The organism is Mycobacterium sp. SMC-14, assembly GCF_046250075.1.
GTDB lineage: Bacteria > Actinomycetota > Actinomycetes > Mycobacteriales > Mycobacteriaceae > Mycobacterium.
The window spans coordinates 284866-341385 of sequence record NZ_CP176429.1 but is presented as its reverse complement, the minus strand read 5'-3'; the positions used below and the strand labels follow the sequence as shown (position 1 = coordinate 341385).

Sequence of the window (56520 nt, the reverse complement as noted above, 5' to 3'; positions counted from 1 at the left end):
AGCTCAAGCTTGGTCGGTGCCGTTGCACCGTTCATGGTCGGTTTTGGTATCGCTGGCGTTCGGGCCATTTCATATCTCCGTAATCATCTGGCGGGCAACGTATCCCCGTCTATATCGAAGCTACCTCTCTACTACCCCGGAAATCTTTCGTTAAGTAGTCGCGCCGTTAATCGACTCTCCCGCAATGTGTTAACCGAGTAGCGTCGACCCGAACAGTAAAGGGAGTCGGGAGAATTTCAAATGCCACAGGGATATCAGGCGAGTGGGGATGTTCTCGTCAACCAACTGAACGACGGCACACCGCTTGCGGCTATCTGGGATGAACTATCAGAGGCTTTGTCGCTCTATAACGAGCACCGTTCTGCTCTGGCAAGCTTACTCAGCTACAGCACGCTCAACGCCGCTGACGCAGTCGCGCAGAATGTGAAGGCGGAGTCGTTCGAGGAGGCCTCGGAGTATGGTGTTCCCCAGGGCATCTCGGACCCGTCGTACCTGAAGCTGGGTTACAGCATCAAAGATTTTGATCTGGCATTGCGAATGACCTGGCGCTACCTGCGCGGGGCAGATCGGGCCCAAGTCGAGAACAGGATTACGAGGGCGTTTGCTGCCGATAACCGCCTCGTAACTGGGACCATACTGCAGCGGATTTTCTCGAATATCGTTTACACCAACGACTTCGGAATCCCAGTGTACGGACTGTACAACGGGGATATGCGACCTCCCGACCATATGGGTCGATCATTCGCTGCTACGCACAATCACTTTCTGACAACTGAAAGCACCACGCTCGATAGCATGGATATCGAGGCCGGGATCAGGCATATTTCTGAACATGGCTACGGCAGTACGCAATCCGCCCGATTCCTGCTTCTGGCACACCCCAACGATGTCGAAGCAGCAAAGCTCACCACGTGGCGGGCCGGTGTCGAGTACGCCACCAGCAAAGTCCCCCGATTCGACTTCGTGGCAAGCTCAAACGCGCCTGCTCGACTAAGCAACGAAACCGTGCACGGCGCTGTGCCGCCGCCGGAGTATAGCGGGCTCGACGTCACCGGCTCCTACGGTCGGGCTCTCGTGATTGAGTCTTATTTCATTCCCCAAGGCTGGGCTGCCATCGTGGCAACGGGAGGTCCGGGCAGCGAGTCGAATCCCATTGGTGTGAGAGAACATTCAAATCCGGCCTACCGTGGTCTCCGGCAGATTCCCGGCCACTGGCACGACTATCCCCTCATTGAGTCGTATCTGAGTCGAACCTTTGGTGTTGGTGTCCGCCATCGCGGCGCAGCGGTCGCAATTCAAATTACGAACAGCACCAGCTACACCCCACCCATCATCGAGACATAGGAGCCCGTGATGGGTTTCAACCGCGAGTGGTACGGGGGCAAAGATGGCGCCACCGAGTTCAGCTGGGGGCCGGGTCTGGTAGCCCCCGGCAAGGAGCATGCGCCACCCTCAGCGGGAGGGATGTACCGAGGGCGCGCACCCGACATGACGCAGCCTCGGAGGAAATACCGCCGGGGCGACCCACCTGGCGGCTACCCCGGCGACCAAGTAGCGCGGTAGCCCCCAGGCACAGCGGGGGCTGGTGAAAGGGTTGGCCCAGCCCGGCAGCACCCCTCGTCTGGGCATTACTCCGGTCGCGCGTAGCCCCGCGTCATGAAAGTGGAACGAAGTGCAACGTCCAATCGCCCCCGTTGTAGATATGGAGAGTTACCGGTCCGCCGGAGGCATAGCTGGTAACGCCGGACGTCTGGGTGGCGTTGATGATTGAGCCGCCAGTCGATCCGTCGCGATTAACCGGTTCCACGATCAGGTAGCCGCTCGTGTTCGTGTACTGAACGGTGTAACCGCCCGGTTCAAGATTGGCCGTCTGGACTGACTCTCCAGAGCCACTAAGATCCACCGGCACTGTGGGAACGGGCACCGGGGTGCTCACTGAGGCAGTTGGCATAGTTAGCGCGTTGGTCGGCGCGGGGCCGGTGGTGGTGCCGCTACTGGGGACCTGACATGCAGTTCCCGCCATGCAAACGCCCACGGCCATCACAGCGGCGGTCACAACTTTTCCCACTGATTCCTCCTCATAGCCCGCACAGGTTGTGTTCAGCGTATCCGGCACGGTTGTAGGTTTCCGAGAATCGGGGGAGTTGAAGTGTGCTGGCCTTTGGTCTGGACCGCCCCGTGCGGCCATGCCCGCTCCAACCACAAGCGCAAGGGCAAGGGCAAGGGCAAGGGCAAGGGCAAGTAACCCGACAGGATTGCACGGTCCCTTATTGGTCCCTTGTACCCAGCCGAACTGGGTCCGTACCGGAGCCGTACCCCGGCCGTATGCCAAACGTACTAAATGCGCTGGTAGAACTGCAATTCTAGTTAGCTGAAACCGCCTCTAGCTGGGTCTATCCGAACCCCTGTTCGGGCATGGAAATAGCTTCCCAAGCTGAATACGCGGGTTCGATTCCCGTCATCGGCTCCACGTTTGACCAGCGCAAGCCCTTCGATGCCGGGATCTCCGTCCCGACCTCACCATCCGGGACCCGACGCTCATTTGAGCGGCGGCACGATGGGCACGAACGGCCGGTTGGCGTTGTGCCAGAAATGCTCCAGAGCGGTGACTGCGGTGTCGTGAGCGATCAGCCAATGCCCACCCTGGTTAATCAGCCCGATGGGCTCAGGAGCGCTTTCTTCATGGAAGCCCCCCACCGAGGTGACAGTCGCTCCGGCGGAATTATCCGGCGCGGGCTGAATGTCGGAGACCACGAAGTGGTACGGCAACAGTCCGGCCTCTTGCGTCTCGCGCAGGCGCTCGTCGATGGTCTGGGCTTCCTCGGGCGTGAATCCGGGGGCGACGATGTTGGTCTTGTTCGCCGCCGGGATGTTCGGGTCGGTCAGCTCGGCCATCGCGGCGAGCACTTCATCGGCGGTGGGAATGGCTCCGGTACACAGTGATTGGCCGGGATCCCCGCACGCCGCAACGGCCGTGGCGGGCGCAGCCACCCCCGTGAACGTAGTAGCCAGCAATACCGCTGTAACGGCGAGTCTCATAGCGCGAACGCTAACGGCGTCATGTGTCAACGATGTTTTCCGTTTGCAACGGCAGATGAACGAACCCTGGCAAAGCAAGGCGGCCCCCGCTCTAGAAGCGCCCCGCCAGTCGGCCCTCGATTGCGCGTACCACGTCGACCTCCCGGTCTCGAACGTCGCAAGCCACCTCTACGAACCGCGCCACCAGCGGGCTGGGCTCATCGCGCAGCCAGGCGACCGCCACCACAGACCCCGGCCAGTCGTCGATCGGCAGGCATTGCACCCCCGGCGCCGGCAGGTACTGCGTGACCGCCGCACTGGTAATTGCGACCGCCACCCCGGCCTGAACCAACTGCGCCTCCTCGGTGACCGAGTTGATCGGGAATCGCCGGGCCGCAGTCACGTCATCGCGCACGGCATCCAGACACCAGAATGCACGGTGATTCTCATCGGTGGTGTCGGTGACCGTAATCGGTTCGTCGATGAGATCGAGCACCGATACCGAGGAGCGGGTAGCGAGTCGATGGTTGGCGGACACCATCGCGACGACCGGGTCGACGAACAGTGATTCCGCCTCAATATCGGGGGTGCTTACCGGCAACCGCAGCAGCGCCACATCACTGACTCCCGACGCCAGCCCGGCCGACGGATCGCCGATCGGGAATTCACGCATGGTGACGTCGACGCTGGGATAGCAACGACGGAACTCGTCAACGATCAGGCCGGTCAACTCCAGTGCGCCACCGGGCCCAAAACCCAGCCGCAGCGTCCCGGACAGTCCGCGGACCGCCCGTGCGATATCGGCGGTCGTGGCGTCCAGTGTCGCCAGCATCTCCCGCGCCCCGGCCAGGAAGATATCGCCGGCCGGGGTGAGCGTTACCTTCCGCGTCGTGCGGTTCAACAGTTTGGCACCGGCCGACGCCTCGATCTCCTTGATCTCACGGCTAAGCGCCTGCTGGGTCATACACAGGCTGGTGGCGGCGCGGCTGAAATGCAGCTCCTCGGCAACCACAACGAAGTGGCGCAGCTTGCGGGTGTTGATGTCGATACCAGCGAATATAGACGCACATCTTGCGGCGACGACTCAAATCTTGCATCGTTCGCTCCCTATAACTAAACTGATCGTACAGTTCATTTATCGAAGGGCGAGAACATGAGCGTTTGGTTCATCACAGGAGCTTCCCGCGGGTTCGGCCTGCAGATCGCACGTGACCTGCTGGACCGCGGACACCAGGTGGTCGCGACCGCGCGTGACGCGGCAACCGTCACCGAGTCGCTCGGCGAGAACGACAACGTGCTCGCCGTGGCCCTCGACGTCACCGACGAGACGCAGGCCCGCCAGGCCGTGCAGACGGCAGTGGACCGCTTCGGCCGCATCGACGTTCTGATCAACAACGCCGGCCGTGGACTGCTGGGCGCCGTCGAGGAAGCCACCGACGCCGAGGTTCGCGCCGTCTACGAGACCAACGTGTTCGGCCTGCTGACCGTCACCCGTGCGGTCACACCGGTACTGCGGGCGCAGCGGTCCGGCACGATCGTCAACATTTCATCGGTAGGCGGGTTCGTCAGCTCCCCGGGGTGGGGCGTGTACGCGTCCACCAAGTTCGCCGTCGAAGCCCTCTCCGAGGCGCTGCACGCCGAACTGCAACCCCTGGGAATCCACGCGATGGTGGTCGAGCCCGGCTACTTCCGCACGGACTTCCTCGACTCATCCAGCTTGCAAATCCAGCAGCACACCATCGACGACTACGCCGACGGGCCCGCGGGCAAGATGCGCATCACCGCGGGCGAGCGCAACCACGACCAGCCCGGCGACCCCGTCAAGGCGGCGGCCGCGATCATCGATGTGGTCGAATCCGAGCGGCCCCCGGTGCGCCTGTTGCTGGGCAATGACACCATCGCCGCAGTCGAGAGCAAGCTCGCCCACGTGCAAGCCGAGTTGGCGCAGTGGCGCGGCGTCTCGGCATCGACCGACTTCGACGATGTCGTCTGAAACCGCCGGCGGGTCGGGCGAATCCGCCTTCGTCCGGCCTACCGGCGCCCGCAGCGATCGCATCCATCAGGCCATCTTGGACGCGACCGCGCAACTGCTCGACGAGGGCGGCTATGCCGCCACCACCGTCGACGCGATCGCGGCCCGGTCCGGGGCCAGCAAGGCCACCATCTACAAGCACTGGCCGTCGCGGACTGCGGTGGCCGCCGAGGCTTTCGGCGCGATGATGGCCCAGGATCTGCCGCTGCCGGATACCGGAAGCACCGTCGGCGATCTCACCGAGCAGGTGGTGCGGGTCTCGGCGTTCTATGCGAGTAGTCGCGGTGACGTATTCGCGCAGCTACTCGCCGCCTGCGTCGAAGACGCGGCGGGCGCCGCCTATTTCCGGGACTACTTTCTCGACGGTCGCCGCGCGGCCATCACCGAACTGTGGCAACGGGGAGTCAGCCGCGGCGACGTCGACGCCGGCATCGCCATCGACGACGTCATCGATCTGCTGTTCGGGCCGCTCATCTTTCGCCGTATGAGTGGACACTGCCCACTCACCGAGGAACACGCGCGGCGGCTGGCCGACGTCGCGCTGCGCAGTGCACTCGCCCCAAACGGCCCCTAAGCCGGCTGATCCCGCCACAATCTCCGGTATGGGTCTGTTTCCGAAGCCACACGCCACCTTGACCGACTCCGAGGTCGCCGACGCACTGGGCCGCGCGGTCGCGGTTATCGATCCGCTGCTCGACCTGCTCGCCGAGGCCGATCCGATCGGGCTGCGCAAACGCACCCGCCGACTGCTCACCCCGCCCCGCGGCCTGTCCCATCGCATCCGGCGCTTTCGGCTGCGGCGGCGCCGTCACGACGCCGGTCGCGGGCCCAACGTCACCAACCGCGCCTTGAACGCCGGGGCCCAGCTGATCAACGCCGCGGATCTGCCCGGCACCGCGGCTTGGGAGCGGATGAGCCGTGAGCAACGGGTGCACTGGTGGGTACACCGGGTGGGTGCGCTCAACACCGTGGTGGTCGCCTCCCCGGGGGTGTTCGGCTGGCTGACCCGAGTGATTCCGGTGGGCGAGCTGGCGGGATTCGTCAACCACGCCATCGTGTTGTGCGCGCTGGCCCGCGAGTACGGCGTCACCGACCGACGCGAGCAGGTCCGGCTGCTCGCCGAGGTGTTGTGCGGGCGGCATCTCCCCGAGAACGTCGACGTACCAACGCAACCCGATCCCGCACCGCTTCCCGAAACACCCCCGCCCGGGTGGAAGCCGCTGAAGTCGATCACGTCATCGACCCCGGTGGTGATCACCCGCACCGTCTGGCAGCTGGCCGGCATCCTGCGCGCGACTTTCGACGAGGTGAGCAAGCGCCCGCACCCGAAGAAGTTCTATCAACGTCTGGGTGTACTGCCCGGGTTCGGTTTGTTCGCTGCCTATTTCGGCGAACGTGGAGCGCTGATCCGAGCGGCCGAACAAGGCGTGGCTTGGCTCCAGGACCGCGAAGACGGTGCCAGCCCCGGCGGGACCGGCGAGGTAAGCCCGCTTTAGAAGACCCGGATCCAGTCGACGAGCATCTGGGCAGGGTAGCTGCCCGGTCGTGGATCGCCGCCACCGGAACCGGCCACCGCCAGGTTGAACACCGAAAACACTTGGTAGCCGGGATTATTGAAAGGCCAGTCCGCGATCGAGTTCGCCGGAACGGAGAAGTAGGGTGCCGCTCCGTCGACGTAGTCGCGCCAGAACCGGATGCCATCGGTGTCCCAACGGCACCGCCAGGTGTGCCAGGCGCTGTCCATCGAGATCTGTTGGGTTGCCCATTCGGCACCGTTCGATCTCGTGTGGACGGTGGTCGCCGATGGCCAATTGCCGTTGCCGTACCACTCCAGCACGTCGATCTCGCCTTGATCCTCGTTGCCCATCCACCAGGCGGGCCAAGCCCCGGCGGTAAGGCAGTCGAGCTTGATCCGGGCTTCCCAGGTGTGCCCGATACCGCCCATCCACCGGCTCTGGATTTTTCCGCTGTAGTAGTTGTCGCTATCTTTGGCGGCGCGCAGCACCAGGTTCGACTTGCCGTCGACGAACACGTTCTTGCGATCGTCGCGGTATTGGCCGACGTTCTCGGGACGCTCCCAAAACGTCGGGTCCTTCATCGATTCCCGGGCCTGCGCCACCGCCCACTTCGCCGGGTCCGGCGCGGAACCAGCCGGGCCGTCGAACTCGTCGCTGAAGAGGTAGGTCTGCGACGGCGCGTCGGGCAGCGGATCGGCGGGCCCCGGTCGGGCCCATGCCTCCGGCATGCGCATCGCGGCGGCAAGCATGCCGAATCCCGTCGTCAACATCAGCCTGCGTCGATTTATCTCGGCCACCTTCGCATGAAACCACTACAGCGGCCGAGGCATCAATGGCAGAAGCCCCGCACACCCGAAGGTGTGCGGGGCTCCTGTCGCGTGTTGTAGCGGGCCGCTAGCCGGCTGCCGGAGCAGCGCCCTCGCCGCCCTGGCCGCCAGCACCGGGGTTGGTCCCGTTGTTGTCGGCGCCTGCGGAGCCCGGTGCACCAGCGGTCTCGCCGGAGGCGCCACCGGCACCGCCGTGGCCACCGTCGCCGGCCGTGAGCCCGCCCGAGGCACTGCCCCCGGTACCACCGGTACCGCCGTTGCCGCCGGTAGCGGTGGCGCTGTCGCCGCCCACGCCGCCGACGCCACCGGTACCGGACGCCAGACCGTTCGAGCCGCGAGCCCCACCGGTACCACCGGCACCGCCGTTGCCACCGTTGCCCGAGGTCGAGTCACCGCCGGCACCGCCGGTGCCACCCGTACCGGCGGTCGCACCGAACCCAGCAGTTCCGCCGGCGCCACCGACGCCACCGTTGCCGCCGGTGCCGATCGTGCCAGCACTGCCACCGAGGATGCCCGCGGTTCCAGCCTTCGCTCCGGCCGCGCCGCCCTCGCCACCGACGCCGCCGTTGCCACCGTTGTTGTTGAACGTGGTGTTGACCAGCGAACCGTCGCCACCGGCGCCACCAGTACCACCGGCGCCACCGGCGCCCGAGTTGCCGCCGCTACCGATAAGCGAGCCGCCGTTGCCACCGTTGCCACCGTTGCCACCGTTGCCACCGTTGGCACCGGTCTCCGCGGCCGTCGTGTTGGTTGCGTTGTCGCCCTTGGCCCCAGCACTGCCGGCACCGCCGACGCCACCATCGCCACCGGCACCCAGCATCGCCGCCGCGCCACCGTTGCCACCGTTGCCACCGTTAGCGGCGCCGACGCCACCGTTGCCGCCGTTGCCCAGCAACGAACCACCGGCGCCACCGTCACCACCGTTGTTGGTGCCCTCGATCACGTTGCCCTCGGCGTCCTTGATGGCACCCAACGCGCCAGCGCCGCCGTCGCCCCCGTTGCCGATCAGGCCCGCATCGCCACCCGCGGACCCGGCGATACCGTTGCCGCCGTCGCCGAACAGCAGACCACCGTTGGTGGCCTCGGTCAGCACACCGTCGTCGCTGACAGACGCGTCAACGCCATCGCACACCAAGCCACAGCTGCCATCGAACGCGAACAGCGTGTTGATGCCGGTCGCATCGAAGATCGGAATCAGCATGTCGCCCATCGAGTGGATGCTGCTGTAGATCGAGTCGTAGACGCCTTCCAGCCCAGTGCTGTCTGCGGCGCCGGGCAGGGCCAAGTCGAAGCTCGAGCCGTCAAAGACCGCAGTGCCGTCGGCCGAGTCGTCCCAACCGAGCGCGCTCAGCACATCGCCGAAGTCGAAGTCGAAGTCCGCGTTGGCGGCCGGAGCTGCGGCCAGCGGGCTCAGGCCCAGCGCCAGGAACGCACCCACGGCGCCCCCAGCGCCCACCACGCGCCGACGTGCGCCGCCGTTGTGACGTTGACTCATCAAAGAAATCCCCTCCTGTGGACTTGCCGTCAGGCAGTCGTGTCTCCCTCAGCATCGCCTTAGATGGCGAGCGAGGGGGACGCTACCTCAGCGATCCACCTCCTTGCCGGACCCTGCCCAGTCTTGACGGGCGTCGAGTCGCTCGCCAATGCCGCTGAACTGCAACAGATTCCACATGCAGACTCCGGAGATGTGGCGCAAATCACATACCGGCTCGCCGTGCCGCGTACGATTTCCAAGGTCCTACCAACCAGTGGCCAAGACGGCTAACTTGATCGAGATCTTGTGAAAGACAGCCTGTTTCGTTAACGTTTCCGGCGGAGGGCGGAAGCAAAAGAACCCGTGTCGCGATTAGTGCACGAACTCTCCGCCGGCCGAAACCGGCACGGCGGGCGAGGCGGACCGCAAGCTAGAAGACCCGGACCCAGTCGATCAGCATGTCGGCCGGGTAACTCCCCACCCGGGCGTCACCGCCGCCGGATCCGCCGATGGCCAGGTTCAGGATCGGGAACACCGTGTAACCCGGGTCGTTGAACGGCCACTCCCGGCCCGGTTCGTCGATGTTCTCGATGCCGACGGCCGGGACGGAGAAGTAGGGCTCCATACCCTCGGCGTAGTCCTGCCAGAAGTACATCCCGCTCTGGTTCCAGGTGACCCGCCAGTTGTGCCAGTTGCCGTCCACCGGGAGCGCGAAGGTTTCGAATGCGGTGCCGTAGGGGTTGGCGTGCACGGTGGTGCCCGAGGGCCACTCGCCGTTGCCGTACCACTCCATCAGGTCGATTTCGCCCTCACGGCCCGGGTCGTCGTTGGACAGCCACCATCCGGGCCAGCAGCCCGCCGTCTGGCAGTTCAACTTGATGCGGGCTTCCCACGTGGTGCCGATGCCGCCACGCCAGTTGCCGTGCACCAAGCCACCGAAGAAGGTGTTGCCCTCCTGGGTGCCCCGGATCACCAGGTTGGAGTTGCCGTCGAGGAAGACGTTCTTGCGGCTGTCGCGGTACTGGTAGAAGTACTCGGGCCGGTCCCAGCCGACCGGACGACGGATCGGGGTCCGGTGATTGGAGATCGTCCACTTCGACCGATCGGGGGCCGAGCCGGCCGGCCCGTCGAACTCGTCATGCCAGATGAAGCCACCGGGCTTGGCGGCACCGGTCGGGGGCGTCGCAGGCGCAGCGGGACCAGACGGCGGCTGCGCCGGGTCGCCGGGCGCTCCCGGGACCGCGGGAACGGCTCTGGCCTGGGGGGTGGGCGCTGCGGCAGCCAATGCGCCGGCACCCAGCATCATCATGACCTGGCGGCGGTTCATCTCGGACACGGTGGCAATCTAACCCACACCGCACCGGTGTCAAACAAGACAAGCCCGCCCACGTGGCCTATGTCACCTCATCGTCTTCGACGCTGTCGTCGAGCACGCCCACGGCGATCCCATAAGGCAGGAACCGGACTCGACGATTCGGGTCGGGATTGCGCTGACTGGCACGCAACGCGTCGATCTCGGTGGCGTAAACCTGCTCGACGCGCGCCGCCCCGTCGCCGCCGACGGTATAGATAGCCCACACGCCGTCACCGGTCTCGCCGGTGGTCGCCGGCTCGGCCCGCGCCGCCCGGGCCAGGTCCGCGAAGATCGCACCCCAGCCGGCTTTCTCCCCGGCGGAGCCGAATGTCCCGGAGAAGCGGTCGAATGCTGCGCGCAGCCCCTCGCCCGCCTCACGCATCATGCGGTCCAAATCCTCGGAATCGAATCCGAACGCGCCGTTGTCGCCCATTGCGAACTCCTTTCGCCCGGTCGCCACACCCCAGTGTGCCTGCGCCGGGCTAATCCGGCCACGATCTCAGGCGACGCCCACAAGCTAGTTCTGCGGAACCGTGATCGGGATCGGTATCGGCACCAAGGGAATGTGCAGGTATTCGGTTGTCATCGGCACGGTGGTGGCCGGCGGCACCGTGGTGCTGGGCGGTTCGCTGGTCGTGGGCGGAACGGTCGTGGTCGTCGTCGTAGACGGAGCCGCCGTGGTCGTTGTCGTGGTGGTCGGTGGCGCGGTGGTGGTCGTGGTGGTCGTAGTGGGCGGCGCCGTCGTCGTGGTCGGCGGCGGCGCCGTGGTGCTCGGCGGCGGCGGTGGCGACGTTGTGGCCACGGGCGGCGGCGCGGGGGCGCTGGGCTGCGGTGGCGCACTGGGCGTCGGGGTCGGCGGCACCACGGCACTGGTCTCGGGCGCAACCGGCGCCTCGTCGTCCTGACTGCGGGCCAAGCTGTAGAGCGCCCCGGCAACAGCGATCAGCGCCACCACGATGCCCACACCGAGCGCCAACCGCGGTAGCCGCGAAGGCGCGCGACGGCCCGGGACCGGCGCAGCAGGCACCGACACCGTCGGGCGGCGTCCGGTACTCAGATCCTGGTCGTAGTAGGGGTCCTCGACGTAGGGCACCGGCTCGGCACCAGCACTGCCGTCCTCCTGCGACCAGGCGAACGCGTCCACAACAGCACCGGAACCGGGAGCAGACATCACGGTCGGCGCCATGTCAGTTGCGTCGACCGCTTCTGCTTCCCTGGTGGCCTCGTCGTCGTGCGGGTCGTACATGGCTGACTACCTTGGATCGACAACGGCTGGAATGGCCTCACCATAGGCGGGGCCGAACCGGTCAGGATCGCCGACACACCGGCGGTCGGCGGGCTATCAGCCGATTCACACCACGGTCAGCGGCAGCGATTTGCGGGTGCGGAACACAAAATCCGCGCCGCTGCTGACCTTGGTCACCATCACCTCGGGCATTTCCTTTGCCTCGGTGTCGTTCTCGGTAAGCCGGGCAGTCCACTCGTTTGCCGACCCTTCGACCTCCACCCGCAGGAGCGGGTTCACGGCGGTCGCGATGGCCTGCAGCGGGTTGACGTCCTGCGGCGAGCACAGCGTGATCCACGCGCCGTCGTCGTGCGCGGGCGAGGGGTGCACCGTGACGGTTTGCTCGCCGATGTCGGCGCGCACGTAGCCGATCGGGTTGAGCAACGGATGCAGCTCGAAGGTGCGTAGCGCACCGTCGATGTCTCCGGGAAGCCTCAGCGCGTTCTTGATTCGCTGGGCGCCCAGCCCGGCCAGGCCGGTGAGCTGCCGCCGCCCCACCGATGCGGCCAGTTCATCGGAGTCCGCCCGGGCCCGCACCGCGAGCGCGAAGGAGAGGTAGAGCAGGTGCATCTGCAGGCACACCTCGTCGGCGATACGGACCAACGCCGAATGGGAGAACGCGGTGAAGTCGACGTCGGCCAGCAGCGGTCCGGTGTAGTCCGCCAGACCTTCGTCGGCGGCATCGATGTCGTCGAGCTGCCAAGTGGCGGCTTTGCTTTCACTGATCACCGCCAACGCGGGAATCGGCTGGGCCGGCGGGTAGTCCTCGTCGATGATGACGGTCCAGTGGCAGTGCGGTTGCCGGTCCGACGGCGTGCGGGGCGGTCGGTGTACGGGACGGCACTGCGCGTGGACGTTGGTGGCCACCGCGGTGGCGTCGAACGTCGGATCCTCGATGGTGTGGCACATGCCGAAGACGTAGTCGTCGCCCATGGGCTCCACGTCGAGCAGCGCACCGCAGCTGGCCAACTCGAATTCGCCGTTCCAGCGGTCGTGGATGGTGAAGCGGAAGTCCATGAACTGCGGTGGTGATCCGATGTCGAACTGCAGGCCCTTGAAGATGGTGAACACGTCGTCGCCGGTGTAGCCCAGCGCGCGCTGCATACGCCGGGTGTAGATGGGGCTGGAGCCCGCCCACTCCTCGATGGCGATCTGCACCATTTCCTCGCGGCCGAACTCCGAGATGCACCAGGCCATTCCGGAGCGGTCGATCATGTGCCCGATCAGTAGCAGTTCGGGCACGAGGACAGCCAACTCCTCGCGGGACAACGAGGCATACCTGGATTCGGTCACGAGCTAAAAAATAGTTGTGTCTATGTTATAAAGTCAACAATGACTATTTCCGCTGGTTCTACTCGGGCTTCGGGGCCCTCTGGGCCGACCCGGCGGACCAGCGCGCCCCGCAAGCGCGGCGACGACACCCGCGCCCGGATCATCGACGAGACGGTGCGCTGTATCACCGAAGAGGGTTTTGGCGCGGCGACCGCCAAGCACGTCGCGGAACGGGCCGGGGTGACCTGGGGAGTCATCCAGTACCACTTCGGAGACCGCAACGGCCTGTTGATGGCCGTGGTCGACGACGGGGTGACCGAACTGCTGACGAGTCTGTCCGCAGTCGACGTCAGCGAGCTGGGGCTGCATGAGCGAATCGAAGCGGTCGTGGACACCGCCTGGCGCTGCTACGCCAGCCCGACCTCACTGGCCGCATTCGAGATCCTGCGGGCCACTCGCGGCAGTTTGGGCGAGCAGTCCCATCAGCACCTGCTGCAGATGAACTCCGCGATCAACAGGTTGGGGCGGCTGGTCTCCGACGATCCCGCGGATTCCGGTGTCGCCGAGGTGATCTGGGCAGCGCTGCGGGGAATTGTGTTGGCGCAGATGATTATGGGCGGACCCATCGACTGGCAGACCGAGCGGCGGGCGCTGATCGACATGGTCGCCCACTACCTGCAGCGCGATCGCGGTTAGCTGATCGCGCGCTAGCCCGTCCGCCAGTGCGACGGCAGCGGCTGCCCCTCACGCTGCCGGGTGTGATACGCCCAGGACGACGCCAACCAGCCGCTTCCGTTGGTCAGCGTGGTGATCGGCTTGCCGTCCTGATCGTCGTTCTTGCCGTTGCTCTTCTGGTTGCGGCGGTCGGTGGCGGCGGGCGTTGCGCCCTGGCCCGCGGTCGTTCCCATCATCGCCTCCTGACACGCCATTCCCGGCGGCATTCCGGCGGCCACCGGCAACGGGGTCTGCGCGGCGGCCAACGTAAAGGCGATGGGCTTCATCTCCGGGGCCGCGGTCGCCCAGCTCGGCGGCACCGACAGCCCGCCGATCGGGATCGCCCTGCCGATACCCGGTCCCATCACCGGCGTCGTGGACGCCGACAGCACACCGCGCGGCCCGATCCCCAGGAAGGTCAACGCCCCCTCCGTCCCACCGCGGACATACACCAGCCGTCCCCAGCCGGCGCCGTTGCTCACCACGGTGTACAGGCTGGAGTCGAAGCTCAGCCCGCTGCTGGCGATGCTGCTGAACGGCGTCAGCTGGCCCAATTCGGAGGTAAGGGTTTCCCACCACGTCGGCGGGTCTGTTGAGGCCGCCGGATTCGCGAACTGCTGCAGCGTCGACTGGGCCAATGCCTGGCCGTTGCCGGCGGCCGCGTGCGATACCGCCGTGGACTGCGCGCCGGGCCCGGCCGGGTTGGTGGTCTGCGGCGGCTGGTCGAGTTCCGGCAATGCGCTGGCCGGCATCGCCGCCGCCGCGTAGCCGTACATCGCGACGGCGTCTTGGGCCCACATCTCTGCATACGCGGCTTCAGTGGCGGCGATGGCCGGAGTGTTCTGGCCGAAGAAATTAGTGGCGACCAGGGTGGCGAGCAGGGTTCGGTTGGCGGCCACCACCGTCGGCGGGACAGTGGCCGCGAAGGCGGACTCATAGGCCGCGGCAACAGCTTTGGCCTGTATCGCGGTCTGCTCGGCGTTGGCGGCCCCGGCTTGCAGCCACGCCACGTAGGGTGCCGCCGCGGTGGCCATCGCCACCGATGTCGGCCCGGACCACGCGTGCCCGATCAGACTCTCGATCGCCCCGGCATAACCGACCGCGGCTGTCTCCAGTTCGGCGGCCAGGGCATCCCAGGCGGCCGCCGCGGCGAGCATCGGCGCTGCCCCCGCGCCGGTGTACATCCGGCCGGAATTGACCTCCGGGGGGAGTAACGCAAAATCCATGTCGCTGGGGGATCAACCTGCAGCCGGCGGACGGGGCACCACGGTCCGGCGATGAGCGGCAGCTCGCGACGTCGCCGCACCCAGACCCCGGCCGGCCAAGGTGCCGAGCATGGTCTCACCGAACGCCCCGCCTGGCACACTGCCGGCCAGGACCGGCGCCGCCGGCACCGCGGCGGCCGGTAGCGGCACGCCCGCCGAGGTCAGCGTGACCGGCATCGCCCAGCCGTGGGGCACCGACAACGCCCCGATCTTGAGCGCAGTTCCGGCGCTTGCCGACGACCCCACACTGCCCAGTCCGGCGCCCAACCCGGCGCTGCCGAGTCCGGATTTGCCCAGTCCCAGGCCTCCCAAGCCCAAACCGGCCGGGCCGATCTTGGGCGGATGCAGTATTTCATCCAGGCCGCCGGGGTTCTCCGCCTGAAACGCGGCCAGGCCGATCCCGTTGTTGACGTTGCTGAGCATGTTGGCCGTACCCGACCAACCGGTCATGGTGGCGCTCAGGCCCTGGGTGGCCAACCCAGTGAACGGCGATATCTGACCGATGATCGAAATCAACGAACTGAAGATGTCGGTGGCCGCACCGTTGCCGGCCGCCGCGACCCCGGCCTGGGCAACCGCGGCGGACTGAGCGGACTGCCCCGCTGCGTTGGTGGTCTGGGGCGGCTGGTTGAACGCGGCCAACGCCGACGCGGCCGCCGAGGAACCGGCGTAGCGGTACATCGCCGCCGCGTCCTGGGCCCACATCTCGGCGTATTGGAGTTCGGCTTCGGCGATCGCCGGGGAGTTCTGCCCGAAGAAGTTGGTGGCGACCAGCTGCTTGAGCAGGACGCGATTGGCGGCGATCACCGGTGGTGGCACCACCGCGGCCACCGCAGTCGAGTAGGCCTCCGCTGCCGCGGTGGCCTGGCGAGCCGTGGTTTCGGCCTGAGCGCCGGCGCCACGCAGCCAGGTCACATACGGTGCCGCGGAGGCAACCATCGCCGTCGCTGCCGGGCCGGTCCATGGCCCGGCGGCCAGGCCTGACGTGACCGAGTCATAGGACGCCGCAGCGGTATTCAGCTCAGCGGCCAGGTTCTCCCACGCAGAAGCGGCGGTCAGCATGGAGCCGGATCCGGGGCCGGCGTACATGCGTCCCGAATTGATCTCCGGGGGCAGCACCCCGTAGTCCAGGTACACGATGTCTCCTCGCTCACGGCACTAGGTGGCACACCAGTGGCCTTCAGCGGTTTGCGAACGGCTATTCCGATCCTCACGAAACGGTATGTAAATGAACCGAAGGTTAAGGCGAAGTGGTCAACAGGGTAGCGGGTAAATGAACTGTTAGGCAGCCGTCTACCGGCGCGACGCATCCGGCGCACACCGTACCGATGGTGTTCACCGATGGTTCATTTTGTTGCCGCTAGGGGTTAATTCAGGTCAGCCATCCTGTTGTCACTGTGATAAATCCACGATGGGCCTTGATCGCGATCGGCGCTGCGGCGCTGGTCAGCGTGGCTGCACCGGCAGCCGCCGACCCGGACACCGACGCCATGTTCATCAGTGCGATCGAGCAGGCCGGCATCGAATACACCAATCCGGTCGACGCAGTCGCCGTCGGCCGGGAGGTCTGCGCCTACCTAGGCGAGGGACATCACTCAGATTCCGCCGCGCGCGCCGTGCGGATCTCCAACCGCAGCATGTCGGTGAAGAACGCCGCCCGGTTCGTGACGTTCTCCCAAGTGGCGTTCTGCCCCGACTCGATCACGGATTGACAGAGGTAGACCATGACGGTTCGCATGTCCCGCACACTCGCCATGACGGCCTTCGCGGTGGCCGGTGCGCTCGGCCTGGCCGCACCGGCGGCCGCCGATACCGATGACAGCGGCTTCCTCAGCGCGCTCGACAAGATGGGCATCTCCTACCCGGATCCGGCCGACGCGGTCGCCGGCGGGCATTCGGTGTGCGAGTACCTCGTCGGGGGGCACTCCCCCAATCAGGCGGCCAAGGCCGTGAAGAACGCCAACCCCAGCCTGACCCTGACCAGAGCGTCGCAGTTCGTCAGCATCGCCCGCGCGTCCTACTGCGAAGAGGCCTGAGGAAACTACTTCGCGATCGCGATGACCGCGCCTGGGCGCAGCCACTGAATGATCTGCACCAGCTTGGCGTCGTCGATGGCGACGCAGCCCGCGGTCGGGCCTCCGTCGGTGGTGTGAAAGAAGAAGGCGGCGCCGTCACCGGGACTGCGCGCGGTGTTGACCCCCATCACCACAGCGTGCTTGTACTGCGGGATTTCCAGGTTCTCGCTCTCACTGGTGTCGAACGCGCATTGCGCCTTCTTGCACACCTGCATGGTGTTGAACGTCGGGCTGTGGTCGTCGCCGTCCCACCAGTGGTCCGGACCGACCTGCACATACTGCAGTCCCCCGCCCGGGTTCGGCGCGGTGCCGAACGCATACGGCAGGGTGAAGACGCCCATCGGAGTGGCCGGATAGCCGCTCTTTGCCTTGGCCGCCATGCCCGCCGAACCGACGTGCGTCGGGATCCCGGCGGCCACCGGCTGCCAACCCGTCGCATTGCGCTGGTAGACGTCCATCTTGGCGTCCGAACCGCCAACCCCGACAACCGAGATCACCTGACTGGCATTGCCCACCGAGCGGGCAAACCACGGCATGACATCGGCCTGGGCTCCTGGCGCCGCGGTCAGCGCCGCAGCAACCGTGCACAGGGCAGCGCTGAACAAGCTCACAAGTCGGCGCATTGACTCATCATCTGCGCACGTCCGAAGCGGGTCAAACACCGCTCACGGCGCGCCGGAATTCAGGACGCCGCGGTCACGACCCCGCCCGGCGCTGCAGTTCGTCGACCGGCGCCTCACCTTTGAGCAGGCCGCGCGACGACAGATAGTCGCGAAAGTACTGCCGGTGCTGCGGACACGTCAGCCAGACCTTGCGACGTTCGGGGGTGTGCAGTTTCGGGTTGTTCCACAGCATGCCGTACACCGCGTCGGCACTGCAGCCCTTGCGGGAGCAGACGAGTGCGCCCACCGGATCGGCGTTACTGCTGGTCATCACGATCATCCTGCGGCGCACCGGCCGACCCGGTCAACCCCGCTCGCCGCCACGGTTGCAGCACCAGAGCCCACACCGTCAGATAGGCCCAGCCCAGCGCCCAGCCGGCCAGCACGTCGGAGGGATGGTGCACGTTGAGCGCTACCCGGGAGACCCCGACCGCACCCACCACCAGCAGGCCGACGCTCACGGCCGCCACCTTGGCGTTGCGCCGCAACACGGGCAGCGCCAGCAGCAACAGCGCACCGACACCGATCGTCACCCCTAGGGCGTGCCCCGAGGGAAACGAGGTCGAGGACGCCGTGACCAGCGCCGTCACCGGCCGCGGCCGGCCGACCGAGCCCTTGGCCAGCACGGTCAGCAGCCCGCTGGTCTCCACGGCAGCCAAGAGGAACAACGCCGCGCGTAGCCGACGGCGCAGCACCGCGACCAGGGCCACCACCATGCCCACCGCCCGGAAAACCGCCGGTTCGAAAACGGTGGAGATGCCATCCCAGAACCGGACCCAGATCGGGTGTTTGGCCGCGACGTCGTAGCTCGCGTCCAGTGCGGCGGCGTCGACACCGGCCAGCCAGCCCCAACTCTGCAGATAACCCACCAACATCAGCGCGTAGACCATCGCCGCGACCGCCACCGAGATCAGCGCTGCACGCGCAGCCGAAGACGTCACCAGTTAGTTCCCACCGCGGGAAGCCCCGGTGCCACGCAGGTCCGGCCAGGGCGGGCGGCGCAGTACCGCCAGCGAGGTGATGACGGCGGACAGCAACCCGGTGAGCACCCCGACCAGCGCGATCCGGTTCGCATCGACCACGGCCACCCACTTGGCCCTGTCACCGCGGATCACCACCACCCCCAGAGGTGTGGCGGTCACGTCCGAACCGTCCGGGCCCGACGCGGTCACCCGCGCGGCGGTGATGACCGTCGCCCCGTCCGGAGTCTGGTGAGGTTCGCCGTAAACGAGGTTTGCGGCAGCATCGGCGGAGAAGTGGTCGAGCAGTTGCGAACGTTTCATGACGAGCGTCCCTTCCTGTGGCTCCTACCATGATCCCGTGGCTGATCCATCGTTCACCGCGCAGGAGCGCCAAGCCGTGTACCGGGTGATCACCGAGCGACGCGACATGCGCCGATTCGTGCCCGACAGCACGGTCGACCCCGACGTCCTGGCGCGCCTGTTGGCGGCGGCTCACGCCGCCCCCAGTGTGGGCCTGATGCAGCCGTGGCGGTTCGTCCGGATCACCGACGACGGCCTTCGACAGCGGATCCACGCCCTGGTCGACGAGGAACGCCATCGCACCGCCGAGGCACTGGGCCGTCGCGAACAGGAATTCCTGGCCCTGAAGGTGGAAGGCATCCGCGAGTGCGCCGAACTGTTGGTGGTGGCCTTGCGAGACGGCAGGCAGGCACACATCTTCGGTCGTCGGACCCTGCCGCAGATGGATCTGGCGTCGGTGTCATGCGCGATTCAGAACCTCTGGCTGGCCGCCCGCGCCGAGGGGCTGGGCATGGGCTGGGTGTCACTGTTCGAACCTGCGGCGCTGGCGCAGTTGCTGGGAATGCCCTCGGACGCAGAGCCCGTGGCGATCCTGTGCCTGGGGCCCGTCCCAGAGTTTCCGGACCGGCCGGCATTGGAGATCGACGAGTGGGCCTACCGACAGCCCTTGGGCGAGTTCGTGTCCGAAAACACCTGGGAGACCTCATGACACACGACGACGAGGCCGCCGCGGTCCGCCGGGTCTGGTCGGGACTCGGACTGCCGGGGATCATCGACGTCCACACCCATTTCATGCCCAAGTCGGTGATGGACAAGGTGTGGAAGTACTTCGATGCGGCCGGCCCGATGGTCGGCCGGCCCTGGCCCATCACCTACCGGATGGATGAGTCCAAGCGCGTCGATGCGTTGCGTGCGTTCGGGGTACGCCGATTCACCTCCCTGGTGTACCCGCACAGGCCGGATATGGCCGCCTGGCTCAACCAGTGGGCAGCCCAATTCGCCAACGACACACCGGATTGCCTGCCCACGGCGACCTTTTACCCGGAGCCCGGGGCGGCCGACTACGTCAAGGCCGCAATCCACGCTGGAGCCCGAATCTTCAAGGCACACATCCAGGTCGGCGACTACGACCCGACCGACCCGCTGCTCGACGAGGTTTGGGGAGTGATTGAGGACTGCGGGATCCCGGTCGTCATCCATTGCGGCTCCGGCCCGCAACCCGGCCGGTTCACCGGGCCTGAACCGGTGCGACGGTTACTGCGCCGCCACCCGCGACTTACGTTGATCATCGCGCACATGGGCATGCCTGAGTACGACGAATTCCTCGACATCTGCCTGGATTCGCCAAGCGTGCACCTCGACACCACAATGGCCTTCACCGCGTTCGTCGACGAGCTCATGCCGTTCCCGACCGGCGTCGATCCGCGCTTACGCACCGCCGGAGAGCGGATTCTGTTCGGCAGCGACTTTCCGAACATCCCGTACGGCTACCGTGAGGCGCTCGAAGCGATCACCGCCCTTCCCGGCGTCGACGACACCTGGCTGCGCGGGGTTCTGCACGACAATGCCGCGCGGCTCTTCGCAGTCGAGTTACCATCCGGTTGACGACGCACCGGTGGCCGCAGGGCCAGGGCGACCAGCACCCGAGAAAGGCCGGCGACCGTGAGCACTGACGTCACCCCGATCAACCCGCCCATCCCCATTCCCGATATTCCGGGTGCCGACGCCGGCGCACAGGGCCTGCCGCGGCGCAGCGAGTTGTCGTTGCGGGAGAAGGCGATCGTGGATGCGTCGGCCTTCGCTGACATCGGCTTGCGCACCGCGGTCGCCTCCCTGGTTGCCGCAGCGATGATCCCATCGGTGCTCACCACGGCGGTGGGCCGCAAGCAGTCACGGCAGGAGCGGGAACGGCTGGCGTTCTATGCCGATCTGGCGTCGCATCACGACCCAATCCGGTCTTTTCCCGCACCCGCGGAGCGGCCGAGGGTTTCGGCGCGGCGGGCCAATCCCATCGCGGAGCGGATCGCGCGCGGCACGGTCGAGAACGTCTCGTTCCGCAGCGGTTTCGAAGCGGTCAATCCGGCGATGCGTGATTCATGGCATGCCCTGGGAAACAACAACACCGCACGATTTCAGCACTGGCGCCACGACGACGGACCCCGGCCGACACTGTGCGTCATCCACGGGTTCATGGGGTCGCCCTACTTGTTCAACGGGCTCTTCTTCTCACTGCCGTGGTTCTTCCGCACCGGGTACGACGTTGCCCTGTTTACCCTGCCCTTCCACGGTCGCCGGGCCGAAAAACACTCGCCCTTCAGCGGATACGGCTACTTCTCGCACGGCATGTCGGGCTTCGCCGAGGCGATGGCCCAGGCGGTTCACGACTTCCGATCGATGGTCGACTATCTGGAGTCCACCGGTGTCGACCGCTTCGCGTTGACCGGTCTGTCACTGGGCGGTTACACCACTGCCCTGCTGGCCGCCGTCGAACCTCGCCTGCAGGCGGTGATCCCGAATGTGCCGGTCGTCGCCGTCGAATCGGAGATCCGCGATTGGTTTCCAGCCAACCTGGTGCTGCGGGGGGGACAACGGCTGGGGCAGGTCGCCGGCGACGAGTTCGTCGCTGCAACGGCCTACCACTCACCGCTGAACTACGCCCCGCTGGTGGCCAAGGAACGGCGACTGATCATCACCGGCCTTGGCGACCGGCTGGCACCACCGGAGCAATCCGAAATGCTGTGGCATCACTGGGATCAGTGCGCGCTGCACTGGTTTCCGGGAAACCATGTGCTGCACGTCAGCCAACCGACCTACCTGCGCAGGATGACCGCGTTCCTGCGGCCCTACATGTTCTAGCCCTACGACGGCTAGCCCTATGGCGGCGACCCGCCGCGCCCGGCTCCGCCGCGCTTGCGATCGCCGCTAGCGCGCGGCCGCAGCCGCCGCCGTGACAGGCCACCGCAGGCCGGCGAGATCGTCGCCCGACACCGTGGTGTGGCCGTCCAGGCGGCTGCCGGACAGCGGGTGCAAGCCCAGCAGCGCACTGCGGTGATTGCCCTGCTGCGGAAGGAGTCCGGCCAGCGGGGCGCCACCGTCGGGTGCCGAACCGGTACGCAGCGCGCAGGCCGCGGCGATGGTCTGCTGGCCGTCGTCTTCGGCCACTTCCAGGACCGTCCAGGTCTCACTGGCATTGACAGCCTGGATCCGGCTGATCGTGTCGGCCAGCGCCGCGTCGATCCCTACCTGGTAGGCGGCGACATGGTCACCTGAGCCGTCGACCACTGAGCGCCATGCTTCCCGGGCACCGGCGTCGATCAGCGTGGGGATCTCGTCGTCGGCAACGATCGTTGTTTCCCAACCGATTTCGCGGAGGTGATCGGCGAGGCGTCGCACGGCGATGTCGACGGTCCGCTGCAGCGGGATGGACGCCGAGCGGGCCTGCAGTGCGGCCAGATTCGGTGCGGCCGCATATGTCAGTCCGATCCAGGTGTCGGTGGATCCCGCACCGGCGCGACTGGTGATGCGCACCGTGTCGGCCCGCAGGCCGTACCGGTTCAAGTAGCTGGCGATCAGCGACAGCGGAACAGCATTCCCTGCTGCCGAGGCCGTGATCCGCAGCGCCCCCGTCGCCCGCGCGCCGGCAGCGTCCCGGCGGTCGGTGTGCGCACCGCCGCGCGAGCGCAACATCGACAACCGGCGGCGGGCGATCGTGGTGAAGTGCAGGCCACGCCACCAGCCGAGCAGCAGGATCGTCACAAGGACGCCGACGGCAAGCGCCCAGCGCTGCGCGGTGGTCTCCCAGGGGCTAGCCATCAGCGCGGGTACCACGGCCAACAGCACCAAGGTGATCCGGGCCGGTCCGGGTCGGGGAATGGTGGTTCGGTGCGAGCTCACAGCTGGTCTTCCTTTCGTCGGCGAGCGGCCGCCGCGGCGCCGGTGGCGACGGCGACGACCAACCCGGCCAGCAGCGCGGTTCCGGCGAAGGCCACGATCCGTGGCGCCGGGTCCTCGGGTTGCGGCGCCGGGGGTGGGGAGATCTTCTTCGCGGGTGAGGCGGCCGGGTCCGCGACCGGGGGCAGTTCCCAGGTCAGGGCGGCCACCGGGTCGATCATTCCGGCGCCCACCACATCCGAAGGTGCACGCGCGGAGTTGTGCGCGGTGGAAACGATCCGGTGCGCAACCTGCATGGCATTCAGGTCCGGGTAGCGACCGCGGACCAGCGCGGCCACGCCGGCCACATAGCCGGCGGCGTACCCGGTGCCGGTGAGCGGCACCGGCCGGCCTTGGTTGCCGGGCAGGGAGTTGGCCAGACCACCGTCTTCGCGGTTGCTGACCGAGACGATGTCTTCGCCCGGGGCGGCGACACCGACCCACGGTCCGGCCATGGTGAATCCGGATGGCCGGCCGCTCGACGACAGCGCCGCCACCGAGAGCACGTAGGGATGCCACCACGACGGCACCGACAGCGACGTCACCCCGGCCCAGTTGCGCGGGTCCTGCGGGCGGCTCAGGTCGGTGAGCGGATTGGACTCGCACGCCTCCCCACCGCCGCCGACCGATCCGGTCTGGCCGGCGTCACCGGCGGCCGCCACGATCAGCGCGTCCTTTTCCACCGCCGCGTAGCGCAAGGCCGCGCCCAACGCCGTCTGGTCGACGTTGCGGTCGGCCGGCAGGCAGGTGGTGGTGGAGATGGTGATGACCCGAGCACCGAGGTCGGCGGCGTGCACGATCGCCCGCGACAGTGCGGTGATGTCGGTGACCACCCGAGTTGTCCGCGGATCGTCGCCGCCCAGGCGCGGCGAGATCGTCGCCGAGGCGGTCCGCAGCGACAGCAGGCGGGCCGCCGGGGCCACCCCGCTGAATCCGTCATCACCCGGCTGGCCGGCCACGATCCCGGCAACCAGGGTTCCATGCCCGTCGCAGTCCGTCAGGCCGTCGGTGGTGCCGATGTAGTCGCCGCCCGCGTCCACCGCGCCCAGTCGCGGGCCCGGCCGGACGCCGGTGTCGATGACGGCCACTGTCTGGCCCTCGCCGCGGGAGAACTGCCACGCGGCGGGCAGGTCGAGCATGCGCTGTCCGGCCGTCGCGGAGCTCAGGTTGCTGCCCGGCATCAAACCCGAGCTGATGCACTCGCTGCGCTGTTCCATCGCAGCGACGGGTCCGGGTGCCCCGCTGGGCGGCGGCACCGTCGGGTCGACCGTCGGCGGGGTGATGGCCAACGCCGGCGAGCTGGTCAGCAAGGCGGCCAGCATCGCGACGCCGGCTCCGCGGATCGCCGATCGGCTCCGACTGTGTTGAACGGCAACGGTCATCGAGACAGAACCCAGGCGAAAATACCGACCAGGTAGGCCATGACCGGGATCAAGGAGGCGTCGACACCCGAAGCCAAGAAGCCCACCAGGCGGCGGACCGGCAGCGAGTAGCTCTCCGGCGACGCCACGGACGGGCTCAAGGAGACCACCGCCCACACCGCCACCAAGGCGGCCAAGACCAGCACGGCACCGAAGGCAGCCGCATACCGGCCGGTGGCCGCGTAGCCGACCAGCAGCACGATCGCGGTCAGGTGCGGCTCGGCGAGCAGCCACGCCTTGCACCACGCCGAGTCCCACACCCGGGCCCGCAGCACCGAGGCCACCGCGATACCCGCGACGACGTACCACGCCCAGCCCGAAAGCCCTTCAGGTGCAAAGGCGATGGCGACCGAACCAAGCACAGCGAGCAGCACCGAGCCGGCGATGAAGCCGGTCTGGTGGGCGTCAGTGACACGGACCCGGCGGGGCAGATCCGCAAGCACGCTCTCCGGCAGCGCCGACGGGGTCGGGTCGCCCGGCGCCGGGATCACCGGCAACGGCAGCCGCGCCCACAACGCCGAAACCTGCGGTGCGGCAACGGTCAGCAGCAGAGACGCAGTGATCAGGCCAGCGCCGACGGTGAGAGGCGGCAGTTCCCAGAAAGTCTTGACGGCGGCCGCCGCCAGCACCCCGACGCCGACAACCACTGCGGCGGTGAAGAACGCGATCCCGCGCTCGCCACGACCGCCCGGCGGCAAGATCAGGCTGATCAGCGACCATGCGCTGACCGCGGCCGCGCCCAGCACCACGTGGGCCGGACTGAACTGCCCAGGCACCGCCAGGGTGCCCACCGCGGCAAGCGGGACCAGTGCCGCAATCGACAGGGTGAGTGCGGCTTCGGCCGACCGCGTGCGGCACAGCAGCGCAGCGAGCACCGTGAGCAGGGCGATGGCCCCTGCGGCGAACAGGCCGGCCGGTTCACCGGTGACTGCACGGTGCGCGGCGGCCAGCCCGGTGGCGGCGAGGATCAGCCCCGTCCCGGCGGCCAACGCAGCGCGTTGAATGTGCTTGGCGCCCCAGGGGTTACGACGAGACGCTGAGAAGATGACGGCAGCATCGGCGATGTCCTCGACGATGCCCGGCGCCGCAGGACCGACCGGGACAGGACGCAGCGCCAGCAGGTCACCGTCCACGACCCCGACGGTGTCCAGGCTGGCGTCCAGACTGAACGGTGCGCCGCCGACCGGCGCCAGGCTCAGCCGGGTGGTGGCACCGGCAGCCGGCTCGGCATCGTCGCCGGCATCCGGGGCCACCAGGCGTTGCACCGCAGGCAGGATTTCGCGCAGCGGCAACTCCGCGGGCACGGCGATCTCGGTCAGCCGGCTGTCGGCCAGAACCGCGATGCGGACAATCGGCATGACGGCGCTGGTCAGCACCGGGGCTTCGGTCATTGGTGTTCCCTATTCTTTTTCTCTGCTAGGACGTTCTTCTCGCTGTTTTTAGGACAGCTGGGTGGTGAAATCTCTGGACAGTCGCTGACCGGGGAACCATGTGCCCTCGGGCAGGGTGGCGGTCAACTGTTCGATCGCGACAGCAGTCGCAAAGTCGGTTCCTGGCCGGAAGGTCGACACCCACTCGCCGTCGAAGGCCTGCGACGGGGTGACCAGGATGCGGCCCGCATCGGTGTCGACCAGACTCATCCCGACCTCAGTGGTGCTATGCCGGCCGTCCCGCGCGCAGCCCGCGACAACCTCGACGTAGCTGCGTGGCCCGCTGAACACCGACTCCACGATCGGCCGCGCCGAGGCGGGAATACCCAGGTAGTCAAGCACTTCGGCGAGTGGAGCACCGGCACGCAGCCGCTCGTCGGCGCGCGCGCCTACCCGGGCCGGCAGGGTGAACTCGTCGAACCGGGCCGGTGGGCGCTGCCGCAGGCCTGCTCCGAGTACCGGGACCAGCAGACGCGGATCGTCGATATCCATCGCGGTGAACGTGACCAGTTGCGCATTGCGCAGTGCCACCACCGTCCGGCCGGGTTTGCCGGTGTTCTGGTCGCGGCGCGCCACGATACCGCGCAACATCTCGGGAGCCCCGCCGGCGGCCGAACCCACATAACGCAGGTCCAGCCACCGGTCCGGGAAGCACACCACCCGGATCCATTCGGCCACAGCCGGATTGACCGTGCCCTCAGGCGAGACAACTCCCATCCGGGTGAGCTCCTCGCGCTGGCGCGCCATGAACGCGCCCCGCTCCCCGGCGTCCGTGTAGGGCATGGTGATTGCCAAAACCCACGGAAAAGACCCGGCACCAACGGTTTCCGCGATGTACCAGGCTTGCTCGACGGTCAGTTCGGCCGCGTTGGGTTCAGTCCCCATCACGGCCTTCCCTCATCGAGCGGATCACTGGGGTCAGCCCCACTTGGCGGCTTCGGCGGTGTCGCGCGCGTTCATCATCAAGGTGTTGGTCTCATGGGTGGTGGCCATCGCGTGATAGGCCCGCACCAACTCCTCCATCGCCTGATTCCACTGCGCCTGCCAGGCCTGATACGTCATTCCCGTATCGCCCTGCCACGCCGCCGACAACGCCGCCTGCTCACTGGCAATATCAGCACCCACAGCCTGCAACGTGCCCGAATACCCATTCATCTCAGCCGCATGGGCCAACATCGCCGGGTAGTTGTACATAATCTGCGACATCAGACAAACCCTCCCTAAACCCCGGTGTAACCAGACGCAGCAGCCGCATCAGCCGCCACATATGTCGAACCGGCATCCGCCAGATTCACCTGCGCCATATCCAGCAACGCATTCACCCGCGCCGCCATCGCCACAAACCGGGCGTGCGACCCCTGAAACGCCGCAGCCGCCTCACCCACATGAAACGCCTGCGCCGACATCGCCGCCTGCTCCGCCTGCGCCATCGTCGACCGCATCAATGCCGCCTTGGCACCAAACGCCGACTCCGACGCCACCAACTGCGGAATATGCGCATCCAACATACTCATCGCTGCACTCCTTTCCTGACTTCTACTTCGGTTCCGATTCCGACTCCCCAGCGGAGTCGCCAAGATCTTTCTCGCCCCAGGTATCGGGCAACATCGGCATGCTTGGCCCGCGACCGAACCCGTCGCCGGCCATCGTGGCAAGGCCAGACGCCATTGCGGTGCCGCGCTTGCCTACCGTCCCGGTGAAGCCCAGGCCGCCGGCTCCCCGATCCGAACCCACCGCGGCAGCGTCGGCCGGGCCGCTGATGGGGCCCGAATCCAGATCCATGAACTCGTCGGCATGGTCTCGCATGACCGCACGCTTGCGGCGTCGCGCCCGGGCACTCTCGCGGGTCGCCGACCGCACTCCCGCCGCGGCCGCGGGGATACCTTCCGCGGGAGCCTTTCCACGTTCCCGATCGGTCAGGGTCGGACCGAAGCTGTTCCCGGGGTGTGCTCCCGCAACCAAATAGGCGAGCAGCGGGGTTCCGGGGACCGCGCCTGGGGCCGCACCGGCCGCCGGCGCACCAGCGGCTGCCGGTCCTCCCGCAGCCGGGACCGTGCCCGATCCGACACCCACCGCCGCGGGCAGCGGGAGGGCCTGTTCACCGCGCACCATGACTGGCGTCGGCTTTACGGCGGCAGGCACTGGCTCCCCCATGTCGTCCGCCAACAGCGCGTTCACCACGCCGATTGCGATCCCCATCAAGAGGAACGGCGAGCTGAGCAGTACCGACCAGAACGTCCAGCCGAAGGGGATGAAGAACGCCTCGTAGGCGATGAAGAACAACAGCGGGAACCAGGCCGACGGGTTGGCGAGTATGGCCCTGATGGTTCCGATCGGATCTTCGAACAGCCGGACCAATTGGTTCCACAGGTCCGTCCAGAAATCCCCGGAGCCCGAAGAGGTGTCGTCGGCGGGCAGCGCCGAATCAGACTTGACCACCGGCGGAGCTTCCACCGAGCGTGGCGCCGACGCCAGGGCCGCACCGGACACTGTGTGATAGGTGCTCATCGTGGTGGCCGCCTGGATCCACATCCGGACATAGTCGGCTTCGTTGAGCGCGATCGGGATTGTGTTGATCCCGAAGAAGTTGGTGGCGACCAGCACCCCGTGCGTCATGTGATTGGTGGCCAATTCGGCCAGTGTCGGCATGGACGCCAGCGCGCTGGTGTACGCCGTGGCGGCCACCTCGTGCTGCGCCGCTACCCCGGCGGTGTCCGCGCTGGCCTGGCCCAGCCACGCCAGATACGGCGCGTGCGCGGCCACGTACTGCTCGGCGCTGGGTCCCTGCCATGCGCCGGCCTGCACTGCACCGAGCACTGCGGTGAGTTCGTCTGCCACTGAGGCGTACTCGACGCTCAGTGAATTCCACGCCCCGGCAGCCGACAACAACGGACCCGCTCCGGGGCCGCTGCTCAGCAATGCTGAATGCACCTCCGGCGGGGAGGCGATCCAGACCGGGGCGGAAAACATCAGCCGCGCGTGCCCAAGAAGTATGTCGACGCACCAGCGGCATCACCGGCGGCGTAATTGACACCAGACTCACCGACACCGACACCGGCGCGGCCCAACTCGGTGGCGCCCTGAGCGGCCACCGCGGCGTGCTCACTGCCCTGCGCACTGAAACCGGCAGCGGTCTGCAGCGACACCGGGTCGGCCGCCGGCGGAACCACCGCGGTGATCAGCGGTGCGGCACTGGCCTGCGCGGCAGCCAGACGGGCAGTCAATGCCTCGACCGCTGCACTGGCGGCGGCGAGACCTTCCGGAACGACATTGAGCGTCATGACAATTTCCCCTTCCCCAATTCGATGCGCATCAGCGCGTCAAGGTTTCACTGAATGTCGGGTTGACTAGTTGTAGGTAGGTGGGTTCGTCGTTGTCGGCTAGTAGGATTGCTCGTCCTGCGGGCAGGCGTGCGAAGCGTTGGCCGCGGATTTTGCCGCTGTCGGCGGGGTTACCTGAGAGCATCAGGGTGGTGGCTTGCAGGTCGTTGAGCCGCCGCAGTAGCGGGTTGGTCATCAGGGCGTGTGCGGAGCCGGTGGCCCGTCCGGTGACGATGACCCGCAATCCGAGATCGCCTGCTTGGGAGAGCAGTTCGATCAGGGTGGTCCACGGCCGCTGCCCGGCATACGGGCCCGTGAGGGCCGGGGTGTCGGGGATGGCATCAACATCATCGATGATCAGGTAATGGGTGTGGCCTTCATAGCTCCAGCTGGCCAGATCCGCCGCCGACAATCCTGCCGGGGGCCGGCGTGATCCGATCAACGCTGAGAGCCCGAGCATGGCAGGGATGACCCGATCCACATTCGCGGTGTACTCATTGTCGGCGAACAGGGGTTCGTCGACGAGGTGCAGGCGCCGGTCGATGACGGTGAACGCCACCTGATCGGCCGTGGAGTGATCCCGCACTGTGCGGATGATGTGCCGCAGCAAGGTGGTCTTGCCGGATTTGGCGTCCCCGAGCACCAGCAGCAGCGGGTTGGTGGTGAAGTCCACCTGCACCGGGGCCAGGTCCTCTTCACGCACCCCGATCACCACATGATCGATAGCGGGATAGGCCACACCGACTTCTTCGGGGGCCAGGTTGGTCGGCAACAACCGCACCGGCGGCGCCGCCAACCCGGGATGACGCGCATTGATCGCCTCGATCTGGCCCAGGTCGGGTGCCGCGATCAGGAAGTGCTCGGCGGCCATCGTCAAACCCCGACCCGGCTGGTTGGCCGGCACCGCTTCGGCCGGGCGGGTGAGGGCCCCGGCGACCCGCACGTTGCTGTCGCGGGCATCGTGGAGTTTGAGTTCCAGGCGCAGGCCGAGCCCGTCGCGCATGGCCAGCGGGACTTCCAGCCAGCTCGGCGTGGTCACCACCACGTGGATGCCGTAGGCCAGGCCGACGTTGACCAGTTCGGTGACCTTAGCCAACAGCGGGTTACGCGTGTTGAATTGGTCAGTGTTGTCGCGGCTGAACGCATACAGGTTGTCGATGACCAAAAAGACTTCCCCGTAGCCGTCGTTGAGCGAACCGATGCTGCCATCACGGAACGCTTCACGCTGCTGGCGTGCGGTCAACAGTTGTTCGAGTTCGCCGAAGGTGCGGCGGATCTTCTCGGGTTCCAACCCCGAGGCGACACTGCCCACATGCGCCAACCCCTCCAGGGCCCGCAACTGCCCGCCGCCGTAATCGAGGCAGTAGAAACTCACCTCCCGCGGCGAATGCAGGCTCGCCGCCGACAGGATGAACGTCTGCAACGCGGTGGTCTTACCGGATTTGGGGCCACCGTGAATGAGCAGGTTCCCCGACGCCGAACGGGCATCGAAGACCAGCGGATCCCGGCGCATCTCAAAGGGCTTGTCGATCTGACCCAACGGCCACCGCAACTGCTGGGCTCCAATCCCGGCCTCGGCCAACGTCGTGGCGAGTGGGATCGGCTCATCCAGGGGCGGCAACCACAACGCCGGGGCCTGGGGGCCGTAGTTGGCCAACTGATCCCCAATGGTGGCGATCAGCTTGCGCGGCGGACCCAACACCTCCTCCGGGGCCTCGATGACGGTGGTGTCCTGCCCGGCGTCGACCGCAGCGGCGGTGAACAGTTTCGGCTCAGGCAACGCATGCATCACCACCGCCCGCGACGCCCGCGGCGGGTCATAAATCCCATCGACATAGGTAGAGCGGAACTTGATCGGCGCCGCCCCCGGAGCCGGCACCAAAAAGCCCTCACCCTTATGTTCTTTGCCCGACTCGATGTGATAGGCGTCCTCGACCCCGATGATCTGCCGAGACACACTCGCACTCGCGACTTTCAGGCCGATCCGGTACGAGGTGTTCTTGTCGATGTCCTTGATCTTGCCGACATCCAAGGTCTGCGACGCAAACAGAATATGGATCCGGAACGAGCGGCCCTTACGCGCCACATAGTCGAACAACTCGGCATACTCGGGATGATCAGCCAACATCAAGGTGAACTCATCAGCCACAATGAACAAGGTCGGGATCGGCGCCAGATCATGGCCGGCGGCGATCGCCGCCTCATACTCGGTCACCGAATTGAACGCACTGCCCTGCACCGCCCGGCCCGCCTCGCGCAGCAACAACTCCCGCCGCGCCACCTCACCACGCAACGTGTCCGCGAACCGATCCGCCAACGAGCGCTTTTCGGCCATGTTCGAGATCACCGCGACGACCTGCGGGAAATGCCGGAAGATATCCGCGCCGGCCTCCCCCTTGAAGTCGGCGTAGATCACGATCAACCGATCCGCCGAATGCGTCGTCAACAACGACAACAAGATCGCCATCAACGTCTGCGACTTACCGGATCCGGTCATCCCGATCATCAACCCGTGCGGACCCATCCCGCCCTCGGCCTCATCCTTGAGATCGAAGAACAGTGGTTCGCCGGTCGCGGTCACCCCGATCGGGACCCGCAACTCCTGCTCACGGCTACGCGGCGACCACAACGCCGGCACATCCAGGCGGGAAGCATCATTGATGCCCAGCAGTGTGGTGAAGGTGGCCCCGCGGGTGCCGGCCGAACGCAACCCGGCATGCGTCGGGTTCGAATCCCAGCGGGACAAGCGCCGCGCCAGATGCGCCGCCTCCGCAGCACCCAACGAATCGGCGGCATCGACATAACGCGCCCAGCCCCCCGACTGCCACCGATCAATCGCCACCCCACCCGCGGTGATCCGCAGAATCGGGCGTTCGGGATCGGAATACTGCTCCCGGCTCGGGGCCACCGCACCGCGCTGCACAATGGTCACTCCGGCACGGGCCGAACCCAACACCGAAGCCGCCACATCAAAATCGGGGTCATCGATGATCACCAACAGATGCCGCCCGGACTCACCGGCCTCACCGGTAAACGGCGGGCGTGCCGCCAGCACCGGGCCCAACAATGCCGCCAGTTCCTCACCACTGCCCGCCAGATAGCGGGCCGGGCCCACCCCATCAGCCTGGCCGGCGATATCAGTGTGCGGCAACCACTTGCACCAGCTCCATGCCGCCGACTCCAACTCCGGCGACGCCACCGCCACCCCCAACATCGTCGGGTCATGCCAGCTCACAGCTTGGGCCACCCACGCCCGCAACGCACCCCGCACCTCGGCGGCCGCATCATCGCCCTCACCGAGCACCGTGACCCGCGACAGTTTCGTCACATCCACACCCACCGGCACATCACGCACCGTGCGCTGAGTGTCAAGCAGGCTGCGCAACGCACTGTGCGACACCGGCTCCAAATCAATCTCATCCGCAGTGTCGCTCACCCGCACCGCACTGGCCAACGCCACCGCATGCCGGCCCGTGCGCACCACCAAGAAATCCTCATCATGCGGATCGCGTTCCCACTGCCGACGCGAACCCGGCACCGCCGCCAAATCCTCCGGATCCGGATGCGACCACTCCGCCGCCGCCCGCTGCTTCGCCGCCGACCCCCGAATATTGTCCCGAACCACCGACAAATACCGCAGATAATCCGCCCGCTCAGCATCCACCTCAACCGTGCGGGCCTTCTTATCCCCACCCCGATAAATCCCCGCCGCCGCCACCAACAACGCAAACGGGAAGAACAACATCACCGGAGACACCAACCGCATCCCCGTCGCGACCATGGCAATCACCATGCCCACAATCAACACCACAATCACCACCGGCAACGCCCGCTGCAAAAACGACGCCGGAACCAACCGCGGCAACTCCGGCGGCGGCTCAACGGTGATCGTGCCCCGATCAACAGGCGGCACCGGAAGCCGACGACGGGCCTCAAAAATCAAACGACTCATCGGGACTCCCCAACACTAGAAACGCCACCCAACTCCGACGCCACACGACGACCCGCACGCCCATCGGGCGCCAACCCGTCATGCGCCAACAACGCATCACCACGCGACAACGTCGGACCAACAGCAAACTGCGACAACACCGACCACGGAACCGGCAACGCCGGCTCACTCAAACCAAGAGCAGACACCGTGTCTCCGTCGCCACCATTGGTGCCGGCCTCGGTGTTGATGCCATACCGCACACCGGTATCCGAGATCCAAAACAGCGGGCCCGCATTGGCGTTGGCCGCCGGATCACTGTTGACACTCTGGGCGAAGTAACCCGACCCCGGGGCCAGCGCGACGCGTGCAGCAGTGCCACCCACACCCGCACCCACCAAATCCAAGGTCCGCACACCCTCACGCAACGGCAACGTCGAACCCGACAACAACGACAACGAACTCGTCGACGCCCCCGCAGGCCTACTCCAATGCGCACACGTCACCGGAGCCGACACCGCATCAACCACCTTCACCGGCTGCTCCGGAAAACGCGACACATCCAACAACCGCGAAACCGGCAACCGCGCAACATCATCAGCACCCAACACCGGCGGCCGATCCAAACCCTGCGAATCAGAATTACGCAACACCGCCGCCACCACCCCAGAAATCGGCTGCAACCCGTCTTCGAGCACCGCGTAGTAGCGCAGGGTGCCGTCGGAGTTGCCGTCCAGGGAGTGTGCCGCCACAACTGCGCCCACCGGCGCGGCCGCGTGCAGGTCGAATGTCGGCTTGCCGCCGGCGCCGGGGATCACCGGCGCCACCAGCGCGGGCGCCTCCGGAATCACGTTGAACAACCCCGTGGCGATCGGGCGCGGGGTGGGCACTGCCGAACCGCGCTCGCCGAGACCCAGGGCTCCGGTGATGGCGTGGTCGGACAGATCGATTCGACTGCGCTTGCCGTCCCACAGCAGCCAAGCACCGGCACCGTTGTCGGCCAGCACCGCATGCTGCGCGTCCAGCGCACCGGCGCGAGAACCGCTGTAGGACAACGGCCCGCCGATCACCGTGACCCCGGCAGTCGAACCGGTCACCGAGTCGCACGCCGTCCAATCGGCGTCACGGGCGCTGCTCTGCACCATGCGTTCCGGGGCTCCCGGAATGCCGATCAGGTTGCCGCGGGCGAACTTGTCCAGCGCAGTGCTTTTCACCACGGTCGGGTTGACCGGCCGACCGGCGATCAGCCGCGCGGAGGTCAGGTTCAGCACCGGGTGCAGCTGGTCGCCGACCCGCACATACAGCGCGGAGGTGGACTTGTCCGCCAACACCGGGTCGTTGTTGGCCGCACTGTTGGGCCAGATCAGGGTGAAGACGAAGCAACCGCCCGCGACCGTGGCCAGCACCAGCAGACCCATCAGCACTGCCCGCGCTTGGGAGCGCAGCGGCTCCACGAGCATCCGGGTGTCGTGCAGGGCTACGCCAGAGGCGATGCGCCGCATGACGAATCGCCAGCCGCTGACCTGGTGCTTGGTGACGAAGCCACGCCGGTATTCGACCCGGTCGGGATTCTCGTTGACCGGGGTACGCGAGGCGAACGAGCGCCGCTCGTCATCGGACCGGTCGGACTGAGCCGCGCTCATGCCTTGGCCTCCAGGCCAAGGCCACGCAGCAACGGCGCCACCGAGTTACGAACGTCTTCGGTCGTAATGGTCATGAGCTCCTCATCGGTGAACAGCCCGGTGCCGGACTGTTCGGAATGGTCAAGCCGGAATTCGCGCTCTTCCTCGGAGCGTTCGACGACGTTTCGCACAAAGCGGCCGTTACCGGCGATGTCCAGGCTGCGCCGGGCCACGCCGTTGGCGTCGGGGTGCGTCGCCTCGGCCAGCTGACCGAACAGCGCCTCCATGTCTTCGAGTGCGGCCTGCTCGAAACGGCTGTCGCGCTGCTCGGCCATCTTGTGCGCGATCTCGACCAGCTCCGGCGGCTGGTAGGACGGGAAGTCGATGCTGCGGGTGAAACGTGACCGCAGACCTTCATTGGTGTCCAAGAACCGGTCCAAGTCAGCCCGGTAACCGGCGACGATCACCACCAGCCGGTCGCGGTCGTTCTCCATCCGCGCCAGCAGGGTGTCGATGGCCACCAAACCGAAGTCGTTCTTGGCGCCGGTAGCCACCAAGGCGTAGGCCTCGTCGAGGAACAGCACGCCATCAAGCGCACTGTCGATGATGGCGTTGGTCTTAGCCTCGGTCTCACCGATGTGCTGACCGATCAGGTCGGCACGGTGCACCTCTTTGATGTTCTCTTTCTTCAGCAGGCCCAGGCCGCAATAGATCTTCGCCACCACACGAGCGATGGTGGTCTTACCGGTCCCGGGAGGGCCGGCGAAGACCAGGTGATGGGTGCGCTGGCCGACGGCCAAACCGTGCTGCTTGCGCACCACTTCCATGGCCACCGAGCTCTTGAGCCGCTGTACCTGGTTCTTGACCTCGGACAGCCCGATGAACTCGCCGAGTTCGCGCTCCGCTTCGGCCAGCAGTTCGGCCTTGCGTTCATGGGCGGACGGGTCGACGAAGTCCTCGGCGCTCGGCTCCGTGTCGGGGTCCCACGGGTCGGTCCGGGCCTCGATCCGGGCCGCGGTGGTCGTGACGATCCCGAAGCTGTGGTCCAACAAGGCGTGCTGAACCTGCTCGTTCTCCGGGTTGGCCGCATAAAGGTCCTGCAGCACTTCGGCCGCGGATTCCTCATCGTCTTGGGCCCGCAGGATCAGACCCTTGACCAAGGCCCCGTCGGTGGCCGCGACCGCGATCGGACCTTCCGGCTCCTCCAGGTAAGACAACGCCGGGGCATACATGCCCAGCCGAGCCAGCGCGATCCCCAGGGCGATCTTGGCGGCGTGGGTGAACAACTCGTCGCGGTCGGGGTCGTTGACGATCGGAGTCAGCAGCTTGACCATGTCCGACCAGCGCCCGGCGTGGTGGTTCACCGCGATCGCCATCCAACGAACGTCATTCCAGTCGGGACGCCGCTGGGCGATCTCGGCGACCACCGCGTTCGCCTCGGCGCACCGACCGGCCATCGCCAGCTGCGCCGCGTGAGCGAGGTGGAAGTCGTCGGCTTCGGTGGCGCGCAGTTTCAGGTACAGCCCGGTGTCGTAGTGGAACCCGAGCGCACCCTGCTGCAGATCCAGGCGCCGCTGCAGGGCGCCGGCGCCGGCGACGGTCTGGGAGATCGCGGCCAGCACCCGCGGCGACTGATCGCCGGCGGCGGCCAGGCCGATCCAGGCGTCGCACTGCTCATGCGCTACCCGGGTGAGCGCCGCGAATCCAGCGCGCGCCGCTGTCAGGTCGGCAGGACGTTTCCGCTGGTAAACCTCGATACCAAGGGCGCGGCAGCAGGTGGCAAACCGGCTGACCGTATCCTCGTCGACCCGTGCTTGCGGGGTGAGCAGAGCCGCATCACCGTTATTCATGCGTGGCTCGCCCCTTCACTGTTTTTGACTGCACCAACCCGGCTGAAGTTAGCATTGCATAAGCTAACTGTCGAGATCGATCGAGACGATCGGCAGGCGACTTCCATCACTCCCGCAGGCGGCTTCGCAGCCCACAAACGGGACGTTGGCACGCCCACGTCGTTCCAACCCATCACCGACTCCTTATTGAAAATCATTTTCGATTATCCCGCACGCTACCGCATGCCGGTTTCGTCTTCCACAACGGTTCACCCCCCCCGGCGGTCCCGACCGCCACTACCTCTTGACTGCCCACATCAGCGAGTTCCGCAGGATCATCTGACCGGCTGGACTGTCGGGCTCCGGCACGGGGCGACCCAACCCCTGCAGACAAGACGCCAGGGGCGTCACCGACGCGGTCCAGCCGCGAGCGCCGAACCACTGATCCGCCGGAGCGTGCTGCTCGTTGTAGACCAGCCGATGGAAATTGCGGGTGTCGTCGCCTGCCTCGACTTCGGCCGCAACCGCGGCTTCATATGCGTCCGGAGGCATCGGGATGCCGTCCTCGACCGCGACGTGGCTACCCGAAGCGGCAAGGCCATCGATACCGGCGAACAGCTGCTCCTGCGCGACAGCAGGCAGGTAGATCAACAGCCCTTCGGCGATCCATGCCGAGGGACGCGTCGGATCGAAACCGGCATCACGCAGCGCCCGGGGCCAGTCCTCACGCAGGTCGACGGCGACCTCACGCCGCTCGGCCGTGGGACGGATGCCGCGCTGCGACAGCACATAACTCTTGAAGCCGAGCACCTGCGGCTGGTCCAACTCAAAGACCGTTGTTCCGTCCGGCCAGGGCAACCGGAAGGCACGGGAGTCCAACCCGGCCGCCAGAATCACCACTTGGTGCACCCCGGCCTCTATGACACCACTGAAGTATTCGTCGAAGTAGCGGGTGCGCGCACCCTGGAAGTTGACGAAGTGCTGCCCGAATTCACTGGACAACAACTCGTGGTCGGGCAGGTTGCCGTCCAGCACGGCCGCCCAGTCCCCGCCGGCGGCCCGGCAGAACAACTCCGCATACGGATCGACGGCCACCGGGTCGGGTTTGGCCGCTTCCAGCGCCCGGGCGGTGGCCACGAACAAGGCCGTCGAACCGACGCTCGTGGTGATGTCCCAGCTGTCACCTTCACTACGCATTAGAGGCATTCCAGGGACCCTACGCCGACGTGAGCGCGCTGGAAGGCCCGCCGAATGCGGCCGGAACCGGCCATGCCAGGCCAGAGCTTGCGCTCCGCTAACCCCACTTGGCGGCTTCGGCGGTGTCGCGCGCGTTCATCATCAAGGTGTTGGTCTCATGGGTGGTGGCCATCGCGTGATAGGCCCGCACCAACTCCTCCATCGCCTGATTCCACTGCGCCTGCCACGCCTGATACGTCATTCCCGTATCGCCCTGCCACGCCGCCGACAACGCCGCCTGCTCACTGGCAATATCAGCACCCACAGCCTGCAACGTGCCCGAATACCCATTCATCTCAGCCGCATGGGCCAACATCGCCGGGTAGTTGTACATAATCTGCGACATCAGACAAACCCTCCCTAAACCCCGGTGTAACCAGACGCAGCAGCCGCATCAGCCGCCACATATGTCGAACCGGCATCCGCCAGATTCACCTGCGCCATATCCAGCAACGCATTCACCCGCGCCGCCATCGCCACAAACCGGGCGTGCGACCCCTGAAACGCCGCAGCCGCCTCACCCACATGAAACGCCTGCGCCGACATCGCCGCCTGCTCCGCCTGCGCCATCGTCGACCGCATCAATGCCGCCTTGGCACCAAACGCCGACTCCGACGCCACCAACTGCGGAATATGCGCATCCAACAGACTCATCCCCGCGCTCCTCTCTCAACTATCGATTAGTCGTGGCCCGCGCCGCTCGGGTTCCATGGAGGCCACGACCGCCTGTTGCTCGCATCGTTGAGAGCGGCTGCTGCACTCCCGGACCAGAACGCCGGCGGAGTCAGTCCGGCAATAACTGAGGACCAATGCTACGACAATTACCTCGTTATACGTACTTTTAATCTGATTAGCAGCCGCGAATGCGGATTAACTTATTTAGCGGGCGGGACGTCGTCCTGGCCGTCCCAGGAGGTGGGCAACATCGGCAGGGTGGGGCCTCCGCCGTACTCGTCTCCGGTCAAGCCCGCCAGACCGGCGGCCCGTGCCAGGCCGGGTTTGCCGAGCGTCCCCGTGAAGCCCGTTGTGCTGTAGCGGGCCTGCGACGCACGGTCCGGTTCGCGACCCGCGTCGTCGTCCTCGAGGTATTCGTAACGGTAGCCGGGGTCGATCAGCCTGCCGCGCCGACGGCCGCCGTGTCGCGCCGCGCCGGTCGCCGGTTCGCCTATCGTCGCGGCGGCCGCAACACCTGCGGCAGGCCGGGCCGACTTCGCACCCGCCCTTCCGGCGGCGTTCTGCGTCGAGGGAAGCCAGCCCACCAGGTAACTGTGGAACGCACCCTCGGTGCCGATCAACGGGGGCGCTGCCGGTGGTGGCGGTGGCGCGGCGCCGGCGGAGGCAGCGGAGGCGGGCAGCGTCGCCGCAGGGGCTGCGGGCGCTGCCGAAGCCGGCACCGTCGCAGGGTTCGGCGCCGGTGCGCCAACGGGGATGACCGGTGGCATCGCAACCGGGGCCGCCGGTACCGGCACCGGGACCGCCGGTGCGGGGATGCCGGCCAGTCCTGCCAAGCCGGCCAGGCCGGCCGGCGGCGCGACCGCAGCCAGGCTGCCGATCGCCAGGTTCAACCCGACGCCCGCCAGCAGCGGGGAAAGTTGCAACAGGAAGCGCAGGCTGCGCAGCGTCCAGTTGACGGCGCGGTAGGTCTGCCATGCGACGAAGTAGCTCGTCAGCTGCCACCACTGGGCGGGCGTCAGCACACCTTGGAAGTTCTGCTGCAGCCAGGCCAGCGCCTTCTCACTGCCGTTGACGAAATTCGACAGGTTCTGCAGGAATTCCGCGGGACTCCAGTTCGGCTGGCCTTGTCCGGGCACCTGCTGACCGTCGGCCCCGAAGAGCATCTGCCAGATCTCGGCCGGCGTCGGCAATTCGAAGGATCCGCCGCCGCCCCCGCTGTTGCCGCCGTTGCCTCCCCCACCGCCGCCGCCCGTACCGTCTCCGGCCGCCGCGGCCCCGGCTTGCGCGCTGCCACTGGTGTGCCCCAAGCTGCGCGCGGTCTCGGTGGTCGCCTGATAGGCGCTCATGACGGTGGCGGCCTGGGTCCACATCCGGGCGTAATCGGCCTCGTTGAGCGCGATCGGCGCGGTGTTGATCCCGAAGAAATTGGTCGCCACCAACACGGCGTGGGCGGCGTGGTTGGCGGCCAATTCGGCGAGGGTCGGCATGGCCGCCAGAGCGCTGCTGTACGCCGTCGCGATTACTTGGTGCTGGGAGGCAGTCCGGGCGCTGAGCGTGCCGGCCAGTTGCAGCCAGGCCAGATAGGGCAGATGCGCTGCCTCATACGCATCGGCGGTCGAACCGGCCCAGACCTGCTGGGAATCGCCGAGAACGGCGGTGAGATCACTTGCGGCAGCGAGGTACTCACTGCTCAATGTCGCCCACGCCGTCGACGCCGCAAGCAGCGGCCCCGGCCCCGGCCCGGTGCTCAGCATTGCTGAGTGCACCTCGGGCGGGGCCGCCATCCAGGTGGCTGGGGCCGACATCACCACACCGCTATCGCGGAAACACCGACGCCGCCACGGTGTCTGCGACCTGGTAGTTGACCCCGGCTTGAGCGACCCCCACCCCGGCGCGGCCCAACACCTCGGTACCGCGCGCAGCTACCGCCCCATGCGCGCTGCCCTGCACACTGAGTTCCGCCGCGGCCTGCAGCGACACCGGATCGATCGCCGGCGCTACCACCGCGGTGATCGACGGAGCCGCCGCCGCGTGTGCCACCGCCAGCGCCGCGGCGATCGCCTCGACCGCCGCGCTTGTCGCAGCCAGGCCCTCGGGCACAACATCCAAGACCATGGCGGAACCCCCTTCCGGCCGGTACGTCGCCAACCCTACCTGCGGAATAATGACGCAGCTTCAGTCACGATATGCCTACTCAGAACATCATCGTTACCGTAACTGCGGATACACCTCAATGCTTCTTGACCACCGACCGGGGCGCGGTGCGCCAACGAAGACGGCCATCGGCGCACCGCAGGGGTCGGTCCAGTAGCAGCACGGCGCGCCCCTCCAGCAGAACGGGCCGGACCCAGTCGCCCAACTCGATCACTTCTCCCGTGGCCGGACGGCGGTCGCTGCCGTCACGGACGTCGTCGATGGGCACACTGGCCAGCAGTTCGTCGACGGTCGCCTCGGTCGGCAGATTCCCCAACCCGGGCAGCGTGATGAACAGCCCGTCGTCGCCGGAGAGTTGCAGACCGACCGCCGCCAAGGCACCCAGAACCCCGTCCTGCGTGCCGCCGTGACCGGACACGTGGACACCCAGTTCATCGCCGAGACGACGGGCTTGCGCCCGCTGCAGCACTTCTCGTTTGGCCCGCCGACCGAACTCCACCAGTGGACCGACGTCTGGCACATCCGTCGGAATCGCCACCGCCAGACCGGGATCGGCGGCCGGCGGGCAGACCCGTTCCAGGAATCCGGCGACGAAGTCGATGATCTGATCGCGCACTGCGTGCGGGTCGGCGCCGGGGCTGCGCCAGGCCAGGCAGGCGCTGGAATTGTGCGAGGTGTAGGGAACGCGATCATCGACGAGGAGTTGATGCCGGGTGGCCCCGGCCTCGCTTCCCAGCCCGGCAGCGGCCAACTCCCGCAGTAGCGCCCGAGCGCGCCGACCGGTACCGGGACTGAACTGGTCATCGGTGTCGTCGATGCCGATCAGCAGATCGACACCGGCAAAGACCGTCACGGGTTGACGACCACGGTGCTGACATCGCGAACCCACCGGTCGCGCTCGAGTTCGACGCCCGCCAGCTTGAGGGTGTCGCGTTTGGTGAAGCTCAACACGACCTGGTCGGTGAGCTCGGCGGCGGTCAGCGTCTGCGCCGGGTCGCGTCCTTCGAACCGAACGCTATGGACGGCCGTGGCGCCGGCCGCGTCCAGAACCGCGCGCACCGCAGGGCCTCGCTGCACGGGACTTCCGTGGGATTGCGGCGTGGCGATCTCGGTCTGCGGCAGACCACCGAGCCGGGCGAGATCGAACTCGTCCAGCACTCGGCCGTCCTGCCGGATCACCAGGTGATACCCCGTCGACGTGTCGGTATCGGTGTCGGCGGCGCACCCCGCCACGGCAGCGCCGACGACAAGCGCCGCCAAACCCAGTCCGACCAGGCGCCCAGCAGATGACCGCATGTGCATGACCGTAGGCAGGCGTCGCCACGTATTCAAGCGTCCACACAGCTATCTGACCCTCAATTGAGGTTGTGCGGCGCGGTCGACGAGGCCTACCTTGGGTCGATGACCGTGATGCCGTGGACCACACCGCGCCCGTCCAGGCTGGCCCTGGCCCGCGATGTCGCCTTCCCGGCCGCGGCTGCCCTGGTGATCGCGTGGGCGTCCGACATGCGGATGCCGCTGGGATTACCCGGACATCGCGGCCTGGTGTGGCTGACCCTGCTGGTAGCGGTCACGCTCACCGCGCGACGGCCTCAGACGGTGCTCGCGGTGGGGGCGGCGTCCACGGCAGCCACCGTGTTACTGCAGTCCGGGCCCGGCCCCTGGGCCGGGGTTCGCTACCTGGGCGCCGCGGCGTTCCTGTACCTGCTGACAACCAACCCGGCAGTGCGGACCCGCCGATGGCTGATCGCGCTGGCCGCGGCTCCGATACACCTTGTCGCGCTTGCTGTTCCGATTGCGACCGGGTTCGTGGGCGGTCACCATGCGGGCATGGTGGGCCTGGGCGACAAGGCGCTGTATCACCTCGGCTGCGGCCTGGTGGCCGGAATCCTCGGTTGGGTGATGGCCGCCGCGATCGACTGGGCAACGCCGGAGACCCGCTAGGAGTTACAGCCGGTACCGCTGCCCGGGCCGCCCGGGCCGCCGCCACCGGGGTTGGGGACGCATCCGCCACCGCCGCCGCCATGGCTGCCCGGTGTGTTCCCGGTAGTGCCGGCTTCGCCGTTGCTCCCGCCGATGCTGCCCGCGCCGCCTTGGCCACCGACGCCCCCCTGGCCTCCGGGGCTGTCGGGCCCTCTGATTCCGGCGTAGCCGCCGTTGCCGCCGTCACCACCGTTGCCGCCGTTGCCCGATATCAGGGCGGCGCTGCCGCCCGCGCCACCGCGACCACCGTTGCCGCCCGCGGTATTGGTGCCCGAGGCGCCGCCGCCTCCGCCACCTCCTCCGCCACCGCCACCGCCGCCGCCGCCGGTTCCGCTGCCACTCACCGGGGCCCCGTCGCCACCTGCGCCGCCGGCACCGCCGTTACCACCGTTGCCGTAGCCCAGGGACGCGCCATTACCGCCGGCGCCACCGTTGCCGGCGGCGCTCCCGGCCCCAGCGGACACCCCTTGGACGCCCAGCAAGCCGATGCCGCCGTCACCGCCTTTCCCGCCGTTGCCGAACCAGGAGCCGGCATTTCCGCCCGCGCCGCCGTCACCGCCGGGGACCGCGATGCCGGTGGAGTCACCACCGGCGCCGCCATTGCCCCCGTTGCCGAACATGCTGCCGCCGGCGCCGCCGGCACCACCCGCCGCGCCCGCCGCACCCGCACCACCGTCGCCGCCGTCGCCGAACATCCCGGCCGAGCCGCCCGCCCAGCCGACCCCGTCGTTCACGCCTACCTCGCCCGCGGCCCCGGTCCCGCCGTTGCCGAACAGGAACCCGCCGTCACCTAGGTCACCGAACATGCCCGAGCTGCCGAACAGCGACGTGTTGGCGTCGGTGAAGTCGTCGAGGCCGTTGCCGATCAGGTCGCGCCCGAACAGATACACAAATGGTTGGTTGATCATCTCGGCCAGCTGCATGCCCGAAGCACTGGTGAGCCATTCCTGCAGCGAGTCGTTGATCGACTGCCAGAAGTCGAGCGGTCCGGCCTCGGCGCTGCCCAGTCCCAGATCGCCGAAGTCCCCGAACGGATCGGCGGCCGGCCCGCCGTCGACGACGTCTGCGATCGGGTCGACGAACAGATCCCACAGATCGGCATGTGCGGCCGGCGCGAGGCTGATCGGCGCTACGGCGGCGATCAGGAACGCTCCGGACGTGGCGCCGGCGCTGATCCGGCGCCTGTCGAACAGGCGACTCCGGTCCTGACGGCGACTGGCCATCGAGCACCTCCTCGGGTTTCCGACCAGGGTTTACTCAGTCTCGTCACACTAATCCCTGAAATCGAAAAAGCAACATAGATGAGCCGTTATCGCCCGCGATTGCGGGCACATTTGCCCAGGATTTCTCGCGATTGCGATGCGCAGCTGAACTGTCGATCAGCCGATGATGCGGTCGTCCCGGCTGTACACATTCATCGAGTCACCCCGAAGGAACGCGACCAGCGTCAGCCCGCATTCGACCGCCAGGTCGACCGCCAACGACGACGGCGCAGAGACCGCGGCCAGGACCGGCACCCCGGCCATCACCGCCTTCTGGGTCAGCTCGAACGATGCCCGCCCACTCACCAGCAGCACCGTCCCGGACAGCGGTATCCGGTGCCGCTCGAGCGCCCAGCCGATCACCTTGTCGACGGCGTTGTGGCGGCCGATGTCCTCGCGCACCACCAACATCGCGCCGCCGTGGGTGACGTCGAACAGCGCCGCGGCATGCAAACCCCCGGTGCTGGCGAAAACGTCCTGCGCGGCTCGCAGTTGATCGGGCATCGCGGTCAGCTCCGCCGCGGAAACGTGGACCGGGTCGTCGCCCGGGTGGTACCGGCTGGCAAGGCGTACCGCGTCCAATGAAGCTTTACCGCAGATCCCGCAAGACGAGGTGGCATAGAAATTGCGGGAGATGTCCACCGCCGGAGGCGGCACGTGCGGCGCCAGCGTCACATCGAGCACGTTGTAGGTGTTGGGGGTCTCCGACTCGCCGCAGTACCGCGCGCTCACCACGTCGTCACGCCCTGCGATGATGCCTTCGGAGAGCAAGAAGCCCTGCGCCAGCTCGATATCCGAACCGGGTGTGCGCATCGTGACGGTGAGCGGGACACCGCCCAGCCGGATCTCCAGCGGTTCCTCCACCGCCAGCGTCTCGGACCGCTGCGTCGCATCCCCTGCGACCAGGCGGCTGACCCGCCGACGCTGCGTTATCCGACTCATCGCTCCATCATCCCGGGTCGGGTTCTCATGCGCGCCCGGTTGCCGCGGAACAGCGCGTCGCGCGAGCACCACGGGACTACGCTGCAGGGATGGTTCAGCGAAAATTCCTGGAGTGGCCGGTAATCCGGCAGCTGCGCACCGGCGACGTGTTCGGCCGTGGGCCGGCGGTCACCTCCGAACGCACCCGCAGCATCGCGCCGCGAACCGCTACCGCCGACCGCGTGGTGAGCAGCGTCTGCCCGTATTGCGCGGTCGGCTGCGGCCAGCGCGTCTACGTCAAGGACGAGAAGGTCGTGCAGATCGAGGGCGACCCGAATTCGCCGATCTCACGGGGGCGCCTGTGTCCGAAGGGGTCGGCCAGCGAACAATTGGTCAACTCGCCCGGCCGGCAGATCACCGTGCTCTACCGGGCTCCCCGCGCCACGCAGTGGCAGCCGCTGGAGCTGGACACCGCCATCGACATGGTGGCCGAGCGGTTCATCGCCTCGCGACGTAACGCATGGCAGGACCATGATGCCGACGGCCGGCCGTTGCGGCGCACCATGGGCATCGCCTCGCTGGGCGGCGCGACGCTGGACAACGAAGAGAACTACGTCATCAAGAAACTCTTCACCGCTGCGGGCGTCATACAGGTCGACAACCAAGCTCGTATTTGACACTCCGCCACGGTTCCCGGTCTGGGAGCCTCCTTCGGTCGCGGTGGAGCGACGCAAACATTGCAAGACATGGCGAATGCCGACTGCATCGTCATCCAGGGCTCGAACATGGCCGAGTGCCACCCGGTGGGGTTCCAGTGGGTGGAGGAGGCCAAAGCCCGCGGCGCGGTGGTGATCCACGTCGACCCGCGTTTCACCCGCACGTCGGCGGTGTGCGACAAGCACATTCCGATCCGAGCAGGCTCCGACGTGGTGCTGTTGGGCGCCCTGATCAACCATGTGCTCACCCACGACCTGTGGTTCCGTGACTACGTGCTCGCCTACACCAATGCCGCGACGCTGGTCCGTGAGGACTTCCGCGATACCGAGGACCTGGGCGGGTTGTTCTCCGGCTTCGACCCGCAGACCGGGCAGTACGACCCGTCGAGTTGGGCGTACGAATGCGACGAGCCGGGCGCGCCGGTCACCGACGCAACGTTGACGCATCCTCGCACGGTTTTCCATATCCTCAAGCGGCACTACGCGCGCTACACACCGGAGGTCGTCCGCGACGTCTGTGGCATCGACACCACGATGTTCGACTACTTGGCGGCCGCTGTCACGGCCAACTCGGGGCGCGAACGCACCACCTGCTTCGCCTACGCGGTGGGCTGGACCCAACACACCCTGGGCGCCCAGTACATCCGCACCGCCGCGATCCTGCAGCTGCTGCTGGGCAACGTGGGCCGACCGGGCGGCGGGATCATGGCGCTGCGCGGGCACGCCAGCATTCAGGGCTCCACCGATATCCCCACGCTCTACGACATGCTGCCCGGCTATCTGCCGATGCCCAAGGCCGGGCGTGACGACACCCTGCGCCAGTACCTGGACCGCGTTGGGGCGAAGAGCCAGAAGGGCTTTTGGGCCAACGCCGACGCCTACCTGGTCAGCCTGCTCAAGGCGTGGTGGGGGGACGCCGCGACCCCCGACAACGACTGGGCTTATGACTACCTGCCCCGGCTGACCGGACCGCACGGCACCTATCAGGCCGTGACGGGAATGCTGAACGACGAAGTGGAGGGCTACTTCCTGCTCGGCCAGAACCCGGCCGTCGGTTCGGCCAACGGCCGTCAACAACGGTTGGGCATGTCGCACCTGAAGTGGCTGGTGGTGCGGGACCTGAACCTGATCGAGTCGGCCACCTGGTGGAAGGACGGCCCGGAGATCGCCTCCGGCGAGCTGCGCGCGCAAGACAACGAGACCGAGGTGTTCTTCCTGCCGGCGGCCAGCCACGTCGAAAAGGCCGGGACGTTCACCCAGACCCAACGTTTGCTGCAATGGCGCCATCAGGCCGTCGCCCCGCCAGGGGACTGCATCAGTGAGCTGGAGTTCTTCATCAAGCTGGGCAACCGAATTCGTGCGCACCTCGCCGGGTCGACTGATCCGCGGGACCGACCGCTGTTGGACCTGGTCTGGGACTACCCGGTCGACGCCCACGGTGATCCCGATCCGGAATTCGTGCTCGCCGAGATCAACGGTCATCAGCTCACCGGTCCAGATGCCGGTCGGTGTGTCTCGGGTTTCACCGAGCTGCGTGCCGACGGTTCCACCGCCGCCGGCTGCTGGATCTATTCCGGGGTGTACGCCGACGGCGTCAACCGTGCCGCCCGCCGCGTGCCGCGCGGCGGGCCGAGCCCTAACCAGTCGGAGTGGGGCTGGGCCTGGCCGGCCGATCGGCGGATCCTCTACAACCGCGCGTCGGCGGACCCGGACGGGGTGCCGTGGAGCGAACGCAAACGCTACGTGTGGTGGGATGCGGCGGCCGGCCGTTGGACCGGCAAGGACGTACCCGACTTCGTGGTCGATCGCGCGCCGGGCGCTCGGCCGGATCCGGCCTTGGGCGGCCCGGATGCGTTGGCCGGCGACGACCCGTTCGTCATGCAGCCCGACGGAAAGGGCTGGCTGTTCGCACCCAAGGGCGTGGTGGACGGGCCGTTGCCCACCCACTACGAGCCGCAGGAGTCGCCGGTCGCCAACGCCGTCTATCGTCAACAGCGCAACCCCGCCCGAATCACGTTCCCCCGCAAGGACAATCTTTCGGCACCCAGCGCCGGGGAACCGGGCGCCGATGTCTACCCCTACGTGTTCACCACCTACCGGCTCACCGAGCATCACACCGCCGGCGGCATGAGCCGCTGGCTGCCGTACCTGGCCGAGCTGCAGCCGGAGATGTTCTGCGAGGTCTCCCCGGCGCTGGCGGCTGAGCGCGGTCTGGAGAACTTCGGCTGGGCCACCATCATTTCGCCGCGGGCGGCGATCGAGGCACGGGTGCTGGTCACCGACCGGATGACGCCACTGATCGTGGGCGGCCACACGGTGCACCAGATCGGGCTGCCCTACCACTGGGGCGTCGGCGGCGACGCGGTGGTCAGCGGCGACGCCGCCAACGATCTGCTCGGAGTGACCCTGGACCCCAACGTGCAGATCCAGGAGTCCAAGGCCGGCTCGTGCGATATCCAGCCGGGCCGGCGTCCGCGAGGCGAGGCGCTGCTGCGCCTGATCTCGGAGTATCAAAGCCGTTCCGGCACAACACCGGAGACCGGCAATGCCGCTGTCGATCCTGAAGGGCGGGACTGATGGGCCAGCTGTCCGGACCGACCGACCCCGCCGCCGACGCCCGGTGGTCGCCAGAACACCCGCGCAAGGGGTTCTTCACCGACACCTCGATCTGCATCGGTTGTAAAGCCTGCGAGGTGGCGTGCAAGGAGTGGAACCACAATCCACAAGACGGCCCGCTGGAGTTGCTCGGGTCGTCCTACGACAACACCGGTGCGCTGGGCGCGAGCACATGGCGGCATGTGGCGTTCATCGAACAGAACCGTGACCGCATCGAGGAGGCCCGCGACTCCGGCCGGCAGTTGATCAGCCTGGGCCTGCCGAAGATGCCCGGCGACAAGGCGGATGTCGCACCGCCGGACACCGACCAGTTCCGCTGGCTGATGTCCTCGGATGTCTGCAAGCACTGCACCCACGCGGGGTGCCTGGATGTGTGCCCGACGGGATCGCTGTTTCGCACCGAGTTCGGCACGGTGGTGGTGCAGGCCGACGTCTGCAACGGCTGCGGCAACTGCGTGCCGGCCTGCCCGTTCGGGGTGATCGAGCGTCGCACCGATGGAACCGCCGCACCGAAGACCGCCCGAGACCCCGAACCGGTGGCCAACACCGGGGTCGCCCAGAAGTGCACGCTCTGTTACGACCGGCTGGTCGACGGCCAGCCGCCGGCCTGTGCGCAGACCTGCCCCACGCAGTCCATCCGGTTCGGTGATCACGACGAGCTGGTGCGGCGGGCCCGGCAGCGGGTGGCCCAGCTGCATGCCCAGGGCCGCACCGAGGCCCGGCTGTACGGCGCCAACGCCCATGACGGCGTCGGCGGTACCGGCTCGGTCTTCCTGTTGCTCGACGAACCGGAGGTGTACGGGCTGCCGCCCGATCCGCGGGTGGGCACCGCCGACCTGCCGACGATGTTCAGGCGCTCGGCGCTGGCCGCGGCGGGCATGCTTGCCGCCGCGGCGGTCGCCTTCCTCGGGGGACGCTCATGAGCATGGTGCCCGATGGTCCGCGCCGCGGCGGCGGTAAGCGCCGACGCCGCGGCGGTGGTGACGGTGGCCGCGAGATGCCGATGGTCCCCGATGTGCAGTTCAGCTCCTATTACGGCCGTCCGGTGGTCAAGCCCGCACCGTGGTCACACGAGATCGCCGCCTACCTGTTTCTCGGCGGTGTGGCGGGGGGATCCGGTCTGCTGGCCGCCGGCGCGCAACTGACCGGCCGAAAAGTGTTGCGGCGCAACTCCCGGCTGGCGGCACTGGGGGCGATCGTGTTGAGTGCGGCGGCCCTGATCAGCGACCTCGGCCGTCCGGAGCGTTTCGTCAACATGCTGCGCACCATCAAGCTGACGTCGCCGATGAGCCTGGGCTCGTGGATCCTGTCGGGGTTCGGCGCGGGCACGTCGGTGGTGGCGGCCGCCGAGCTGGATCGGTTGACTCACCAGCGGTTACCGCTGGGCCCGCTGCGCGGCGTGCTGCAGGCGGTAGAGGGGCCGGCCGGTTTGGAGGCCGCGGTGTTCGCGGCGCCGCTGGCCGTCTATACCGCGGTGTTGCTGGGCGACACCGCGACCCCGACCTGGCACGGCGCGCACCGCCACCTGCCGTTCGTGTTCGTCAGCTCGGCGAGCCTGGCCTCGGGCGGCTTGGCCATGCTGACCACGCCGGTGCGTGAGGCCGGGCCGGCCCGGCGATTGGCCGTGCTCGGGGTGCTCGGCGATGTCTTTGCCACCCGGGCCATGGAGCACCGGATGGACCCGATCGCCGCCGAGCCGCTACACGAGGGCCGAGCCGGGGCGATGCTGCGCTGGAGCGAACGGTTGGCGCTCGCCGGAGGTATCGGGACGCTCCTGGGCGGGCGTCACCGCGCCGTGGCTGCGTGCTCGGGGCTGGCGCTGCTGAGCGCCTCCGCGCTGACCCGCTTCGGGGTGTTCGAAGCCGGCATGGCCTCGGCGAAGGACCCGCGCTACACCATCGAGCCGCAGAAGCGCCGGCTGGCGGAGCGGCAGGCGGCGGGGATCACCGGGGATTCGATCACCACGGCTGATTAAGACCTGCCGGAATGTCTCAACCGAGCTGGTGTAGCTGAAAGGGCCTGGAGGACAGCGCACTTCCCGGACATTCGCCATCGGAGCTGGTCGTGACCACGCCGCCGAGCGTTACCGGGTCGATCGACACCCGAATGATCGCCGGCGCATAGTTACCGTCCGCGCAGATCCCCCCGTCCGGCTTGGTGACACTGAACTGCCAGTGCCCGTCGACCAAGCTCATGGGACTGGTCCAGCCCCTATCAGAGTTCCCCCTCACAACACCTCAATTCCGCTGCCCGCCACGGTATGTCCGATCACGGGGTGGCCGGGCAGCTCGCCGACGAGCAGCAGGCCCCCGGAGGTCTGGGCGTCGGCCAGCAGCAGCAGGTCGTCCTCGGTGACATTGGGATCGGGGCGCAGGTGCGGACGCACCCAGTCCAGGTTGCGGCGCGTCCCACCGGAGACGTAGCCATCGCGCAGTGCTTCGTGTGCGCCGGCGATCAGTGGCACCGCGGATCGGTCGAGCACCGCACCCACCCCCGACGCGCGGCACATCTTGTACAGATGGCCGAGCAGCCCGAAACCGGTGACATCGGTGGCCGCCCGCACCCCCAGCGACACTGCGGATTCGGCGGCGTCGCGGTTGAGCCCGATCATGGTCGCGATCGCCTCGTCGAACACCTCGCCGGTGCGTTTGTGCCGGTTGTTGAGCAGCCCCACTCCCAGCGGCTTGGTCAAGGTCAGCGGCAGGCCGGGCCGCGCGGCATCGTTGCGCAGCAGCTTGGTCGGGTCGGCTACCCCGGTGACCGCCATGCCGTATTTGGGTTCGGGATCGTCGATGGAATGGCCGCCGATCACCGGGCAGCCCGCTTGCTCGGCCACCGCCAGCCCGCCGCGCAACACCTCGGTCATCAACTCCAGGGGCAGCGTTTCCCGCGGCCAGCCGACCAGGTTGATCGCGACCACCGGGCGCCCGCCCATCGCATAGATGTCCGAGAGCGCGTTGGCGGCGGCGATCCGGCCCCAGTCGTAGGCGTCATCGACGACGGGGGTGAAAAAGTCCGCGGTGGACAGCACCGCGAGGTCGTCGCGCACCAGCACGGCCGCAGCGTCGTCGCCGTCGTCGAGGCCCACCAGAACGTTCTTCCCGGACTGCCCGGTCAGGCCGCGCACCGCCTCCTCCAGCTCGCCGGGGGGAATCTTGCACGCGCAGCCGCCGCCGTGGGCGTAGCCGGTCAATCGCACGTCGGTCATGCGTCAATGATGAGGTGGTCGCCGGCCGCGCGGGAGATGCAGATCAGCATGTCGCCGTCGGCGCGTTCGGTATCGGTCAGGGTCTGATCTCGATGGTCGACCTCGCCGTCGAGAACCCGCACCCGGCAGGTGCCGCAGAACCCCTGCTTGCACGAGTAGGGGGTGGCGGGGTTGACCTGCAGGATCGCTGCCAACGCGGTCTGCTCGGCGTCGACAGGGACGACGGTGCCGCTTTTGACGAGGGTGACGGAGAACGGCTTGCCGTCCAGAACCGGTGGGGCAGAGAACCGTTCGTAGTGCAGCTCCACATCCGTGCGGCCGATCAGACCTTGGCGGAGCACCTCGAGCATCGCCGGCGGGCCACACGCGTAGAGCGCCGTCGGCACCGGAGCATCGCCGATCAGATCGGCGGCCGTCGGTAGCCCATGCGTGTCATCGGTGCGGACGGCCACCTTGTCGCCGAACTGCTCCACCTCGGCAATGAACGGGATGGTGTCGGCCGAGCGACCGGTGTAGATCATCGACCAGTCCAGACCCAGGCGCTCGGCGGCGCGCATCATCGGCAGGACCGGGGTGATCCCGATACCGCCGGCGACGAACCGGAGACGCTGCGCCGGCGATCCGAAACCGGGAACGGCCATCGGCATGCCGTTGCGGGGTCCCTTGATCGTGACCGTGGTGCCCGGCTGCAACGTGTCGTGCACCTCGATCGACCCACCGCCGCCGTCGGGGATGCGGCGCACCGCAATGCGGTAGCTTTCGGAATCGGCGGGGTCCCCGCACAGCGAGTACTCCCGCATCTTGCCCGAGGGCAGCAGCAGGTCCAGGTGCGCGCCGGGTGTCCAGCGGGCCAGCGGCTTGCCGTCGACGGCGACCAGGGTCAACGCCACCACATCTTTGTCGTGCGCGACGATCTCGCGTCGGGCCACCCGCAACTCGCGGGTGCGATCCGGCTCGGCCAGTTTCCAGCGCCGCATCAACACGCTGAACGCCGGGAACGCGATCTTGGCCAGCAGATTCGAGGCCCGCAGCAGGGGGTCGTGGCGCCACCGCCCGTACAGCTGCGGCGGAACGTCGGCCGGAATCTCGCCCAGCGGCCGGAACCGTGATCCCGCGGCGTCGTGCCCTGACGTCAACGCCGCGCCCTCCGTGCTGCCGGCGACGTCGCCAGGTAGGCCACGGCCTGCGCGGTGGAGCCGATGGAGGCGGGGTCGAACGACGGCTTGAAGTAGACGACGGTGTATTTGAGCACCTGCCGCAGCTGGGGCAGGATGTTGCGCCGCGACCCGCGCAGGTACTGACGCCACAACCAGAAATAGGAATGGCTGATGGTGGCGTCGGAGCGGCACATGAATCCGATCGCCCGGTGAATCATCAACACCAGATAGGTCAGGCCAACCACCATCGCTCGGCACCGGTTCAGGTAGCCGGGGTGAAAGTAGTTCGCCACATCGTGTGCCACACAGCGGTGTTCGATCTCCTCGGCACCGTGCCAGCGGCAGATGTCGGCCATTGTCGGATCGACGTCGTAGTCGTCCCACGAGCAGTTCAGCACGAAGTCGCCCAGGATCGCGGTGTAGTGCTCGATCGCCGCGATCAGCCACAGCCGCTGCACCATGTCGTTGTATCGGGTGCGGGCGAACCGCTGGCTGCGCGGCGCCAGCAGCTTGCGGAACAAGTACTCGAACTGCCGCAGTATGGGCCCGGTGTCGACGCCGCGTGCTTCCAGGAACTCGGTCACCGCCTTGTCGTGCGACTCGGCATGCATCGCCTCCTGGCCGATGAAGCCGCGCATGGCCCGCGCCAGATCCTCGTCTTTGACATACGGCAGCGCCTCGTTGAACACCTCGCAGAACCAGCGCTCGCCCTCGGGCAGGATCAGGTGCAGGATGCTCACCACGTCGGAGGCCACCGGCTCGCCTTTGATCCAGTGCAGCGGGGTCTGGGACCAGTCGAACTCGACGTTGCGGGCGTGGATCTCCACGCCGGCCGGCTCATGGGTGTGCCCGCCCACCGACGGCTTGGTTTGGCTCGTCATAGTCACGGCCTCCTTCGGGGTCATGCTACCCACGATTTCGGTGCGTTTTTCTGCGGTGAGCGGTCATTGTCACGCCAAGATCGGCTGAAGGTTTAGGTTGATCAGCGGAGGCGTCTGAGTCCTGGTGGGCTCCCCGGTCTTCAAAACCGGTGAGGCCGAGTAGCTCGGCCTGGCGGGTTCGATTCCCGTCCGCCTCCGCCAGCCGCGTATCGCCAGGAGGAGCCGTGACCGACGCCGATCCGCGCCGCACCATTCCACGCACCGATGCACTGTTGATGCTGCCTCCGGTTCGTGCGGCGCGAGCACGGCTCGGTGAGCACGTGGTCCGTGGCCTGGTGCGCGACGCCCAGGATCGAGCGCGACGCGGCGATCTGGCACCGGACCAGGTTGAAAGCGCGGTCCTGGAGGGCCTTTCAGGGCAGACGGGGACGGCGCTACGGCCGGTCCTCAACGCCACCGGCGTGGTGGTGCACACCAATCTGGGTCGAGCGCCGCTGTCAGCCGCCGCGGTCGAAGCGCTGGTGGCAGCCAGCGGCTACGTCGACGTCGAGCTGGACCTGGCCACCGGCGCGCGCTCCAAACGTGGGGTCGCGGCCCGGGTCGCACTGCTGACTGCCTGCCCGGGCGCCGAGGACGCGCTGGTGGTCAACAACGGTGCCGCGGCCCTGGTGCTGGCCACCACCGCGTTGGCCGCCGGCCGCGAGGTCGTGGTCAGCCGGGGCGAACTGATCGAGATCGGGGCCGGATTCCGCCTACCGGACCTGATCGCCTCTACCGGGGCGAGGCTGCACGAGGTCGGCACCACCAACCGCACCCACCTGCGCGACTACGCCGACGCCATCGGCCCGCAGACCGGGTGCATCCTCAAGGTGCACCCCAGCAATTTCGCCGTCCACGGTTTCACTGCGTCGGTGGGATTGGCGCAATTGCGGCCACTGGCAACCGAACACGACGTTGCCTTGGTAGCCGATCTGGGCAGCGGGCTGTTGGCCCCCGATCCGCTGCTGCCCGACGAGCCCGATGCGGCCACCACGCTTGCCGACGGCGCCGACGTCGTGACCGCCAGCGGTGACAAGCTGCTCGGCGGGCCGCAGGCCGGAATCGTGTTGGGCCGCGCCGGGGTCATCTCCAGGCTTGCTCGACACCCGTTGGCCCGCGCGGTCCGCGCCGACAAACTCACCCTCGCCGCGCTGGAGGCGACCGTCTCCGGCGCCACCGCACCGGTGACTCGGGCGCTGCACGCCGATCCTGACCAGTTGCGTTCCCGCGCCGAGCGGTTGGCTGCCGCGGTCGGTGCCACCGTCGTGGCCCACGACGGCCGCGTCGGTGGCGGCGGCGCTCCGGGAGTCCCGCTGCCGGGCTGGGCGGTCCGACTACCCGAGTCGGCGGCCGCGCCGCTGCGCACCGGCGATCCCGCGGTGCTGCCCCGCGTGCACGACGGCGCCTGCCTGATCGATCTGCGCTGTGTGCCGGAAGCCGACGACGGACGGCTGCTGGTGGCGGTGCGGGCCGCGCTCGACCGGATCGGGTGAGCGTGTTTGTCGTCGCCACCGCCGGCCACGTCGACCACGGAAAATCCACCCTGGTGCGGGCGCTCACCGGCATGGAACCCGACCGTTGGGCGCAGGAGCGACGGCGCGGACTCACCATCGACCTGGGTTTCGCCTGGACCGCGCTGCCGTCGGGACGGCGAGTGGCCTTCGTCGATGTCCCGGGCCACGAACGGTTTCTGCCCAACACGCTCGCCGGCCTGGGACCGGCTTCGGTGGTGTGCTTCGTGGTCGCCGCCGACGAGGGCTGGCGGGCGCAGTCCGATGATCACCGCGACGCCATTGCGGCACTGGGCATTACCCGGGGACTGGTGGTGCTCACCCGTATCGACCGGGCCGGCGATCAACGTGTCGCCGAGGTGTCCGAACAGGTCCGCACCGAACTGACCCAGACGGGTCTGCACCACGCCCCGATCGTCGCCGTCTCGGCACTGGACGGCACCGGCCTGGACACGCTGCGTGCTGTGCTCGACGACCTGTTGGCCGAGCTTCCGCCACCGTCGAGCACGGGGCGCGTCCGGTTGTGGGTCGACCGGTCGTTCGCCATCACCGGGGCCGGGACGGTGGTGACCGGCACCCTGACCGCGGGCACACTGGCGAGCGGCGATCACCTGCAGCTGCTGAATCGCGGCCACTGGCGTGCGGTGGCCGTCCGAGGACTGCAAAGCTGCGGCGAGGCACATTCGGAACTGCATCCCACGGCGCGAGTGGCAGTCAATCTGCGTGGGGTGGCGGCCGGCGAGGTGCGCCGCGGGGACACCCTGGCCAGCCCCGACGAGTGGCTGACCACAACGGTGGCCGACGTCCGGCGCAGCACCGGTTGTCCCCTGACCGAGGCACCCGAGCGAATCGTGGTGCACGTGGGCACGGCCGCGGTGTCCGCCCGGCTTCGGGTTCTCGGCACCGACCACGCCCGAATCACTTTGGAACATCCTCTGCCGCTGATGTTTTCCGATCGCCTGGTACTGCGCGACCCGGGTGCCCGCCGCGTGCTGGGCGGGGTGGTGGTGCTCGACGCCGATCCACCGGCCCTGCGGCGACGCGGTGATGCGGCCCGACGCGCCGAGGAGCTCGCCGGCTCCGATCCGGCCGATCAGGCACTCCGGGTACTTACCGAGGTGGCCCGCCGCGGCGCAGTGTCGCAGCGCCAGTTGCAGTTGCTCGGATACGAGGTCTCCCCGGCGCCGCCGGAGATCACGGTGATGGGCGGCTGGTGGGTGCACCCTGCGACGTACGAGGCTTGGCGGGACCGGCTGCAGACTGCGGCGCGTGAACTACGAGAGCGCGATCCGCTGTCCGCCGGTCTGTCCCGGGGCGCGGCGGCGGATCTGCTTGCGCTACCCGAAGCGGCGCTGCTCGATGAGCTGGTAGACGCCGCGGGGTTGGAACAACACAATGGGCTGATTCGACTGCCTGGCGGCCGTGGCGATCTCGGCCCTGCCGAAGACGCGATCGCAGAGCTGGAATCCCGGCTGGCGGCGGCTCCGTTTCACGCCCCGGAGGCCGAAGATCTGTCCGCGCTGCACCTGGGCATCCGGGAGCTGGCGGCGGCAGAACGGGTCGGGCGACTGTTGCGGCTCACCGAGAATCTGGTGCTGCTCCCGACTGCTCCCGCGTTGGCCATGCGTGAATTGGCTTCGTTGGCGCAGCCTTTCACGGCCACTCAGGCCAAGCAGGCGTTGAACACCACCCGGCGGGTGGCGATCCCCTTGCTGGAGTATCTCGATGCCCGCGGCTGGACTCGCCGAATCGATGCGGTCTACCGGGAAGTTGTGCGCTGACACGGCACATGCTGTTTGCTGGCAACATGATCGGTACGTCGCGACTGCGAGCCACCGCATGGGCGATCCTGCAGACCGCGCTGGCCGCGGGCGTGGCGTGGTACCTGGCGCGCGACGTGCTCGGCCACCCTGCCCCGTTC

At 67.6% G+C, this 56520-nt stretch carries 57 protein-coding genes and 1 tRNA gene (2 of these 58 cut by a window edge); 18 read left to right on the top strand and 40 right to left on the bottom strand.

Annotation, left to right across the window (positions count from 1 at the left end):
* Positions 1 to 35 carry the 5' portion of a hypothetical protein gene (locus ACKY0W_RS01615; RefSeq protein ID WP_409436113.1) on the bottom strand. Its footprint begins 202 nt before the window's first position, so 35 of the gene's 237 nt are visible here — the first part of the coding sequence; its start codon is at positions 33 to 35; its stop codon lies off the left edge, out of view.
* Between the two features lie 205 nt (positions 36 to 240).
* Between ACKY0W_RS01615 and ACKY0W_RS01610 the strand changes: the two genes are divergently transcribed.
* Positions 241 to 1344 (top strand): hypothetical protein, encoded by a 1104-nt coding sequence (locus tag ACKY0W_RS01610; protein ID WP_409436112.1) that lies wholly within the window; start codon positions 241 to 243, stop codon positions 1342 to 1344.
* A gap of 310 nt (positions 1345 to 1654) precedes the next feature.
* On the opposite strand, the gene ACKY0W_RS01605 is transcribed toward ACKY0W_RS01610, so the two are convergent.
* The 3 genes from ACKY0W_RS01605 to ACKY0W_RS01595 form a co-directional block, all read right to left on the bottom strand.
* Entirely contained in the window at positions 1655 to 2116 is a 462-nt protein-coding gene (locus ACKY0W_RS01605; RefSeq protein WP_409436111.1) for a hypothetical protein, read from the bottom strand.
* 422 nt (positions 2117 to 2538) lie between these two features.
* On the bottom strand, positions 2539 to 3039 hold the full coding sequence (locus tag ACKY0W_RS01600) for a hypothetical protein (protein WP_409436110.1): 501 nt from the start codon (positions 3037 to 3039) through the stop codon (positions 2539 to 2541).
* Between the two features lie 91 nt (positions 3040 to 3130).
* Positions 3131 to 4045: a LysR family transcriptional regulator gene (locus ACKY0W_RS01595; protein ID WP_409437915.1), complete on the bottom strand. Its 915-nt coding sequence runs from the start codon at positions 4043 to 4045 to the stop codon at positions 3131 to 3133.
* A gap of 126 nt (positions 4046 to 4171) precedes the next feature.
* Between ACKY0W_RS01595 and ACKY0W_RS01590 the strand changes: the two genes are divergently transcribed.
* From ACKY0W_RS01590 to ACKY0W_RS01580, 3 genes are read left to right on the top strand one after another with little or no spacing between them, the layout of a single operon-like run.
* Positions 4172 to 5011: an oxidoreductase gene (locus tag ACKY0W_RS01590; protein WP_409436109.1), complete on the top strand. Its 840-nt coding sequence runs from the start codon at positions 4172 to 4174 to the stop codon at positions 5009 to 5011.
* Positions 5001 to 5624 carry a TetR/AcrR family transcriptional regulator gene (locus ACKY0W_RS01585; protein WP_409436108.1) on the top strand — a complete coding sequence of 208 codons (624 nt, stop codon included), beginning with the start codon at positions 5001 to 5003 and terminating at the stop codon, positions 5622 to 5624. The genes ACKY0W_RS01590 and ACKY0W_RS01585 overlap by 11 nt, the downstream gene beginning before the upstream one ends.
* A gap of 28 nt (positions 5625 to 5652) precedes the next feature.
* Positions 5653 to 6546 (top strand): hypothetical protein, encoded by an 894-nt coding sequence (locus tag ACKY0W_RS01580; RefSeq protein WP_409436107.1) that lies wholly within the window; start codon positions 5653 to 5655, stop codon positions 6544 to 6546.
* On the opposite strand, the gene ACKY0W_RS01575 is transcribed toward ACKY0W_RS01580, so the two are convergent.
* The 6 genes from ACKY0W_RS01575 to ACKY0W_RS01550 all read right to left on the bottom strand — a co-directional run bounded on the left by ACKY0W_RS01575 (position 6543) and on the right by ACKY0W_RS01550 (position 12800).
* The gene (locus ACKY0W_RS01575) at positions 6543 to 7364 is read right to left on the bottom strand and encodes a 1,3-beta-glucanase (protein ID WP_409436106.1); all 822 of its coding nucleotides are present in this window, start codon (positions 7362 to 7364) and stop codon (positions 6543 to 6545) included. The two genes, ACKY0W_RS01580 and ACKY0W_RS01575, sit on opposite strands and share 4 nt — an antisense overlap.
* Before the next feature lie 97 nt (positions 7365 to 7461).
* Positions 7462 to 8889 (bottom strand): hypothetical protein, encoded by a 1428-nt coding sequence (locus tag ACKY0W_RS01570; protein WP_409436105.1) that lies wholly within the window; start codon positions 8887 to 8889, stop codon positions 7462 to 7464.
* 409 nt (positions 8890 to 9298) lie between these two features.
* Positions 9299 to 10195, bottom strand: coding sequence for a family 16 glycosylhydrolase (locus tag ACKY0W_RS01565; protein ID WP_406759889.1), 897 nt, complete (start codon positions 10193 to 10195; stop codon positions 9299 to 9301).
* Positions 10196 to 10262: 67 nt separating this feature from the next.
* Positions 10263 to 10655: a hypothetical protein gene (locus ACKY0W_RS01560; RefSeq protein WP_406759861.1), complete on the bottom strand. Its 393-nt coding sequence runs from the start codon at positions 10653 to 10655 to the stop codon at positions 10263 to 10265.
* Between the two features lie 84 nt (positions 10656 to 10739).
* Positions 10740 to 11468 carry a hypothetical protein gene (locus ACKY0W_RS01555; protein WP_409436104.1) on the bottom strand — a complete coding sequence of 243 codons (729 nt, stop codon included), beginning with the start codon at positions 11466 to 11468 and terminating at the stop codon, positions 10740 to 10742.
* Between the two features lie 105 nt (positions 11469 to 11573).
* On the bottom strand, positions 11574 to 12800 hold the full coding sequence (locus tag ACKY0W_RS01550) for a hypothetical protein (RefSeq protein ID WP_409436103.1): 1227 nt from the start codon (positions 12798 to 12800) through the stop codon (positions 11574 to 11576).
* A 39-nt stretch (positions 12801 to 12839) separates the two neighbouring features.
* Here ACKY0W_RS01550 and ACKY0W_RS01545 point away from each other — a divergent pair, with 39 nt between their 5' ends.
* A complete protein-coding gene (locus ACKY0W_RS01545; RefSeq protein ID WP_409436102.1) occupies positions 12840 to 13475 on the top strand; it encodes a TetR/AcrR family transcriptional regulator in 636 nt (211 codons plus the stop codon).
* An 11-nt stretch (positions 13476 to 13486) separates the two neighbouring features.
* On the opposite strand, the gene ACKY0W_RS01540 is transcribed toward ACKY0W_RS01545, so the two are convergent.
* Positions 13487 to 14719, bottom strand: coding sequence for a PPE family protein (locus tag ACKY0W_RS01540; RefSeq protein WP_409436101.1), 1233 nt, complete (start codon positions 14717 to 14719; stop codon positions 13487 to 13489).
* A 12-nt stretch (positions 14720 to 14731) separates the two neighbouring features.
* Positions 14732 to 15895, bottom strand: a complete 1164-nt coding sequence (locus ACKY0W_RS01535) for a PPE family protein (protein ID WP_409436100.1) — start codon at positions 15893 to 15895, stop codon at positions 14732 to 14734.
* Positions 15896 to 16155: 260 nt separating this feature from the next.
* On the opposite strand from ACKY0W_RS01535, the gene ACKY0W_RS01530 reads away from it, so the two are divergent.
* Positions 16156 to 16470: a DUF732 domain-containing protein gene (locus ACKY0W_RS01530; RefSeq protein ID WP_409436099.1), complete on the top strand. Its 315-nt coding sequence runs from the start codon at positions 16156 to 16158 to the stop codon at positions 16468 to 16470.
* Between the two features lie 24 nt (positions 16471 to 16494).
* Positions 16495 to 16794 carry a DUF732 domain-containing protein gene (locus ACKY0W_RS01525; protein ID WP_409436098.1) on the top strand — a complete coding sequence of 100 codons (300 nt, stop codon included), beginning with the start codon at positions 16495 to 16497 and terminating at the stop codon, positions 16792 to 16794.
* A 5-nt stretch (positions 16795 to 16799) separates the two neighbouring features.
* On the opposite strand, the gene ACKY0W_RS01520 is transcribed toward ACKY0W_RS01525, so the two are convergent.
* From ACKY0W_RS01520 to ACKY0W_RS01505, 4 genes are all read right to left on the bottom strand, one after another.
* Entirely contained in the window at positions 16800 to 17456 is a 657-nt protein-coding gene (locus ACKY0W_RS01520; RefSeq protein WP_409436097.1) for a L,D-transpeptidase, read from the bottom strand.
* A 73-nt stretch (positions 17457 to 17529) separates the two neighbouring features.
* On the bottom strand, positions 17530 to 17766 hold the full coding sequence (locus ACKY0W_RS01515) for a hypothetical protein (RefSeq protein WP_409436096.1): 237 nt from the start codon (positions 17764 to 17766) through the stop codon (positions 17530 to 17532).
* A complete protein-coding gene (locus tag ACKY0W_RS01510; RefSeq protein WP_409436095.1) occupies positions 17753 to 18436 on the bottom strand; it encodes a phosphatase PAP2 family protein in 684 nt (227 codons plus the stop codon). The genes ACKY0W_RS01515 and ACKY0W_RS01510 overlap by 14 nt, the downstream gene beginning before the upstream one ends.
* Positions 18437 to 18439: 3 nt before the next feature.
* Entirely contained in the window at positions 18440 to 18778 is a 339-nt protein-coding gene (locus ACKY0W_RS01505; protein WP_409436094.1) for a hypothetical protein, read from the bottom strand.
* A 37-nt stretch (positions 18779 to 18815) separates the two neighbouring features.
* Between ACKY0W_RS01505 and bluB the strand changes: the two genes are divergently transcribed.
* The 3 genes from bluB to ACKY0W_RS01490 are packed head-to-tail and all read left to right on the top strand — an operon-like array spanning position 18816 to position 21613.
* On the top strand, positions 18816 to 19466 hold the full coding sequence (bluB, locus tag ACKY0W_RS01500) for a 5,6-dimethylbenzimidazole synthase (protein WP_409436093.1): 651 nt from the start codon (positions 18816 to 18818) through the stop codon (positions 19464 to 19466).
* Positions 19463 to 20362: an amidohydrolase family protein gene (locus ACKY0W_RS01495; RefSeq protein WP_409436092.1), complete on the top strand. Its 900-nt coding sequence runs from the start codon at positions 19463 to 19465 to the stop codon at positions 20360 to 20362. The genes bluB and ACKY0W_RS01495 overlap by 4 nt, the downstream gene beginning before the upstream one ends.
* A gap of 57 nt (positions 20363 to 20419) precedes the next feature.
* Positions 20420 to 21613 (top strand): alpha/beta hydrolase family protein, encoded by a 1194-nt coding sequence (locus tag ACKY0W_RS01490; protein ID WP_409436091.1) that lies wholly within the window; start codon positions 20420 to 20422, stop codon positions 21611 to 21613.
* Positions 21614 to 21679: 66 nt separating this feature from the next.
* Here the strand turns inward: ACKY0W_RS01490 and eccE are convergent, their stop codons facing one another.
* From eccE to ACKY0W_RS01400, 18 genes are all read right to left on the bottom strand, one after another.
* Entirely contained in the window at positions 21680 to 22651 is a 972-nt protein-coding gene (gene eccE / locus ACKY0W_RS01485) for a type VII secretion protein EccE (protein WP_409436090.1), read from the bottom strand.
* Positions 22648 to 24069 (bottom strand): type VII secretion-associated serine protease mycosin, encoded by a 1422-nt coding sequence (gene mycP, locus ACKY0W_RS01480; RefSeq protein ID WP_409436089.1) that lies wholly within the window; start codon positions 24067 to 24069, stop codon positions 22648 to 22650. The genes eccE and mycP overlap by 4 nt, the downstream gene beginning before the upstream one ends.
* Positions 24066 to 25499, bottom strand: coding sequence for a type VII secretion integral membrane protein EccD (eccD, locus tag ACKY0W_RS01475; protein ID WP_409436088.1), 1434 nt, complete (start codon positions 25497 to 25499; stop codon positions 24066 to 24068). Before eccD ends, mycP begins: the two co-directional genes overlap by 4 nt.
* Positions 25500 to 25547: 48 nt before the next feature.
* A complete protein-coding gene (locus tag ACKY0W_RS01470; protein ID WP_406759879.1) occupies positions 25548 to 26423 on the bottom strand; it encodes an ESX secretion-associated protein EspG in 876 nt (291 codons plus the stop codon).
* A gap of 33 nt (positions 26424 to 26456) precedes the next feature.
* Positions 26457 to 26744 carry a WXG100 family type VII secretion target gene (locus ACKY0W_RS01465; RefSeq protein WP_406759017.1) on the bottom strand — a complete coding sequence of 96 codons (288 nt, stop codon included), beginning with the start codon at positions 26742 to 26744 and terminating at the stop codon, positions 26457 to 26459.
* A 14-nt stretch (positions 26745 to 26758) separates the two neighbouring features.
* Complete coding sequence (locus ACKY0W_RS01460) at positions 26759 to 27052, bottom strand: hypothetical protein (RefSeq protein ID WP_064890669.1); 294 nt, start codon at positions 27050 to 27052, stop codon at positions 26759 to 26761.
* Between the two features lie 22 nt (positions 27053 to 27074).
* Positions 27075 to 28508 (bottom strand): PPE family protein, encoded by a 1434-nt coding sequence (locus ACKY0W_RS01455; RefSeq protein ID WP_409436087.1) that lies wholly within the window; start codon positions 28506 to 28508, stop codon positions 27075 to 27077.
* Entirely contained in the window at positions 28508 to 28819 is a 312-nt protein-coding gene (locus tag ACKY0W_RS01450) for a PE family protein (protein ID WP_024443852.1), read from the bottom strand. The genes ACKY0W_RS01455 and ACKY0W_RS01450 overlap by 1 nt, the downstream gene beginning before the upstream one ends.
* Positions 28820 to 28850: 31 nt before the next feature.
* Complete coding sequence (eccCa, locus tag ACKY0W_RS01445; RefSeq protein WP_409436086.1) at positions 28851 to 32810, bottom strand: type VII secretion protein EccCa; 3960 nt, start codon at positions 32808 to 32810, stop codon at positions 28851 to 28853.
* Positions 32807 to 34432, bottom strand: a complete 1626-nt coding sequence (eccB, locus tag ACKY0W_RS01440; protein WP_409436085.1) for a type VII secretion protein EccB — start codon at positions 34430 to 34432, stop codon at positions 32807 to 32809. Before eccB ends, eccCa begins: the two co-directional genes overlap by 4 nt.
* A complete protein-coding gene (gene eccA / locus ACKY0W_RS01435) occupies positions 34429 to 36261 on the bottom strand; it encodes a type VII secretion AAA-ATPase EccA (protein ID WP_409436084.1) in 1833 nt (610 codons plus the stop codon). Before eccA ends, eccB begins: the two co-directional genes overlap by 4 nt.
* A 276-nt stretch (positions 36262 to 36537) precedes the next feature.
* Positions 36538 to 37437, bottom strand: a complete 900-nt coding sequence (locus ACKY0W_RS01430; protein ID WP_409436083.1) for a class I SAM-dependent methyltransferase — start codon at positions 37435 to 37437, stop codon at positions 36538 to 36540.
* Between the two features lie 97 nt (positions 37438 to 37534).
* Positions 37535 to 37822, bottom strand: coding sequence for a WXG100 family type VII secretion target (locus ACKY0W_RS01425; protein ID WP_406759017.1), 288 nt, complete (start codon positions 37820 to 37822; stop codon positions 37535 to 37537).
* Between the two features lie 14 nt (positions 37823 to 37836).
* Positions 37837 to 38130, bottom strand: a complete 294-nt coding sequence (locus ACKY0W_RS01420) for a type VII secretion protein EsxS (protein WP_067968459.1) — start codon at positions 38128 to 38130, stop codon at positions 37837 to 37839.
* A 221-nt stretch (positions 38131 to 38351) separates the two neighbouring features.
* Entirely contained in the window at positions 38352 to 39956 is a 1605-nt protein-coding gene (locus tag ACKY0W_RS01415; RefSeq protein ID WP_409436082.1) for a PPE family protein, read from the bottom strand.
* Between the two features lie 10 nt (positions 39957 to 39966).
* Positions 39967 to 40266: a PE family protein gene (locus ACKY0W_RS01410; RefSeq protein WP_409436081.1), complete on the bottom strand. Its 300-nt coding sequence runs from the start codon at positions 40264 to 40266 to the stop codon at positions 39967 to 39969.
* A gap of 115 nt (positions 40267 to 40381) precedes the next feature.
* Positions 40382 to 41158, bottom strand: coding sequence for a hypothetical protein (locus tag ACKY0W_RS01405; protein WP_409436080.1), 777 nt, complete (start codon positions 41156 to 41158; stop codon positions 40382 to 40384).
* Positions 41155 to 41601, bottom strand: a complete 447-nt coding sequence (locus ACKY0W_RS01400; protein ID WP_409436079.1) for a hypothetical protein — start codon at positions 41599 to 41601, stop codon at positions 41155 to 41157. The genes ACKY0W_RS01405 and ACKY0W_RS01400 overlap by 4 nt, the downstream gene beginning before the upstream one ends.
* 105 nt (positions 41602 to 41706) lie before the next feature.
* Between ACKY0W_RS01400 and ACKY0W_RS01395 the strand changes: the two genes are divergently transcribed.
* Positions 41707 to 42249 carry a hypothetical protein gene (locus ACKY0W_RS01395; protein WP_409436078.1) on the top strand — a complete coding sequence of 181 codons (543 nt, stop codon included), beginning with the start codon at positions 41707 to 41709 and terminating at the stop codon, positions 42247 to 42249.
* Here the strand turns inward: ACKY0W_RS01395 and ACKY0W_RS01390 are convergent.
* Both ACKY0W_RS01390 and fdhD read right to left on the bottom strand, forming a co-directional pair.
* The gene (locus tag ACKY0W_RS01390) at positions 42246 to 43511 is read right to left on the bottom strand and encodes a hypothetical protein (protein ID WP_409436077.1); all 1266 of its coding nucleotides are present in this window, start codon (positions 43509 to 43511) and stop codon (positions 42246 to 42248) included. The two genes, ACKY0W_RS01395 and ACKY0W_RS01390, sit on opposite strands and share 4 nt — an antisense overlap.
* A gap of 156 nt (positions 43512 to 43667) precedes the next feature.
* Positions 43668 to 44492: a formate dehydrogenase accessory sulfurtransferase FdhD gene (gene fdhD, locus ACKY0W_RS01385; protein ID WP_409436076.1), complete on the bottom strand. Its 825-nt coding sequence runs from the start codon at positions 44490 to 44492 to the stop codon at positions 43668 to 43670.
* Positions 44493 to 44581: 89 nt separating this feature from the next.
* On the opposite strand from fdhD, the gene fdnG reads away from it, so the two are divergent.
* The 3 genes from fdnG to nrfD are packed head-to-tail and all read left to right on the top strand — an operon-like array spanning position 44582 to position 49778.
* Positions 44582 to 47764, top strand: a complete 3183-nt coding sequence (gene fdnG / locus ACKY0W_RS01380) for a formate dehydrogenase-N subunit alpha (RefSeq protein WP_409436075.1) — start codon at positions 44582 to 44584, stop codon at positions 47762 to 47764.
* On the top strand, positions 47764 to 48726 hold the full coding sequence (locus tag ACKY0W_RS01375; protein ID WP_409436074.1) for a 4Fe-4S dicluster domain-containing protein: 963 nt from the start codon (positions 47764 to 47766) through the stop codon (positions 48724 to 48726). The genes fdnG and ACKY0W_RS01375 overlap by 1 nt, the downstream gene beginning before the upstream one ends.
* On the top strand, positions 48723 to 49778 hold the full coding sequence (gene nrfD, locus ACKY0W_RS01370; protein WP_409436073.1) for an NrfD/PsrC family molybdoenzyme membrane anchor subunit: 1056 nt from the start codon (positions 48723 to 48725) through the stop codon (positions 49776 to 49778). The genes ACKY0W_RS01375 and nrfD overlap by 4 nt, the downstream gene beginning before the upstream one ends.
* 16 nt (positions 49779 to 49794) lie before the next feature.
* Here nrfD and ACKY0W_RS01365 read toward each other — a convergent pair whose 3' ends face one another.
* Genes ACKY0W_RS01365 through ACKY0W_RS01350 form a run of 4 tightly spaced genes read right to left on the bottom strand, consistent with a single transcriptional unit; the run spans position 49795 to position 53049 of the window.
* Positions 49795 to 49998, bottom strand: coding sequence for a hypothetical protein (locus ACKY0W_RS01365; RefSeq protein WP_409436072.1), 204 nt, complete (start codon positions 49996 to 49998; stop codon positions 49795 to 49797).
* Positions 49999 to 50030: 32 nt separating this feature from the next.
* On the bottom strand, positions 50031 to 51011 hold the full coding sequence (gene selD, locus ACKY0W_RS01360) for a selenide, water dikinase SelD (protein ID WP_409436071.1): 981 nt from the start codon (positions 51009 to 51011) through the stop codon (positions 50031 to 50033).
* The gene (locus tag ACKY0W_RS01355; RefSeq protein WP_409437914.1) at positions 51008 to 52105 is read right to left on the bottom strand and encodes a PDR/VanB family oxidoreductase; all 1098 of its coding nucleotides are present in this window, start codon (positions 52103 to 52105) and stop codon (positions 51008 to 51010) included. The genes selD and ACKY0W_RS01355 overlap by 4 nt, the downstream gene beginning before the upstream one ends.
* Before the next feature lie 38 nt (positions 52106 to 52143).
* Positions 52144 to 53049 (bottom strand): metal-dependent hydrolase, encoded by a 906-nt coding sequence (locus ACKY0W_RS01350; RefSeq protein ID WP_409436070.1) that lies wholly within the window; start codon positions 53047 to 53049, stop codon positions 52144 to 52146.
* 106 nt (positions 53050 to 53155) lie between these two features.
* Between ACKY0W_RS01350 and ACKY0W_RS01345 the strand changes: the two genes are divergently transcribed.
* The 4 genes from ACKY0W_RS01345 to ACKY0W_RS01330 all read left to right on the top strand — a co-directional run.
* A tRNA-Sec gene (locus tag ACKY0W_RS01345) sits at positions 53156 to 53250 on the top strand.
* Positions 53251 to 53273: 23 nt separating this feature from the next.
* Positions 53274 to 54581 carry an L-seryl-tRNA(Sec) selenium transferase gene (gene selA, locus ACKY0W_RS01340; RefSeq protein WP_409436069.1) on the top strand — a complete coding sequence of 436 codons (1308 nt, stop codon included), beginning with the start codon at positions 53274 to 53276 and terminating at the stop codon, positions 54579 to 54581.
* Between the two features lie 2 nt (positions 54582 to 54583).
* Entirely contained in the window at positions 54584 to 56380 is a 1797-nt protein-coding gene (gene selB / locus ACKY0W_RS01335; protein WP_409437913.1) for a selenocysteine-specific translation elongation factor, read from the top strand.
* 26 nt (positions 56381 to 56406) lie between these two features.
* Positions 56407 to 56520: the beginning of an FUSC family protein gene (locus tag ACKY0W_RS01330; protein ID WP_409436068.1), read on the top strand. 867 nt of this gene lie beyond the right edge of the window; 114 of the gene's 981 nt are visible here — the first part of the coding sequence; it begins with the start codon at positions 56407 to 56409; its stop codon lies beyond the right edge, outside the window.

Bases quoted from the DNA above. Each gene is read 5' to 3' on its own strand.
- ACKY0W_RS01375 (WP_409436074.1), top strand. From the start codon at position 47,764: ATGGGCCAGCTGTCCGGACCGACCGACCCCGCCGCCGACGCCCGGTGG.
- ACKY0W_RS01560 (WP_406759861.1), bottom strand. From the start codon at position 10,655: ATGGGCGACAACGGCGCGTTCGGATTCGATTCCGAGGATTTGGACCGC.
- ACKY0W_RS01505 (WP_409436094.1), bottom strand. From the start codon at position 18,778: ATGAAACGTTCGCAACTGCTCGACCACTTCTCCGCCGATGCTGCCGCA.
- nrfD (WP_409436073.1), top strand. From the start codon at position 48,723: ATGAGCATGGTGCCCGATGGTCCGCGCCGCGGCGGCGGTAAGCGCCGA.
- ACKY0W_RS01350 (WP_409436070.1), bottom strand. From the start codon at position 53,049: ATGACGAGCCAAACCAAGCCGTCGGTGGGCGGGCACACCCATGAGCCG.
- ACKY0W_RS01610 (WP_409436112.1), top strand. From the start codon at position 241: ATGCCACAGGGATATCAGGCGAGTGGGGATGTTCTCGTCAACCAACTG.
- ACKY0W_RS01565 (WP_406759889.1), bottom strand. From the start codon at position 10,195: ATGAACCGCCGCCAGGTCATGATGATGCTGGGTGCCGGCGCATTGGCT.
- ACKY0W_RS01390 (WP_409436077.1), bottom strand. From the start codon at position 43,511: ATGGCCAGTCGCCGTCAGGACCGGAGTCGCCTGTTCGACAGGCGCCGG.
- ACKY0W_RS01570 (WP_409436105.1), bottom strand. From the start codon at position 8,889: ATGAGTCAACGTCACAACGGCGGCGCACGTCGGCGCGTGGTGGGCGCT.
- eccCa (WP_409436086.1), bottom strand. From the start codon at position 32,810: ATGAGTCGTTTGATTTTTGAGGCCCGTCGTCGGCTTCCGGTGCCGCCT.
- ACKY0W_RS01580 (WP_409436107.1), top strand. From the start codon at position 5,653: ATGGGTCTGTTTCCGAAGCCACACGCCACCTTGACCGACTCCGAGGTC.
- ACKY0W_RS01455 (WP_409436087.1), bottom strand. From the start codon at position 28,508: ATGTTTTCCGCCCCGGTCTGGATCGCCTCCCCGCCGGAGGTGCATTCA.
- ACKY0W_RS01400 (WP_409436079.1), bottom strand. From the start codon at position 41,601: ATGCGGTCATCTGCTGGGCGCCTGGTCGGACTGGGTTTGGCGGCGCTT.
- ACKY0W_RS01590 (WP_409436109.1), top strand. From the start codon at position 4,172: ATGAGCGTTTGGTTCATCACAGGAGCTTCCCGCGGGTTCGGCCTGCAG.
- ACKY0W_RS01585 (WP_409436108.1), top strand. From the start codon at position 5,001: ATGTCGTCTGAAACCGCCGGCGGGTCGGGCGAATCCGCCTTCGTCCGG.
- ACKY0W_RS01395 (WP_409436078.1), top strand. From the start codon at position 41,707: ATGACCGTGATGCCGTGGACCACACCGCGCCCGTCCAGGCTGGCCCTG.
- ACKY0W_RS01410 (WP_409436081.1), bottom strand. From the start codon at position 40,266: ATGGTCTTGGATGTTGTGCCCGAGGGCCTGGCTGCGACAAGCGCGGCG.
- ACKY0W_RS01515 (WP_409436096.1), bottom strand. From the start codon at position 17,766: ATGACCAGCAGTAACGCCGATCCGGTGGGCGCACTCGTCTGCTCCCGC.
- ACKY0W_RS01465 (WP_406759017.1), bottom strand. From the start codon at position 26,744: ATGTCGCAGATTATGTACAACTACCCGGCGATGTTGGCCCATGCGGCT.
- ACKY0W_RS01520 (WP_409436097.1), bottom strand. From the start codon at position 17,456: ATGCGCCGACTTGTGAGCTTGTTCAGCGCTGCCCTGTGCACGGTTGCT.
- ACKY0W_RS01415 (WP_409436082.1), bottom strand. From the start codon at position 39,956: ATGTCGGCCCCAGCCACCTGGATGGCGGCCCCGCCCGAGGTGCACTCA.
- ACKY0W_RS01540 (WP_409436101.1), bottom strand. From the start codon at position 14,719: ATGGATTTTGCGTTACTCCCCCCGGAGGTCAATTCCGGCCGGATGTAC.
- ACKY0W_RS01525 (WP_409436098.1), top strand. From the start codon at position 16,495: ATGTCCCGCACACTCGCCATGACGGCCTTCGCGGTGGCCGGTGCGCTC.
- ACKY0W_RS01555 (WP_409436104.1), bottom strand. From the start codon at position 11,468: ATGTACGACCCGCACGACGACGAGGCCACCAGGGAAGCAGAAGCGGTC.
- ACKY0W_RS01495 (WP_409436092.1), top strand. From the start codon at position 19,463: ATGACACACGACGACGAGGCCGCCGCGGTCCGCCGGGTCTGGTCGGGA.
- ACKY0W_RS01420 (WP_067968459.1), bottom strand. From the start codon at position 38,130: ATGAGTCTGTTGGATGCGCATATTCCGCAGTTGGTGGCGTCGGAGTCG.
- ACKY0W_RS01545 (WP_409436102.1), top strand. From the start codon at position 12,840: ATGACTATTTCCGCTGGTTCTACTCGGGCTTCGGGGCCCTCTGGGCCG.
- ACKY0W_RS01460 (WP_064890669.1), bottom strand. From the start codon at position 27,052: ATGAGTATGTTGGATGCGCATATTCCGCAGTTGGTGGCGTCGGAGTCG.
- mycP (WP_409436089.1), bottom strand. From the start codon at position 24,069: ATGACCGTTGCCGTTCAACACAGTCGGAGCCGATCGGCGATCCGCGGA.
- eccB (WP_409436085.1), bottom strand. From the start codon at position 34,432: ATGAGCGCGGCTCAGTCCGACCGGTCCGATGACGAGCGGCGCTCGTTC.
- fdhD (WP_409436076.1), bottom strand. From the start codon at position 44,492: ATGAGTCGGATAACGCAGCGTCGGCGGGTCAGCCGCCTGGTCGCAGGG.
- ACKY0W_RS01365 (WP_409436072.1), bottom strand. From the start codon at position 49,998: ATGAGCTTGGTCGACGGGCACTGGCAGTTCAGTGTCACCAAGCCGGAC.
- ACKY0W_RS01430 (WP_409436083.1), bottom strand. From the start codon at position 37,437: ATGCGTAGTGAAGGTGACAGCTGGGACATCACCACGAGCGTCGGTTCG.
- ACKY0W_RS01450 (WP_024443852.1), bottom strand. From the start codon at position 28,819: ATGACGCTCAATGTCGTTCCGGAAGGTCTCGCCGCCGCCAGTGCAGCG.
- ACKY0W_RS01470 (WP_406759879.1), bottom strand. From the start codon at position 26,423: ATGGGGACTGAACCCAACGCGGCCGAACTGACCGTCGAGCAAGCCTGG.
- eccD (WP_409436088.1), bottom strand. From the start codon at position 25,499: ATGACCGAAGCCCCGGTGCTGACCAGCGCCGTCATGCCGATTGTCCGC.
- ACKY0W_RS01600 (WP_409436110.1), bottom strand. From the start codon at position 3,039: ATGAGACTCGCCGTTACAGCGGTATTGCTGGCTACTACGTTCACGGGG.
- eccA (WP_409436084.1), bottom strand. From the start codon at position 36,261: ATGAATAACGGTGATGCGGCTCTGCTCACCCCGCAAGCACGGGTCGAC.
- selD (WP_409436071.1), bottom strand. From the start codon at position 51,011: ATGACCGACGTGCGATTGACCGGCTACGCCCACGGCGGCGGCTGCGCG.
- ACKY0W_RS01425 (WP_406759017.1), bottom strand. From the start codon at position 37,822: ATGTCGCAGATTATGTACAACTACCCGGCGATGTTGGCCCATGCGGCT.